This window comes from Persicobacter diffluens, assembly GCF_036244895.1.
Taxonomy (GTDB): Bacteria; Bacteroidota; Bacteroidia; order Cytophagales; family Cyclobacteriaceae; genus Persicobacter; species Persicobacter diffluens.
Window position 1 is genome coordinate 57672 of record NZ_BQKE01000002.1, and the last position, 57671, is coordinate 115342.

Sequence of the window (57671 nt, forward strand, 5' to 3'; positions counted from 1 at the left end):
CATCACGCTTACGGTAACGGATGCTCAGGGATTAACCGCCTCAGACGACTTGACAGTGGAAGTAACGCCATACCTTAATAAAGCTCCAATCGCCCATGCAGGTACAGATCAAGTCATCATGGATGCGGATGATGATGGCATCGAAAGCGTATTGCTCGACGGATCCTTAAGCTCGGATGCGGAAGGCATCGCTTCCTATGAATGGACTTTGGGAGGAACGACGATAGCCATGGGAGTTTCCCCGATAGTGGGATTAGAAGTCGGCGTCCATGTGATCAGTTTGACGGTGACGGATACGGATGGAGTAACTGCTTCAGATGAAGTGATGATAGAGGTGAAGCCTTATGTGAATACGGCTCCGGTTGCTCATGCAGGTGCAGATCAGACCATTATGGATGCGGATGATGATGGCATCGAAAGCGTATTGCTCGACGGATCCCTAAGCTCGGATGCGGAAGGCATCGCTTCCTATGAATGGACTTTGGGAGGAACGACGATAGCCATGGGAGTTTCCCCGATAGTGGAATTAGAAGTCGGCGTCCATGTGATCAGTTTGACGGTGACGGATACGGATGGAGTAACTGCTTCAGATGAAGTGATGATAGAGGTGAAGCCTTATGTGAATACGGCTCCGGTTGCTCATGCAGGTGCAGATCAGACCATTATGGATACGGATGATGATGGCATCGAAAGCGTATTGCTCGACGGATCCCTAAGCTCGGATGCGGAAGGCATCGCTTCCTATGAATGGACTCTGGGAGGAACGACGATAGCCATGGGAGTTTCCCCGACAGTGGAATTAGAAGTCGGCGTCCATGTGATCAGTTTGTTGGTGACGGATACGGATGGAGTAACTGCCTCAGATGAAGTAACCATTACGGTAGAGCAATTTGTGGAAAATCCGTTTAACAGATTGGAAGCAGAAGATGCCGCTTTGTCCATTGTATCGGTGGAGGCTGATCCAACGGCAAGTGAAGGCAAATACGTTTATATGCAGGGCAGTGGATCTATTAGCTGGACCATAGAGGCCTCGGAGGCAGGTAATCAAATGGTATATATGGGGTACAGGTTAATCAATGGGGATAAGTCCCAGCACCTGACCGTCAATGGTACCTATATCCGCGGAGAACTGTTTTCCGGACCTATCGATACCTGGTTAGAAAAAGCGGTAGAGGTCAATTTGGTGGCAGGGACTAATACCATTGCTTTCAGCGCCTCATGGGGATATATGCATTTTGATTATATATCACTACAGGAGGGTAACTTTAGGAAAGCGGCTAATTTCGATGCCTCTTTTGACTATTCGGTTTATCCAAATCCAGCATCCCGCCAATTGTGGATTGAGGGCGCAGATTCTGCCACCCTCTACAAAATTATGGATGTAAACGGAACCATCCTGCAAGAAGGAAAAGGTCCGGGAGTGGATTTAACCAAACTAGGTAGTGGCATTTATTTTATAAATATTGATAATGCCGTAACCAAAAAAATCGTTAAGCAATAGTTTAATGTTGGTGGTTAAAAACGCTTAATTTCGCCAGTAATGGGGTTTTCTCCAGGTTGGGGTAGAGCGAAAAAAAGTCACCAATATATATAATGTTGAGCTCACTAATAAAATCCCCTACAACTGTTGTCGTAGGGGATTTTTTATCCTGGATTATTCATGCTACAATCCTCGTTGAGCTGCAAGGCTGGAAAAAAGAAGGGATTTTTCTTTTTTCATGTTTTTCCAACCTATCCGGCTGCAAATTCGAATTATTGGAAGCGATTTTGGATAATTGCTCAACAATAGCGGAGCTATTCTCTCAAAATGATTGAGCATCACTTCTGCAATAATCAAATTTTCCCTGCGAATTTTGGTTTTTAAACACCCTCTTAGCGAAATCATCCCACAAATTCTAATTTGAATAGCCTGAGCTTAACCCGAATTATATACCGCTGTATTTATTAGTCAATCGTAAGTGGCTTATTTTAAGCTTATTAAAACTTATTTTCTTTGAATTATAATTGCCCAAATTTGGGCAAGCTTGCTTTCTCCTCATTCATCTGTTTCGTTGGAATAAACTCGAAATAGGAAATTATTCCTTCATTTTTTCCGCCCTAAACCTAAACGAGGATTAAAGCATGAATAATCCGGGTTAAGAAAGCATCATTTGGTTGAGCGGATCACATGTTTTATTGGGCAATTTCCATCAACCCACCAGGCCTTTTCCGGGCAAAAAAAAGCCTCTATGGAGGCTTAAATAATTGATGAAAATGGTCTTATTGATTGTATAAGGCCAGTGCGGTTTTCAAATCTTGTTTGCTCATTCTTCCATTTAGGAAATGCTTTTGAACTTCAGGTTTGTCCGCAATTAAAGTCAGCACTTGCTCCTTGGAGGCTTTACTCAGGCCAAAGGGGCCAATATGGAGTGGGTATTGCTTGCCGCTTCTATCCTGTAGATTATAAACAATTTGATAGGAGGGAGCTCTTCGGGCATCCACTTGGATCGCCTGACTGATCAAAGAGAGTTCGCCTCCGGTATTTGCTCGAATGTAGCGATGCCCACCATGGCATTTTTGATACAGGTCACCACTCCAGTGTGCTTTGGTAGAAATGGTCTTTTGTTCATTTTGCCCTTCATGTGCGCCCATGCTGAAAAAGGGCAAGCTTATGAGTCCGAATAATAAAAAATAGCGTTTCATTTTGTCAAAGGTTAGGGGGTATGGTTTTTAATGTTCCGTCTCCATGTTATTTGGGGCGGAGTGTATTATTGGTCTAAAAATTTGGAATTAATCCCAATATCTGAAACTTTCTTCTAATTTCAACGCTATTGCGCTTTTTGAAGCTAATTTTCCGCCTTAAAAGATGATTAGAATTCAATAATAAAGGAGGGCGTGAAGCTGTCTTGATTTTCCAGGGGATCAGGAAGACTTTTTTTATTGTTGGTTTTCACGGATGGATATCTTCCACCCGGAGTGGAATTTTTGAATGGCGGGGGATTCGGAAAAGGTTTATTCAAACTAAAGAAAGGTGAGGGCCATTGGGCTGATTGCCCATTAAATTGCTTGGGAGCCTGATTGAACCCACGCCAGTTGATTGCAAATTCGAACTTATTGGAATCGAAAAGAAAATTTTGCCATAATGGCGCTGCTACTTTCTCCAAATAATCCTAATCGAATTATTCCGGCTTAAAACCGCCTTGAGCTGCAAGGCGGAAAAAGTGAAGCAATAGTTCCCAATTTTATTTTTTTCATCCGAAGCAAATGAAGAGAAGTAAGCAAACTCCTCCAAATGAGAGCGATGAAAAAATTAGTAATAAAAGAAACAATAGCAGATCATTTAATTTTGGAGTGGCTTGAGCTCGCTGAGATATATCGGCTTAAATGGCTTTCATTAAACTGCCATTTTTTACCTGTCAACATAAGATTAATTGTCATGAATCTTTAGGAAATGTTTTACCCAGGGGTCAATTTTGGAATCTTTGAACCAAACGACTTTCAGGATTTTTTCATCAGCATGAAACCTCCATATTTCAATAAAGGAATATTCTATACGGTATAGGGCAATGAGGTATTCGCCAAATTGTTTTTCGGTCACTAATATGCCATTAGCATGCACATATTCTGCTTGTTCAAGCGTGCTGAGGTGTTCGAGCTTCTGTAAATCCATAGTTTTAATTTTCCCAATTTAGTACAATAAGTAATCCCGCTTTACTGGCTTTTTTTGAACGCTCGTTTTGATTGTTTAACCTTAGCAGTATGCTGTAAACGATAACAATTAAGGATGACTGGCAATATTGGGAATAATTGATTTGACAACCAACAAAGGAAGGGCGCAGCGCGTCTTAACCCGAATTTTTCACCGCCAGTTTCAGGGGTTTGCTTTAAACAACTAATTATCAGTATCGTACATTTGTGTCGACTGATTTTTTAATAGCCCAAATTTGGGCAAGCTTGCTTTCTCTCTCCTCATTCAACTGCTTCGTTAGAAAAAACTCGAAATAGAAAACTATTCCTTCATTTTTCCGCCATGCAGCTAAACGAGGATTAAAGCATGAATAATCCGGGTAAAAATGGTATGACATCTTTGTTATTAGGGATTCTTATGATAAACTAATGCTTTTTTCAGGATGTTTCCTTGGGAAAATGAGGTTCTAATGCTTTTTGTGTCGTATACTAGCGTAGCTTTTCTTCTTATGAAGTTTTTTTGAATCCGGGATTTATTTGCTTGGCGGTTTTTATTTCATGGACTGTTGCAATAGGTGCCTACTAATTTTTTACAATGGAAAAGTCGTATTTAAAATATGCAAAGGAAGTGCTGCAAAAATTGCAGTTTGATCCCCAGTTATTTAATAAGGAAAAAGAGAAAATGAAGCTTTGGCTTCAGGAGGAGGATCAGCGAGATTTAGAGTATTGGGCGCAAAAGCAGTGGCCTTTGTGGAAGCCCGTGATGGTGGATTTAGGTCAGGATTAATCTAGGTCTTATTCTTTCGGTTAATAGATTCAAAATGAGGGGATTACCGATCGTCTCGTGATTGGATATAAAAGCAAGATTTCCCTAAGAAGAAATCTTGCTTGTTTAGTAAAAGAGGGAGCGTGTTTCAAAGTCATCCGGTATTGCTCCTTCCATGATTCAATTTTCGCACGGACTTTGGTTTTCTGGCAATTTCAATCAGCCGCTCTTAACCCCAATGATTCCTATTAGAGTCCTCATTTAGCTGTAAGGCGGAAAAAATGAAGGAATTTTCCTGTTTCAAGCTTTTTCCAATGAAGAGCATGAGTGCAGAGAAAGCATGTTCTCCACAATTTTCCTAATAAAATAAACAGCAATATCAATCGTAATGCGATGATAATAAGGTTTATAAGGGTCGGCTAAATCCAGCGGTGAATATTTATTTTTGGATTAGTTTTAGAAAATAAGCTCAAGTAAGGTTGAAAAAAACACGCTTAAACTTTGGCCAAAATTCCCTGAAATATTTGTTTGCTTTTGGTTCCCGGAGTCATGAAAAGGAAGATTAAATTGGCCAGGGCCGTACAGCCGAACATCACAATAAAAGGCGAGTGGATGGGATCATTACCCAACCAGGCCACAATTGCACCAGTAGTTGCTCCGATGGAAAATCGGGTAACGCCAAAAATGGAGTTGGCGGTTCCCGTGCTTTTGGGATAATAGGTCAGGAAACAACTATCAATATGGCCGTAAACAAATCCCAAAGACCCGATGAAGGCCATGTTGAGTCCGACAATGACCGCTAATGCAGGTGAAGGCGTCCATTGCGTGTATAGCAGTAAAAGCGAGCCCGCAACCAGATTGATGTACAATCCGGTACGTACGATTTGCTGACTGGAACGTCGGTCGATTAATCGTTGACTGAAACGACTCAGGAAGATCATAGTCATGACATTGGCTCCAAACAGCAAGGGAAAAATGGATTCTGAAGCTCCAAAATAATCCATATAGATGGAGGAGCTTTTGGTAATGAAGGTGAACATGCCGGCGGTGGCTAAGGCTCCGGAGAACATAAAGCCCAACCCATGGCGGCTTTTGAAAATATTAAGGTATCCCTGAATTATTTTTTTCAGATTCAGGCTTTTTGTCTCTGTAAGACTTTCCTTTACCTTAAATTTCATAATAAAGATTAAGCTGCCTGCATATAATACCAGGAAGGCAAAAATCAATTGCCATTCCCCTGCTTTGGCAATGAGGGCACCAACCATTGGTGCTGCCATAGGAGCAATCATCATAATGGAGGCCACGGTAGCGAGTATTTTGGCGCTGTCTTTTTTGTCAAACTGATCTTTCACAATGGCCGCTGAGTTTACAGTGACAAAACCACCTCCAACAGCCTGAATTGCCCTCATGAGATACATGATCTTTACACTAGGCGCGTAAATCATGCCCAGAGATGCCAACATAAAAGTACCCAAGCCAATAAGTACCACTGGTTTTCGGCCGTAATGATCGGAGAATAATCCACCGACTAACTGCCCGATGCCGAAGCCAATCAAAAAGATAGAAATCGTGACCTCAATATGTGCAATGCTGGTACCGAAATGTTGGGCTACCTGCGGAATGGACGGCAGATACATATCAATAGCAAAAGGCGCAAGTGCAGCCATGGCACTGAGCAAGACGATAAGTCCTCTTCTGGAGATTTGCATTAGGATTTATTTGGTTTTCTTCGGCAAAATTAGCTTGTTTTTTGCCCTGTAGCACTTAACAATTGTTAAGTTCGTGCCATAGGTTGTCAAATTTTCATTGGAGGAGCTGTAATGTGTTGAAATTCGTAAAGGATTTCAAAATGAATATTTCGGCTTATTTTTTTGGGTTGTTGTGATTTTCGAAGTAGCGCTTTTTTATCCGGGAAAAAGACACCGGCGTGATCCCCAAAAAAGAAGCCAGGTGATGTTGTGGAATTCTTTGGAAATAATGAGGATTATTTTTCATGAGCAGGGAAAAACGCTCATAAGGGGAAAGACTTTGATAAATATTTTTTTGATAAAATAATTGGCTCATTCTCTCCTGGTAGAACCGGCCAATGATTTTAGCAAAGACCGGGACCGTTTCGTAAAGGTGATCGAAGGTTTGTTTTTTAATCAGAAAGACTTCACTATCCTCCAGGGCTTCATAAAAAAGGATGGATTTTGAACCGGAATGGAAGGCATCAAAAGCAGTGAAAAGCCGGTTTTGGTGGATGAAGTAAACACTGATGTCTTTTTCCTCTGTGCGTTTGAAAACCCGGAATAATCCATGTTTCAGAAAATATAGCTTGTCGCAAATTTGAGATTCCTCCATCAAGTAGGCTCCGGCAGGCACTTTCACATACTGAAAAGCCTCCTGTATCTCATCCCAATGCGCCGGAAGGCCAGGGTCATATTGTAGAAAATAATTGTAGAGGATTTGCTTATGAGACATGAGGGGTTTTATTCTTCCGTGAGTTGGTTAATTAAAAGGTGAAGGTCTTGCTTTAGTCTCTTTAGTTCTTCCAGCTGGATACTACCGCAGCTCAGGCGTTCGCCAAGCTTGAGGGGGATTTCAGCTGCCGCTAATCTCATTTCTTGTCCGGCTGGGGTTAGGGAAATGATTACTTTACGCTCGTCCTCTTTTTGCCTCTTTCTTTCCAAAAGCCCCATTTTTTCCATTCGCTTTAATAATGGGGTCACGGTATTGGTATTCAGTATAAGCTTTTGGGCAATATCATTGACTGCAATGCCGTTGGATTCCCATAATACCATAAGCACCAGATATTGCGGATAAGTGATTTTGAGCTCATCTAAATAAGGTTGATATTCTCTAATCACCAATCTGGAGGCGGCATATAGTGGAAAACATAATTGATTTTCCAATTTAAGTTGATCGAAGTCTTTAGACATGATATTGAATTTAGCCTGCTAATTTCATTAATTTTATATTGAAAAACACGAATCCATAATGATAAAAAAAAATGAGTGCATTTTTGGAAGTGATCGTTTAGAGTTGATGTTTTGTTAAACCTGATAACAACTAAAAAAGAGGAGGAAGGTGAGGCCGGATTTTTCATGCTGAATCCTCGATTAACTGCCAAGCCGGAAGAATGAGGATAAAATGTCTTTTTTCGGCATTTTTCCAGTAAAGCAGCTAAAGGAGGAGTAAGTAGTTTTATCCAAATATGGGTAATTAAAAAAACAACAAAAAAAACGACGTTAAGGTATTGAAAATAAGCTTCTTGAGGGTCGTTGGCCCTGGGTTTCAAAGGTCGCGGCTAAATCGTTTCCCTTTATTCAGTCCCTTGCTGTTCAACAGGTCATCATTTCCCTGATTTTTTCAACGTTTCCTTTTATTTTTAAGCCAAAATTCGCAACGAAAACTTGAATGATTGTGGAAGCGATCCCCGATTATTTTGAGAGAATAGCAACGCTAATATGAGGAATTTATCCAAAATCGCTTCCAATAGTTCGAATTTGCAGCCGGTTGGTGGCCATTTTAACACCCTCTTATTAGGAGATTAGTTTAAGTATTTCAAAATATCCTTCTCCAGATTTTCGGGTTTTGAAGTCGGTGAGAAACGGTCCACTACCTGTCCTTCAGGACTAATCAGGAATTTGGTGAAATTCCATTTGATGCGTTTTCCAAACCAACCCCCTTGTTTTGATTTCATGTATTCGTATAAAGGATGCGTTTGCGGACCATTCACATCAATTTTGCTGAACATGGGGAAGGAAACGCCATAATTAATCAGACAGCCCTCTTGTATGTCCTGAGCATTGCCAGGTTCCTGATTGCCAAACTGATTGCAGGGAAAACCTAAAATCACCAAGCCACTATCTTTATGTTTTTGATAGAGTTTTTCCAAACCCTCATATTGGGGCGTAAGCCCGCACTTACTTGCGGTATTTACGACCAAAATGGTTTTGCCTTTATATTCCTCCATCGCAATTTCTTTGCCTTGAAGGGAGGTAGCTTTGAATTGATAAAATTTACTTGCCATTTTTAATGTCGTTATTGAATATGTCGTGAGCGATGTAAAATTCTGCATTTTTTCTCAAACAAGCAAATGACTATTCATGAAATCGATTTGTTTGCCCCCCTATTCAATTAGGTAAACTTTTTTGAAAGAATGGATTGCGCAAACTTTACCATGCGTCAGCAATCAATATTTTTTTGTGTGCCGTTGCCTTTGATTGGAATATCGGGTTGATCCTGAAGAAGCGGAGCTGGTGGATTTTCATAAACCTTAATCAGCATTTGATGCATAGGCTGCAGAGAATATTGCAATAATGAGATGGGCTCACCCGCAATTTTGAACTGGAGTTCTTTGTAAAACGGAATCAAATGGTGATGTGCATTTACGTTTATTTGTAGAAATCCTTTTTCCTTTCCATAATCAATCATTTTTTTGACGATTTCCCGGGCAAGTCCTTTTTTACGAAAATCTTTTTTTACCGCAATTCTGGATAGTAGTACTGATTTGTGACAAAGTTTTTCGAGCCTCGCAGTTGCGATGACTTTTTTATTCTGGGTAACTACCAGGTGGATGGCGGAAAGGTCCTTACCATCCTGATCCATTTGTTGGGGGATGCCTTGTTCCAGAGTGAAAACTTGATGCCTTAATGAAAAAATGGCTTGCTGGAGGGATTTGTCAATCCGCTCACAAATAAAGAAATGGAAGTTGTTCATGTAGGTTGGCCAAACAGATGATTGCGATTATTATAATACATTAATTGACGCATTTGTAAAAATCTCTGTTCCAGTTTTTTGCATAAATTTTAAAAAAACGAGCGGAATTTAAATTAATCCTTAAAAGATGACCGCTTAATCCGGATTATTCATGTTTAAAACGTGTAAAAAAGTGAAAATTCGCAGCGAAAATTTGAAGTAGCGAAAACCGATTACTTCAATTTCAACTTTTAAATTTCAGCGGTATGGTGCAATATTAACCGTACTGTGCCCGACAGTCATTCATTTTTTTACCGGCTTAAGCATTGATTTGTAAATGACTGGCTTGGCTGGCTTTTTTGCGATTATGATAGAGGTTTATTCGTAGCTAATAACGGTTTCGTATCGATTAGATTATTTTTTTATATTTATAACTTTTTAAATAAAAAATTACAAAATATTAATGCGAGTAATTGGCGGTGATTTTTCCGATAAAGAAATTAAAAAGCCCTGAAAACCATACGATTTTACTACGGAAACCCTTATCTCCGTTCATTTTTACACTTGACTATTATCACACTTTCAAGTTGTAAATTGCAGTTTTTCACGAAGTTTTTTCGGCGGTATTTTCACGCTTCGATCATTTACGATTTGCTTTAATATTATTTTTTTGGGGTCAAAATCTCCCCCTTTTTTCGCATTACATTTTACTTACCTTTGTTCTCCGGCTTCAGTAAAACTTCGGTTTTTTTGCCAGTAGCTCTGAGGCAAACGGACTATATTAATACCAAAAAATGCTTTTTTAGAAATGGGAATTTTTGACAAAAGAATCGCTTATAAACCTTTAGAATATCCTCAGGTACAGGAATTTATAGATGCATTGAACCAGACTTTTTGGGTGCATTCCGAAGTGGATTTCGCCGCTGATATTCAGGATTTTAAAGTGAATTTATCTGAAGTTGAAAAGTCGGCCATAAAGAATGCATTAAAGTCAATTGCGCAGGTAGAGGTGTCAGTTAAAATGTATTGGGGCAACCTGTACCAGCATTTGCCAAAGCCGGAATTCAATGGTTTGGGCTCCTCATTTGCCGAATGCGAATGGCGTCATTCGGAAGCCTATTCCCGTTTGCTTGATGTGATTGGAATTGGGGATGATGAGTTTGAAGCGTTCATCCACCGCGATGAAATCAAAGCGCGTTTATCGGTATTGAGTGAAAATATAAAATTGAAAGATGGTTACACCAGAAAGGACTTTTTAAAGTCTCTGGCCATTTTCGCTTTATTGGTCGAGAATGTATCCCTTTTCAGTCAGTTTGCCATTATTTTATCCTTCACTAAATTCAAGGGGCAGCTGAAGAATACGTCCAACATTATTGCCTGGACCTCAAAGGATGAGCAGATTCATGCCAATGCCGGCATCTGGCTTTTCAATGAAATCGTGAAGGAACATCCTGAATTAATCGATTCCGCTTTCCAGGAAGAAATCAGACAAATTGCCCTGGAATCGCTTCAGGTGGAAGATCAGATTTTGGATATGATTTTTGAAAAGGGCGAATTAAGCCATATCAGTAAATATGATTTGAAACAGTTCATGATTGCCAGAACAGCGAAAAGCCTGAGCGATATTGGAATTGATCATTTTATCCAGCCGGATGAGGCCGCAGCGCAGCGAATGCTGTGGTTTGAGGAGGAAGTATTTGCCAATACGCAGGATGATTTCTTTGCGAAACGGCCGGTGGATTATTCCAAACACAACCAGTCCATTACCGCGGACGACTTATTTTAAAACCACAACAAATAACCCTTATACACCTTATTTCGATGAAAATTACTGCAGAAAGAGCGCGTTTTGATTGGCTGACTGAAGAATCCCTGACCATGTTAAACCGGGGGTATTTGTTAGAAGGAGAGACGGTGGAAGATGCGGTTCGCCGTGTGGCCAATGCGGCTGGAGCTTATTATAAAAACACCCCGCTGGAGGGAGTGGAAGAAGTATTTTATGATTTGATCGCCTATGGATATATGTCTTTAGCTTCACCTGTATGGGCGAACATGGGCACTGAGCGAGGGCTTCCCATTTCATGCTTTGGCTCTTATGTTGGAGATTCGGTGGCGAGTATAGTGGACTGCCATTCGGAAGCTGCCATGATGTCAAAATTGGGTGGAGGAACTTCGGGCTATTTCGGGGATCTTCGTCCGCGTGGTGCGAAGATTAGTGGAAATGGCACTTCCAATGGGCCGGTCTCCTTTCTGAAAATGTATGATACCATGGTAAATGTGGTCTCGCAGGGCAATGTACGTCGTGGAGCTTTCGCGGCCTATATGAATGTGGACCATGCGGATATCGAAGAATTCCTGGAAATTAAGAGTATCGGGAATGATATTCAAAATCTTTTTTACGGGGTGACCATCTCCGATGAGTGGATGCAGTCCATGATTGGAGGAGATATGGACAAGCGCCGCGTGATGGCCAAAATCATTAAGTCTCGCCAGGAAAAGGGTCTGCCTTATCTGATGTTTTCCGATACGGTAAATAATAATACGGTGGAGGTGTATAAGGATAAAAATATGCGCATCCATAATTCCAATTTGTGCACGGAGATTGCGTTGCCGAACGGCTTGGATGAGTCTTTCGTGTGTTGTTTAGCTTCGGTGAATTTGGAGCGATGGGATGAAATCGAAGGAACGGATTATGTCAAATATATGATCTACTTCCTGGATGCGGTAATGGAGGAGTTTATTGTAAAATCCAAGGATCAGGATTTTCTGAAAAAGGCCAGAAAATTTGCCACCCGTCATCGGGCTTTAGGTTTAGGGGTTATGGGTTGGCATTCTTATTTGCAATTCCGCGATTTGCCTTTTGATTCCCTGTCTTCTACCATTTTGAATAAGAAGATTTGGAAAGAGATACAGGAGGAATCCTATGCTGGATCGGCTTATCTGGCGGAAATTTTAGGTGAGCCGGAAGTATTGGAAGGTTATGGTCGTAGAAATACCACTTTGAATACCATTGCTCCAACCACTTCCTCCGCCAGTATTTTAGGGCAGGTATCTCCGGGAATTGAGCCAGTGAACAGTAACTATTATACCGTCGGTTTAGCCAAAGGAAACTTTACCAGAAAAAATAAATATTTGGTGAAACTGCTTCAGGAGAAGGGAAAAGATACCGCTGAAGTCTGGAAAACCATTATGCTGAACGAAGGTTCTGTCCAGCAGTTGGATTTCCTGACCGAAGACGAAAAAGAAGTATTTAAAACCTTCAAAGAAATAAATCAGTATGCCATTGTGCAGCAGGCTGCGGATCGTCAGGAATTTATCGATCAGTCGCAATCAGTGAACCTGAATATTCCGCCAACGGCCTCTCCAAAGGAAGTAAATTCCCTGATTATTAATGCCTGGGAGAGCGGTGTGAAGACGCTGTACTACCAACGATCGCAGTCCGTGGCGCAAGGCTTGGCCAACACCATGAATGCAGAATGTTCTGCTTGCGCGGGATAAAAAATTAAGCCTAAGTAGGCTTATTGAAATCCTAATTTAACTGCAAGCCCTTAAAAATAAAGGGATTGGGTGTTGTTTTCGATCAAATTGTAGAATGGGGGAAAAAGGAAGCGCACCATTAGTAGGGCCATTAATAAATTAGGAAAGCACCCGCACGGTACTGAAGGTAAGCGGATTTACTTACTTTGTTAAGGCAGCGGCGGGTATTTGATTTGAATTAAGTTAGAGATAATAAGTTAAATTTCAGTGGTCAGTATTTTTTACTGACCTTTTTTTTTTGAAATTTATGATAAGACTTTAATACACGCTTTTAGAATAATCGTTCATCAATTCCATAATACTTCAAATTTCCCTTATAGATTTGGACTTTTAAATAGGCTCTTTTATTCCGGGTAATTTTAATATTCATTTATGTCGAAAGCTACTTATGATTTGATCTTTACCGGTCTGGGAATGGCCAATTTGTCATTGCTATATCGTGGTTATCAATCCGGGATTTTCAAGGGGAAAAGAATTTTGGCTATTGATAAAATCAGTGAACGCCAAAATGATAAAACCTGGTGTTTTTGGGCCAAAGATCCTGGTCCCTTTAAAGAGGTGATTTTTCGACAGTGGCAGGATTTGCATTTTTTTACACATAATCACCAACACTTGCCGCTTCAAACTGAGCATTACGCCTACCATATGATTCGGAGTATTGACTTCTATCATCATTGCCTTTTTTATTTGAGAAATTGTGCAGGTTTGGAGATAATAGAGGAAGAGGTTCTGGAAATTTTTCCCTTAGGTGCGGTAAGGACTAGTCACGGATACTATGAAGGGGAGTATGTGATCAACAGTATTTTTGAAAAACCGGAGATAAATCAAGAGGTGTGGCTTTGGCAGCATTTCAAAGGATGGACGATTAAGGTGGAGGAGCATTCACTTAAAGCAAATGAGGCCTATCTGATGGATTTTCGAACGGGGCAGGAAGAAGGTACTACTTTTTTTTACGTATTACCTTTTAGTAGAAATGAAATTTTCATAGAGTATACATTCTTTTCTCCCCATATATTGCCGAATGAAAAATATGATGATGGATTGACCTCATATATAAAAAATGTATTAGGAATAGAAAGCTATGAAATCCTACATACCGAATTCGGTGCTATACCTATGACGAATTTCCCATTCCTTCGTCAGCGAAAACGCATTTTAAATATCGGCAGTATAGGGGGAGATACCCGTGGGTCTACTGGATATACCTTTATGAATACCCAAAAAACCATTGATCGCATATTGTGGAATTATAAGCAGAATGGTTACCCATTTTTCAATAAAGAAGTAATAGGGCCCAGAGCCAAACTGTTTGACAGCACCATTCTTAAAGTGCTTCAGAGGAATCAGACGTATAACGGGGCGGCCATATTTGCTGATCTCTTCGCCAAAATTCCCGCTCATCAGATGTTCAAATTTTTGGATGCCGAAACCAATCTTTGGGAGGATTTGCAGGTCATGTGGGCAGTACAAGCTCGGCATTTTATGGGTCCTTTTGTATCGGCCATTTTGGGAAGGTAAGGGTGTGATGCGGGATTTTTTCAGGTAAAATACGTACATAAAATCATGCATGTGATCCATGCTGACGAGCCATCGAATAGAAATTACTATTGTAATCTATCTCGTGGTTTTTTGATAAGTTATGATTAGAAAGTAATATTTCAGAAAGATCACAAGGAGGCTTATCCCTTTGGAGGCGGAAGTCGGACTTATAGCCATTGGCGGAAGGTTAGAAACATTTAATTTTTTATTTTATAGTTGGTTACCTCATCAATGAATTAGCACTCCAATCTTCTCAAAGCACATCTAATTAGCAACAGCTAAACAATAATTTGTTCTCTCGGGCTTTTATGCAAAAGTCGCGATTAGGGTTAAACATCAGCTAAAAATCGAATACTACTTTATCCAACATAGGATTATCACCAAACTCCACTTTAACACATTGCCCGTAATCCAATTGGATTTTAAATCCATTCTGAAGGGGAATCCCCAACAGGTAAGTAAACGCACAACGAATGGTACCGGCATGGGCACAAACCAAAACTTTTTCATGGGTTTGTTGGCGAAGTTCTTCGAAAAAAGGAACTACGCGATCGTACATGATTTGAAAGCTTTCTCCATCGGGTGGAGCAATATTCACAAAGTCCTGTCCCCAGGCATCAAGGCTGGGCCGGTGAATTTCCCTCCAAAGTTTTCCCTCCCACTGCCCGAAGTTCATCTCCATCAGTCGGTCATCTGTGTGGAGGGTGGCAGCCGGTTGAAGGGTCGAGCTGAGGCGTATGCATCTGCTCAAAGGACTGCTATAAATGCGGTCAAAGTGCTCAGGGAGCTTAGCTTTTATGGCTTGCCATTCGGCGGGGAAACTCTCCTTGAGGTTAACATCCAGCTGCCCGTAGCATTGGCCTTTAGGGGTGTCAACGGCGGTATGTCTTAAGAGATAAACTTCCATATCAGTGGGTAACTTAAAAGAATAAGGAGTTCGGCCAATTGCTCAACGGCACCCAGGCAATCGCCTGTATAGCCTCCCAGTTTTCGGCGAAAGTATCGGCGGGCAAGGAGGTGCAGCAGTATAAGGGGCAGGAACAATAATAAAAATGCAGGGTGTTGAAGACTTAATAGGGCAAGTGGTAGCAGGCCTAACAGGAATGCCACCAGGATGATGGAGACATCGGCTTTTTTAGCAATGGGCTTCACTTTAGATGTGGCATCTTCTCGGGCATAATCTTCGGTAAAGACAATGGTGATGGCAGTGAGGCGGGCAAGACTATGAAAATTGATAAATAGCAGGGCGAGCAAGACAGTATTGTTCTGAGTCAATGCCGCCATGCCTTCGAGTCCCCAAAATTTTAGGAGGAACAGAAAAATTAAGGCTGCTGCCCCATAGGTACCAACTCTGCTGTCCTTCATGATTTCCAGGATCTGTGCTCGACTCCACCCTCCTCCAAAGCCATCAAAGGCATCGGCGAGTCCATCTTCATGAAAGGCACCTGTAGCGAGTACCCCGGCCACCATGGAAAGTATAGTCGCCAAATGCACATCCCAAAATTGCATGCCCAGCCAGAAAAAGCCAAAGCATATAACGCCTACAATCCAGCCCATTAGCGGAAAATATTTAGAAGCCTGATTGATATAATCGGGATCATATTCAAAACTTACCGGACTCGGAATCCGGGTGTAGAACATCAGGGCAGAAAGTAATACTTTGATTTCCTTTTTCATGTAAGGGTACGGATGTTGAAAAATATTTGAAGGTGACGGACCTGTTACTGCCACTTTTCTTTAGGCCGTGTATAAAAGCTTAAACCGGATTATTCAAGATTAAATCCTCGTTTAGCTGCATGGCGGAAAAAATGAAAGAATAGTTCCTTATTTTAAATTTTCTCCAAGGAAGCAGATGAAGGAGGAGAAGTAAGCTTACCCAAATTTGGGTTATTATAAATCAAAGAAAATAAATCGTAATAATCTATAAATAAATTACTTATATTCGGTTAATGAATTTGTCGGTGAATAATTCGGGTTAAACAGGTTCTTATGCTTTATTGGAAACCCCTGCGTCTTCAAAACTGGCCATTTCGTTCAGAAATTGTACGGCCGATTTTATGATGGGGTAGGCCACTGCACAACCACTTCCTTCTCCAAGGCGCATGCCCAAATTGAGGATGGCTTTCACCTGTAGATAGGCAAGCAATTGTTCATGTCCTTTTTCAGCGCTGTTGTGACAGAAAAAAGCATGCTGACGGATGCCCGGCGCCATTTTTTGCGCCAATAAAAAGGCAGCAGAAGCGATGAATCCATCTACCATGATGCTCATGCCCAGCTCATAAGCCTCCAGCATGCCGGCGGTCATTTGGGCGATTTCGAATCCCCCATAGGTTTGCAGGATGGATTTGGCTTTTGCTATAGATCCATGGAATTCCTGGCTCTTTCCGAGTACTGAAAGCTTTTGGGCATATTGTGCTTCATCCACGCCGGTACCACGGCCTACGCATTCCTCCAGGGGCAATTGGCAAACTTCACTCATGATCATGGCGGCGGCGCTGGTATTACCAATGCCCATCTCCCCGAAGCCGATGATATTGCTGCCTTCCTTTTGGCACTTGCGGACTACTTCTGCGCCCTTCTGAAAGCAGAAATCTAATTGTTCGGAAGTCATGGCCGGACCATAAAGAAAGGATGCGGTTCCAGGGCCGGCTTTTTGCTCAATCAAATCATCATGGGGAGGAAAGTTGAAGTTGACGCCAGCATCAACAATCTTCAGGGCAATGTTATTTTGTCTTGCAAAAACATTGATGGCTGCTCCGCCATTTAGAAAATTCATCACCATCTGGAAAGTCACTTCTTGTGGATAGGCGCTCACCCCTTCTTTGGCAATACCATGATCTCCTGCAAAAACAACGATAGTGGGCTTATTTAATTGGGGAGATAAGGTGCCTTGAATTTCTCCAATTTGTAATGCTATGCTTTCCAATTGCCCCAATGCACCAAGGGGTTTGGTTTTGAGGTTGATTTTGTGTTGTAGCTGTTCGCTAATGGTTTTCATAGTAGGCTTGATTTGAGTGGTTAAACTCGCTTTTAATGAATCAATTTAAACATTAATCTTTGATGTAGAAAAACAATTATTTTGGAAAGAGGGATTTTAATGGTTTCCAACAAATTAACCTGCTATTTTAGGTGTTTTTGAGTTAATCCAAATTTTGTATGCCTAATCTAGGTGTTGATGTAATGGCTTTAATTCCAATGTGTTTTGGTGTTTTTTCTGATGTTTTAAAAGACGCTGTTTGAGCAAGCTTGCTTTCCACTCATTCATTTGCCGCCTAAGCAAAAATTTGAACAGAGTGACTATTGCATAATTTTCCCTTTTGCATTTAAACGACAGATAAGTGATTCCGCCCCATAAATAGTCGGACTTAAATTTTTTTTTACAATATTTGAAATCCGATGAAAAGAGTAACACGAACCAAGGAAGAGAAGCTAGCTATTCTAAAAGAATGCGAGGAAAGAGGAGTAGAAGAAACTCTAAGTAAGTATGGAGTTTATCCAGCCACCTATAAAAATTGGGTGAAAAAATATGAAACCATGGGAGAGGCAGGTTTCACTCGCGGGATGACTATACCTCAATTAAAGGAGATAAAGCGTCTTGAGAAAGAGAATGCCCTATTAAAGGAAATCATCGCTGAAAAGGAGCTTGAATCCAAAATGAAGGATGAGCTGCTAAAAAAGAAATATCCTCAGACGAAAGGGCGGAAATAGCACGAAAATACACTGGTCTGGGGCTAAAACGAGATAAAGCTATTTTGATTGCCCAAATAACAAAACACAAATACTATTACCAGCCTATTAAAGATCGTAAACATATAGGCAGAAAAGCCACTACTACAACTCAAAAGGGGCATTCGGTAGTACCCAATGAGGATGTAATAGGGCAAATTAAGCGCTTAAAAGAAGATCCAATCACTAATTATGGCTATCGTATGATGACCAGTCAATTGAAGCTTGAAGGATATAATATTAATCATAAAAAGGTTTTCCGTTTGATGAAGGACGCAGATTTACTTCAGGAAAAAAGGAAGGTTAGTGATAAAAATTACGTCAAATATCGCTGTGTATGCCCAGAACGCCCATTGCAGGTTTTAGAAATGGATATTAAAATGGTTTGGGTAACAGAGCATAGGCGTCATGCTTATATATTAAGCATTATTGATACATTTACAAGAGTAATATTAGATTGGTCGGTTGGCTATCAAATGGATCAAAAAATGGTCATTAAAGCCTGGGAAAGGGTAATAGATAATTATTTGCAACCAAATGACTTATTGAAACAGGATCTTCATGTTGAATTAAGGAATGATAATGGATCTCAATTTAGCGCTAAAAGCGTTCAAGAATTTTTAAGGGAAAATAGTATTCATCAAACCTTTACACATCCTTATACGCCCCAGGAGAATGGCCATATTGAAAGCTTTCATAGCATTCTTAAGAAGGGCTTGGGACAAGCGCCATTTTGGAACTTAGAGGAATTAAGAGAAAGGTTAGAAGTGTTTTATGAAAAATATAACAATGTTAGATTACATGGGTCAATAGCTCATCTTAGTCCCAATTTGTTTTGGAAGGCGTGGGAATATGATTTGATTGAACGCACAGTAATAAACGAGCGAAAGGTGAAATTTAGACTTACAGTACCCCATAGTCAACTTTCGGGGATTATGAGTCAGAGAGAAGTTCTTTGCTCAAATATACCGACCCTAAATGGGGAGGGATATTTGAATGAGGATGTGAATGGGCCCAACACTCCAAATTCATTACAACCTTCGGTAAATTAATCGCCGTCGATCGTTCTTTGCTAACACAAACTTATAATGGAAAAATAGACCTCACAAGAGGCAAAATCAAAAAAGTCCGAAAATATGGGGGCTAAACCATAAGGATGCCTAATTTGGCTTCAGAGGTGGGCGTTTGTGAATTTAAAAGAACCTTTCCTCCGTCATAGAGCATTTTTAACATCGGACCATTCGCCTGCGAATTCAAATTATGGGAAGCGATTTTGGATCATTTCTCAATATTAGCGATGCTATTCTCTCAATATAATCGGCTATCGCTTCTACAAAAATCGAATATTTGCTACGAGTTTTGGCTTTTGGACCTACTTGGCGTTGCCTAAATCCTTTCAAAGGTCTAACATTTGCTTGGTGGTAATGCGATTTCGGTCGAGCTCATAGGTAAAGGAGCACTTTATGGCCGGAGAATAGACGGTGAAACGCTTAAGTGCGGTGAAAGGGGCATAAAGGCGGAAGGTGGCGATGTCGGTAGTGGTGATCAGTGGGTTTTCATGGAGATGGGAGTGCATGGCTTCGGTAATTTCCATATCGGCCAGCCCACTGGGTAGCGGCGTGGGGGTCAGGCTTTGGTGAAGCTTTCGCCAACTTAAAAGATTGCCATTGTTCTCGGTGTCGATTTGGTAGTCATTGCCAAAGGGGATAATGCCCTCCTGATGCGTCCCCATAAGAATGAAGAAGCGGTAGCCGAAATCCTTTTGCAGGCAGGCGATATTGACGGAGAAGCCTTCGGGAATAAAAAAATCTTCCAAATGTTCTTCCATTTGCTTTATCATAAGGCTTTGAGCTACGACTCTTTTTAGTTCTGATAGACTGATGGGCCGTTCTTCCTCGCTGATAATTTGAGCTTGCTCTGGAGTGGCTTTGGAAAAGCGATTGGTGGCAATACAATTTTGCTGACTTTGATCCAAAATGATGGACTGCATATCTTCTCCTTCTTGTGAAATGAGGTAACCTCCGAAATTTGCGGCCAGGCTAGGATTACCCAACACCATATCAGTGCCGTGCCATGCGGCCATTTCATGCCGATAAAGTAAATCGGCCTCTTCCAGGATAGCTTGTAGGATGCTGTCAGTGGGAATTTGCGCCATTAAACCTTGAAGGGAGAAAAAAAACGAAAATAGTAAAGTATTGATTTTCATAGGAGTGTGTTTTTTAGCCTTATTATAGTTATGAAGTAAGTGACTAAAACACAAATGTTTAAGGTTTGCTTAATATAGTTCAATACTTTTGGAGGGAAATAACAATGGGGAGATGAGAATGTGTACAAGATTGATTGAAAATTTGCTCGGAAAAACACGGTTTCATTTTCAAAAGTATTCAAAATGGAGGCTTAAAAAGGGGTTCGGTTTTGAAATTCGTAATTTCGACTTTTGCTTTACCGAAATTTAACATTGGGGGTGGGCGGTCAAAAGCTTGAAAAATGCAATACCCTTTTTACGAAAGCTAGCAGTTTGAGGCTTGTTTTTGCGCTGAGTTTGAAAATCTCATAATGGAAGGGCTTAATATAGGGGCTAAGGCGATTTCAAAAGATCATAATGCTGAAAATTTATCAAAAACCTTCCCGTACATTTGTAATGTAATCAATGAGCAAATAATCAAAATTATTACAACGATGAAAAACTTATTAATCGCTTTCGCCCTAGTATTGACTTCTACTTTCGCTTTCGCTGGAAACAACGACAACGAAGCAGCCAAAGGAAAATCTTTCTTCCGTGTAATCGGGAACGCAAATGCAGAAACGTACAAAGTTTTGTATATGGCGAATATGGATTCTAAAGTATCTGTGTCTATCTACAATGAGGCAGGTGTTTTGGTAGCGAAAACAACCGTAAAGGACAAAGATGGTTTCTTGAAGCCATTCCGTTTCGAAAGCATGCCTGCAGGTGAGTATACTGTAGTAGTAAAAGACGGTTTTGGTGTAACTCGCAAAACATTCACTCACACCCCAGCTCACTAATTGATTCATCGGCGAAGGCGGACGCAGGGGTAAGGAAAATCTTGCCCCATGTGATCCAGCCACGATGAATCAATCGGAGAGGAGCGTGCTGGTCAGTTGGACTAGAAACATTTTTATGAAGTCTCGGAGATCGAGCAGAGGAGATGCCCCATGAGGGTGTTTTTTTTTGCCTTGATTTTAGGGATTAATGGGATGAGCTTGATTTTGGAATGGAGTGTTGATGATAGTGAAGTATATATTGGAAGAATTGTGATGCCCCATGAGGGTGTTTTTTTTGCCTTGATTTTGGGGATTAAGGGATGAGCTTGATTTTGGAATGGAGGATTTGTGGGGGTGATGGTTGTGAGGATGATGGTAGTGGGGATATGGTCGTAGGATTGGTTGGACAAAGCTTTAGATGGAGATTGTGCTGCCCCATGAGGGTTTTTTTTGCCTTGATTTTAGGGATTAATGGGATGAGCTTGATTTTGGAATGGAGGATTTGTGGGGGTGATGGTTGTGAGGATGATGGTAGTGGGGATATGGTCGTAGGATTGGTTGGAGAAAGCTTTGGATGGAGATTGTGCTGCCCTTTGGAGGGTATTTTTTTTGCCATGATTTTGGGGATTAATGGGATGAGCTTGATTTTGGAATGGATGATTGTTGTGAAGATGTGGTTGTAGGATTGGTTGGAGAAAGTTTTAGATGGAGATTGTGATGCCCTAATGAGGGTATTTTTTTTGCCTGGATTTTAGTGGATTTTAGGATGGTCATGATTTTGGAGTAATGAAGGAGTTGAAGGTGGTGATGGGATTTTTTATTTTTTTGAAGACTGGGAAATGCAAGATGGAGCTAGTATATGTTCCAAGAGGAGCTTTTGAAATGTATAATTGTGGGTTGGAAATTATTTGAAATGGTGGCCTGAAATAAAAACCGCCTATATTGGGCGGAAACGTCCCTGCTTTTTTTGGGGGCTATTGTGGATCTTTCGGTGTTGTGAAGCTTTGCTGTGGAATGGAAAAGCAGCAGGCTTAAATTTTTTAACATTTAAATTCCGGATATTTATGGAACGACCCTATTTTTTCAGATGGCCGCCGGTCATCCTTTTTTTGGTGGCGATGGCTAGCATGGCCTGGATGGGAAAGAAGAAAGCCTTTAAAATTGATAAAGCGTTTTTTAACAGCCTGACAAAGGACCGCGTAACTTCTGACCCTTCGGTAGAATGGGTGAATTTTGGTCCGGGGATGTCGGGTTATAATGAAGAGTTTTGGTGTCATCCCACCGATCCCGATGTGATGTTCATGGGGCCGGATATGCATGTGGCCTATGGCAGTTGGGACGATGGAAAATCATGGCATTCCATCAAAGATTATGACGGGGACGGACAGTGTCTGGAAAGAGTGCATGATATCGCTTTTTCCCGTAAGAATCCTGATTTTGGTGTTGCCCTGGAAAGAAGGGGGAAGATATTTACCACCCATGATCGCGGAAGAAGCTGGGAATTGAAACATACGATTAAGCGGGAAGGAAAGAAGCATGCTTTTAATGCGCACACCAAAATTGCGATAGATCCTAATGATGATAATACCTGGTATATCGGTGCAGGAGACTTCTGGAATGTGAAGCGCAATCACCGGTCGTTGAAGTTTATTCACGGTAAGATGGATCCCCGTGCAAGTTACGGTTATGTGTTGAAAACAAAGGATGGCGGCAAAAGCTGGAAAAAATTGGCCACGGATATTGCTCCGGACAGTCTGGATGTGGCGCGTATTTTAGTGAACCCCATGAATTCCCAGGAGGTGGTGATGGCCACCAATTATGGCTTTTTTCGCAGTACGGATGGTGGCAAAAAATGGCAGAAAAGTGGCAAAGGTCTGCCCAATAATTTACCCCGCGACCTGACAGCTTATTATGATGAAGCCAAAGGAATTTATGAATTGTACCTGGTGGAGCAGGCGGTCTATCAGGCAGCGGGGAAATCCGTAAAAACTTCCGGAGGCGTATATAAAAGCCGCAATGGTGGGAAAAGCTGGGAGAATATTACCGGAGACCTTGGGGTGGACTTTAATCAGATTACCTCAAGTTTTCACAGGGGAAATTATCACCGCGTGATGAGCTATTGGTTTGGCGAAAATTCAAAAAAATTATACCCGGAATTCCCGGAAAATACTTATCCGATTTTCAATCGCATCGTGGTTAACCCGATTAATAATCAGGAGATTTATCTGGTGATGAATCAGCGCCATGATAAGAGCTTCGGTCCCGGGGATGCCTGGAAAACAACCGACGGCGGAAAAAGCTGGAAGATTTGTGCGCGGGTGGGGGAGTACTGGCGGAAAGGAAAAGATAAAGCCTACTGGGAGGCCAAAGGATTTGACACCCATACGAATGTGAAATTTGCGCATTTGGAAAGATCCCTGCAGGAGGAGAATGAAATTCGAAATGGAAATCGGATGCTGGCCATTAATGCCAGAGGGGAAGTGTTTATGGGGATAAATCAGCAAACGATACGTTCCAATGACGGTGGAAAAAGCTGGGAGCAGGTGGATGATTTTGAAACGGAAGCAGGAAGCAATAAATGGGTAGGCCGCGGAGCCAGTAACCTCCCCGGGCGTTTCATGCTGTTGGAAAGCGGCAAAAAAGACCGCTATCTGTTATGCTCGGGAGAGCATGGCTTGTGGCAAACCGCTGATTTGGGGAATTATCCGGACAAAGAGGCCGTGGCTGTGGAACAGATTGAAGGGCAGGTGCATGATCACAGCGGGAATCACGGCGCCCATTCGGTCTCTACGGTGGCGGTGCATCCTCACAATCCGGATATCATTTACATCATTGGCTGGAGACAGGAACACCGTGGGAAATTGCGCAGAAGTATGGACGGTGGTAAAAGCTGGGAGAATATTGCCACCATCTTTGAAGGGAACAATGGTAGTTGGCAGGCGATTGCTTTTCAGGCTTCGCTGATGATTGATCCTGATAATCCGGATAATATGTACTTCTGCACCATCAGGAAAGCCATCTCGGAAGTAGGAACATCGGCGAAGGAAAGTGTAATGACCAAAGGCGGTTATGGGGTTTATCGTTCCACTGACGGCGGATACAATTGGGCGTTGAGCAATTCCGGTTTGCCGGCCAAAGGCAGTGTGCGCCGCATGGTGATGGATCCGAAAGACTCGAAGAAAATTTTTGCCTGTCTGAATAAGCGGACCGCTAAAGATCCTGACGGATTGTATGTTTCCATCGATGGCGCTAAAAGCTGGAAGGCGATGGCCATTCCTTCGGAAATTCAGGGGGTGAATAATTTATTCATTGATCGCCATTCGGGTGAAATGTATTTGTCTGCTGGTTTCCGTGATGGAAGCTATGAGAGTGGAGGCGTGTGGAAGAGTGATAATAATGGAAAAAGCTGGAAGAAATTTTTCTATGCGCCCTATGTGTGGCAGTGTGAGGTGTCGCCGGTAAATCCGGACATTATCGTGGTAAATGTGCCTTTGCAGGTGCCAGGCAAAAGAGATCAGTTTAAAAACCCGGGCATTTATCTGACTAAGGATGGCGGGCAGCATTGGGCAAGAATCAATAAAGGACTCGGACAGCCGGATAAAATGTCGGATGTAAAGCCGGATCCTTATGATGAGCACCTGCTTTGGGCTGCTGCCTGGGGAAGTGGCTGGTTCAGGGCTAAAATTTAGAACATATACTGTAGTTTGTAATACATTTGGGCAGGTCCGTACGGGGCCTGCTTTTTTTGTTTGGGGGGCAACAAGTAAAAATTAAGCCGGATTATTCAGGTTTAAGAGCGGGTTTAAAAGCCAAAATTCGCATCGAAAATTTGACATATTGCAGAAGCGATACCCGATTATTTTGAGAGAATAGCATCGCTATTGTGGAGGAATTATCCAAAATCGCTTCCAATAATTCGAATTTGTAATCGGGTGGTGTGCTTTTAAAGATGCTCATAGTAATCGTAGGGGTTCCATCTGTATCGGTTACGGTCTTTTCATTGCTTTGGATGGAGAAGGGGATACGGAACGATCATGGAGCGGTGAATCCCGGGCGAAGGGACCAAGGCGGAGGCGAAGCCGTTTGTTGGAGCTCATTCGGGACGGGCACTGCTTTGGCCGGCGATTTAACCCAAATTATTCACCGTTAAATTTATCAACCAAGCATAAGTAGTTTAAATTCAAGCCTTTAAAGCTTATTTTTTTGAATTATAATAGCCCCAATTTGGGCAAGCTTGCTTTCTCCTCATTCCTCTGTTTCGTTGGAAAAAACTCGAAATAGGAAAAATTCCTTCATTTTTTCCGCCTTACAGCTAAAGGAGGATTTATGCAGGAATAATCCGGCTTAATAATGTTCGGCTGGCTGGTTGAATGTCCTGTGATTACGGCTTGAATATCGAAGGACGGAACCCCCGGGCCAGGGATAGAGGCGGAGGCGTTAGCCGGTTGTGGAGCTCTTTTTCGGCTGGCAGGCAATGGGAAAACATCGCTTCTGTCGGACGAAAAAAGCGACCGCCGAAAGCCCGGTGCGCTGTGGCGCAGGCCCCATATAAAAATCGTAATTCCATTACCTTTACTTTTTGGAGCTCATCATAAGGCTGTTTAATGAAAATTCCTTTGGGTGATTGGTGGTTAAAAGCTGGACTCTGTTTTTAGCCCGAATTATTCACCGCTAGATTTAGTAAGTCGCCTTAACTTGCTTAATATTAAACCCCTACATTTGTGTCTACTGATTTTTTAAAGCCCCAATTTGGGCAAGCTTGCTTTCTCCTCCTTCATCTGTTTCGTTGGAAAAAACTCGAAATAGGAAAAATTCCTTCATTTTTTCCGCCTTACAGCTAAACGAGGATTTAAGCACGAATAATCCGGCTTAAACCTGCCCGTACCGAATAGCGACTTCCGCGAGCCCGGCCGAATTTATGAGGCGCCCCAATTTACTAAAGTGATCAGTTTTTGATTTGGTGAAATCAACTAATATCAATAAATGATAAGGTGATGTTGTTTTTAAAACAAATTATATTTTGAAAATATTGATATGGGTGGTTAATTGAGTTAATATTATTTTAATATCTACCTATAACTTTCCGCTAAACTTGATGAAGTTCTTTAAAAATCTTAACCTGTTTCATTATGCTTTATTGCCTGTTTTTGTATTACTGTTTGGACTGAGTATGGCCGCTTTGTTGGTGGATGCATGGTGGATCCGGCAGGTGATATTGGGGTTCACTTTATTATTGCTGGCTATGCAGTTCTTTATTTTTGTGAAGTTGTCTGGCCAGCTTCGGCAGGTGGTTATCGCTTTGGATGATTTTCTGATTTCGGCCTCCGGTGGCCGGCCTGCAGCCTATGCCAATGGCTTTTCGTTTTTACAGGAGGGCTTAAAGTTGGTGAAGGAGAATTATCAGGGCATTGAGGAGAAAAGCCGGCAGTTGGAGGCGGGGAATTATGAAATGCTTTCGGAGCAGACCGCCGGGGTGGCCGGGAGGTTGAATCGCCTGGGGGAAGAAATGAAGGTGCTGATGGCCGGAGAGCAGGAGCGCAGGAAGACGGCGGAAATGAATGCGGCCTTTTCCCGACTATTGCATGAGGAACGCAATTCCAAATCCCTGAATGATCAGGCCCTGAAGCATGTCCTAAAAAATCTGACTGCGGTGCAGGGCGCACTTTATCAGTATGATTCAGAGGTAGAAGCTTTGGAAATGATCGCCTGCTATGCTTATGACCGGAAAAAGTATTTGCATAAGAAAATTGAGGTTGGAGAAGGAATGGTCGGGCAGGCCTGGCTGGAACAGGAAGATATTTACCTGACGGATATTCCGGAGGAATTTTTGGAGATTACTTCCGGCCTCGGAGAAGCGCTTCCCCGGAATTTGATTTTGAAGGTGCTGAAGAATCAGGAGGAGGTAATTGGGGTTTTGGAACTGGCGGCTTTTCAGCTTTGGAATGCCTCGGAAATGGAATTTTTGCAATATGCGGCGGAGCAATTGGCGGCAGTGCTTTTGGCCAATCGGGAATCGGATAAAAATGTCCGGATGTTGCAGGAAATGACCGTACTTACCAATCAAATGAAGTCACAGGAGGAGACACTGCAGCAGCATATGGAGCAGCTTCATGACTCGCAGGTGGAATTGGAGCATTCGGAAAAACAGACCAAGCGGAATAATCAACTGCTTCAAACCCTGGTAGCGACGATCCCGCTTCCTTTGTTTGTGAAAGATGATAATTTCCGATACGCCATGGTAAATGATGCGCAGGCTGCGCTTTTAGGATTTGAGGTGAAGGATTTGTTAGGCTTAAGTGATGCTGACATTATCGATGATGCAGAGGAGAAAGCCATGATTTTTCAGTCGGACCAAAATATTATTGAGCAGAATAAAGAGGTGGTATTGGATGCGCAGGCCATCAGCCTGGCCAACGGGCAAACCAAATATATGAAAACCATCAAGACGCCTTTCCGGAATGAATTAACGGGTAAAATGAATATTCTGGGGATATCCATTCCGATACCTAAACCGGTTCCTCAAACGGTAGGATGATTTTGTTGGATGAATCGTGATTGGTGGTTTTTCCCATTGACGCATCGCCCGCAGAGACGCATGCGATGCGTCTCTGTGGTGATGCGTCAATGGGGGTGTATGTTTTTAATTCATCATCATCCGCATGGTATCCCGGTCAGGCATGCCGCGGGGACGTTTCGGTGGCCGGAAATCTGACAGATTATAGGTAAAGGTCAGCATGGCATATTGGGTCAGCACGGTGGAGTAGGTGTCTTCAATATAACTTTCCGAGACCGTCCGGGCGATGGACTGATTCTGATTCAGGATATCATAGACCGAAAGACTGATTTCCCCTCTATTATTTTTAAGTACCTGCGCACCAATATTGGCCGAGAGCAGGAATATGCTGGGGTCATCTCCCGTATCTAATCCGTTGTACATCAACAGTCGCCCGGTGCCGCCTATAAAGAAGCGATCCAGAAATCGCTGGCGGTACTTCAGCTGCAAACTGTGCTGAAAGTAGTTGTTATTACTGTTGGCCTGCAATTCATTATTAATCATATAATAGTTGGTGCTCCAGGACAGGTTAAAGTCCACATCTTCACTGATATTGGAACTTAACTTAATGGATTGGCCAATCAAACCATTGTGGGTGTAGGCCTGCACATTATTGGTAAGTCCCACCTGTCGGGTGTACTGTCCATTGGTGGTGAGCGTCAGGTTGGAACGCAATACTTCCACCGGAAATCCATAGGAGACTGTTGCCCGGCTATTGAAATATCCATCCAGGTTAACCGACTGCGTAATGGTCGTTCCTCGCGCAATCTGTGTACCATCGGCCAGGGTGGTATCACTTTGAGCAATCCAGGTGGCGGTGGAAATTTTGTCCTGAGTGGTGGTCGCAGACAGGTTAGCAAAGAAAAACTGCCCATTTTCGGGGCTGAATTTACGATAGTTCAGACGAAAGACATTGCTCATTTCCTGTTGAAGTTCAGGATTTCCAAGTGAGACATTCAATGGGTCACTCATATCCACGATGTCCTGCAAATTATTGATAGAGGGCAGACTGGTTTGCGTATTATATGTGATGCGCAATCGGCTCCTTCTGGAAGGACGGTAACTAAAACTGGCCTCTGGCAATACATTATGAAACTGGTAGTGATAATCTCCGCTATGTGGATAAATACTGCTGTTCTGCATGTCGGTCATCTGATAGGCCACACCGGTAGCAAAGGTTACAGTGCGGTTGGACCATTGGTAGCGGGTAAATGGGCGGTGTCGTAAACTATTACTTTCAAAAACATTTGATTGCTGTTCCAGGATTTCGTCATACTCCCCACTTTCATAATTAAAAGCCCGGCTGTAGGTATCCGCATTATTTTCATTGTAAGCTACATTATACCCCAACTGCAGCATTCCATATTTTCCAATGGGTTCTGTATAGGAAGTATTGGCCGACATACCCCATTGGCGGGTGTCGGATTCCGTCTGCTGGTCTGTAGTATCGGAAACAAACATCCCATTTTGGATTTGCTGGGTCAGCGCCCAGTCATTACTCAATCCACTACTGGTATAGGCGGTATTGGTCAGATTCACCGAGAAAGTACGGCGGTCTTTTTTAAATTTATGTCGGTATAAAATACTGTTACTGAAATTAACCCCTGCCTTGTCTGAATAACTTTCGTTGTCTGAATAGTTCAGGGTATCTCCCTCATCCAGATAGGTCACCTGCTCCCAGTGGTCAATATTGTCATAGTTTTGAAAGCTGATCGTCGGTTGGATGAGAATGGAATTCCGATCATTGATTTTATTTTCCAATCGGGCGGTCAGTCGGTGATTCACATTATTACTTTCGGAAACAGAATTTTGATCCATCCGCTGATTATCCATATCACTCAGGATGTATTCCCGAAAGCTGTACTGTTCCAGTACGGTATTTTTGCTGTTGAAAAAGTAAGAGGCTGTGACGTCCCAGTTTTTTCCCCATTTGTCGGTATAGTTTACCCCCAGCGCATTAGTCTGCGAAATTCCGTTATTATTGTTGGACAGGAAATTTTGTGACTGGTCCATCATCGAACTCATCCCTCCTCCGCCACCGCGGCCACCTTGCCCCCGGCGTCCCCGGCCTCCGCCACCAATCGCTCCCATAATATCCTGCATGGAGAAATTCTGTTCATTGATATTATTACTCATTCCCAGGATGGAAATACGCTGGTCGCCCTTGAATAAGTTCAGACTTCCACTGGCCGTGTAACGGTTGTCTGTTCCGTAACCCAGGGTACCCTTACCAAACTTTCCATACTGCTTACTCTTATTGGTGATGATATTCAATACCTTATTCCGATCTCCGTCATCAAATCCGGTGAAGCGTGCCTGCTCACTCTGCTCATCAATCATCTCCACCTTCTCAATAATTTCTACCGGAAGGTTTTGCAGTGCAATTTTAGGGTCATCCCCGAAGAAAGGTTTGCCATCCACCAACACTTTTTTGACTTCCTCTCCCTGTGCGGTTACGTTGCCGGAAAGGTCCACATCGATACCAGGCAGCTTGGAAATCAAATCCTCCGCCACGGCTTCAGGTCTCGTTTTATAGGCGGCAGCCATAAAAACGGTGGTGTCTTCTTTTACTTCCATGGCCACCGTCTGCCCGATGATTTCCAGCGTATCCAATACCATGGTCGTGGCCGGCAGGTTAATGGTGGGTACTGCGTTTCGTTTTCCGGATTCAAAATATAATATTCCGGTCCAGGGGGAATAACCCAGGAACTGCGCCTGCAATTTATACTTTCCACCAGAGGGAATGGTGAATTCAAAATTCCCCTCCGCATCGGCGATGGTTTGTTGTGGCTTTTCGCCTTCCTTATCCACAGGCGTTAGTAAGAGAAAGGCCCCCTCCAAAGGTTGGCCGGCCACATCCGAAAAAATATTTCCAATCACCCTGGCAGAGGTGGTCTTTTGCGCTTGCGCCAAACTGCTGGCCGCCAGTAAAAGTAAAAAGAGCAGGTATCGTTTCATCATGAATTTTATTTGTTACGAAGAAACAGCACCTGAATTGAAGGGGAAATTTTTTTCAACGAACGACAGGGGAAAATCAATGAAAGGGGCCTTGTGAACTCAATTGCACAAGGCCCCGTCCTGGATTCAAATTTTCGTTATGAATTTTGGCTTTTAAATACGCTCTAAAAACCCACCACCATCAGGGTTTCCAAGTCCAGATTAATTCGTTCCCTGCCTTTTGCACGGAATATGGCGGTAAAATATTCTTGCCCCTGTAAGTATTTTCGCTGAAAGCTTTCCAGTGAATCCGGATTGGTGAAAAATTCTACGGTAGCCATTACTCCAATATCATGATCAGAGAAGAAGAAAAATTGCGCCGTTTTATTAGGCCCGGGCATGCGGGAGACCAGCGCATAATCCGTTTCCGGATTATACTGAATAAGTTGAAAAGTAGTGTCGGGCAGTTGTGGATGGTTGACAAAGTCAATCATCTTTTGCTTAACAGAAAAATGAGGGTTTCCTTCATTGAAAAGATAAATAAAATTCCTTTGATCTTTCAGGCGTCCAACATATAGCGTATTATCTTTTTTGATATCGGAAAATCTGCTTTTGCTGGCATATTTAATCTCAAAATCGTTTTGCCAATTTGCAAACCATCGACTGAGGTCATGGGTGGCATTTTCCGCCATGCGGGTGGCATAGGTATAATTGGCCGGATTGGTGGAGGCCTCCAGCTGGGGGTTCTCCTTGATCAATTGATAGTAATCTTCCAGGCTGTTGATTTTGAAATCACGAATCCAGGCGGCTTGTCCGGAGATAGTTTGTCCGGTAAAGCCAAAAGCATCCCCTATATATAAACTAGTCGAATGCCCGTTATCAAAAAAGGCTTTCCAGATTTTGGGTGGTTGAGCCGGAAAATGATACCAGACCAATACCAGAGAGCTGACGGCCCACAATAAAAGGGACCAATGATTGAATCTGAAGGATTTTTTTTCAAGCTTGGTTTTAGGGTCCTCTTTTATCTTTTTTTCAAACTTCAAACTATATTGTCCCTTATCTATTATCGCCTGCCACTCCTCTTTTGCTCCCTCATTTTCATAATAAGTATTAAGCTTTTTGCGCAAGTTATAGATGTTGACTCTTACACGGGGATTATTTTTGGTATCCTGAGGTTTTCCACCAAAAAATTCCATATCAATAATCCCCTCTTTCAGGAAGCGGTCTTCAATATTGGCCTGTACCAAAAAGCGAAGAATGGCCGAACTTGTAGGTGCATTTCTGAAGGTCTTACTTTCAATAATTCTTTCGGTGATGCGTAATTTTTCTTCGGTGGAAATCATAAAAAATTCATTGAAGCGAACAGATCGCCAGCTTAAAAAATCTACCCCCGTTTTAGCGGTCAATTATTAGGCTTAAATGGCCGTAAGAACCGTTATAGCTACCGTTAAAACGCCGTTAAAGGTAAAAAAATTATCGGTATTGGCTTTTCTTTGGGTAAAGAATCTGATGATAACGATTAAAAATTTTTTAGCTGCATGAAACGGAATTTACTGATATTTTTTGCCTTACTATGGTGTGGGCCATGGCCCTTACTGAGCGCGCAAGAGGCCCCATTAATGATCGAGAAACAATACCTAAGTGGCCAGGATAAAGACCACACCGTGGACTGGGATTTTTATTGTTCTGAGGGGAGGAAAAGTGGAGAGTGGACCCGCATAGCCGTACCTTCTTGCTGGGAGCAGCAGGGTTTTGGGGCGTATAATTACGGGCATGATCCGATGGAAAGTCGTGCGAAGGAGTATGGTTTGTATAAGCATCGTTTTTCCATTCCAAAAGACTGGAAGCAGAGAGAAGTGAAATTGGTTTTTGAAGGGGTGATGACCGATGCGGAGGTGAAAGTGAATGGAAAGCTTGCCGGGGAAATTCATCAGGGTGCTTTTTATGAATTTAAATATTCCATATCCAAATTATTAAAGTTTGGGCAGGAAAATGTACTGGAGGTCAAGGCAAATAAGGTTTCGGCCAATGAATCCATTAATTATGCCGAGCGTAAAGCAGACTTTTGGATCTTTGGTGGAATTTATCGCCCTGTATATTTAGAAGCTTTTCCGAAACAACATATTGAACGGGTAGCGATCGATGCGCAAGCTTCTGGAGCGATCACGGCAGATGTTTTTATGCAGGCTTCAGCAGCCAAAAAAATTACGATGGAACTCCAGCGGGTGAATGGCGAGAAAATTCAGGACATCAAGGTGGAATTGGTTGGTCAATCAAAGGATAAATGGCAGGTGAAGGGAATAGCGAAAAATATAAAAAGCTGGAATCCTGAGCAGCCGAATATGTACCAACTGGCCATTCATTTGAAAGATCGTAAAGGCGATGTTCTACATACTTATCAGCAGAAGATTGGCTTTCGTACCGTGGAATTGTTAGCCGGGGATGGTATTTATGTCAATGGTGAGCGGATTAAGTTTAAAGGGGTGAATCGGCATGCCTTCCACCCTTCATCGGGTCGTACCACTTCCAAAGCTTTAAGTATTGAGCATGTATTGATGATGAAAGACATGAATATGAATGCTGTACGGATGTCTCATTATCCACCGGATGTACATTTTTTGGATGTTTGTGATTCCCTAGGCTTGTTTGTGATTGATGAGGTTTGTACCTGGCACAGCCCACATCTGGACACGGAAGTGGGGAGGAAGATTGTTAAAGAGACGGTGGTGCGAGATGTGAATCATCCCAGTATATTGCTTTGGGCAAATGGGAATGAGACCGGCTGGAATACGGAGCTGGATGATGATTATGCCCTTTGGGATATTCAGCAGCGGGAAGTGATTCACCCCTGGAATATTTTCCGGAAAACCAATACTTTACATTATTTCCATTATCATGCTTTGGCGAATGATGCCTATTCTCAGGATAAAATCTTTTTCCCGACGGAGTTTTTACATGGACTTTATGACGGTGGTCATGGAGCAGGATTGCAGGATTACTGGCATCAGATGTGGCATATGCCCACCAGTGCCGGAGGTTTCCTTTGGGATTTTGCAGATGAAGCCATTGAACGTACCGACAAAGGTGGGGAACTGGATACAGATGGGAATCATGCCGCTGATGGTATCGTGGGGCCATATGGAGAAAAAGAGGGGAGCTATTTCACGATTAAGGAGGTTTGGTCACCCATTTATTTGGAGGATCGCTATATCCGGGAGGGGTTCAATGGCGTGTTTCGTCTGGAGAATCGCTATCATTTCACCAATTTGCGGGATTGCAAAATGGAGGCGAAATGGGTGCAATTTGATGGTCCGGAAGGATCTGTAAAACCCAATATGCTATCTGCCAGTAAAGTAGATCTGCCTGCTTTAGAACCAGCGCAAAAAGGGAAGTTTACTGTTTCTAAACCCCGGAACTGGCAACAGGCAGATGCACTATACCTGACTGCCACGGATGCACATGGTCAGGAAATTTTCACCTGGTCTTATCCGGTGCAAACTCCTCGGGCTCACAATAGTGCTAAAGTCAAAACCGAAGCCACTGGAGATCGCCCGGGCTGGAAAAAAGAGGGAGATCAATATGTGGTGAGTGCGGGTGAAATGGTCTATCGTTTTTCTGCTAGCACGGGGATATTAAAAGAAGTAAAGAGCGCTGCGAAATGGATCCCTCTTCATGAAGGACCCGTGATTTTAGAGCATAAAGATAAGATTGATTCCATTTTTGTTCAGGAGAGGGGAGACCAACTGCAACTGGTAACAGTTTATGAGGCGACGGATAAAACGCCTGCCTGGGCCCAACATGTAGAGTTAAGTTCTGATCGTATCGTTTGGACAATTTCACCCGATGGATTACTGGATTTGGAGGTGGAAATTAAGAGCAAACGCCGGGTGAAGGGCTTCAAGGGGATTAGCTTTTCTTTTCCAGAGGAGCAGGTTCAGGGAATGAAATGGCTGGGAGATGGCCCGTACAGGGTATGGAGGAACCGAATGAAAGGTACGCGCTTCCAGATTTGGGAGAATGATTATAATAATACCGTGACCGGAGAGTTGGGTTTTGTATATCCGGAATTCAAAGGGTATTTCTCCAGTTTATATTGGGCGAAGGTAAAAGGGAAAAATAATAATGGCTTTACCGTCTATTGCCATAGTCCTTTTACTTTCCTGAAAATGCTGACGCCTGAGGCTCCTTCGGAAGATCCTAAAAATCGGGTGACCCCCCAGTTTCCGAAGGGAGATATTGCCTTCCTGAAGAATATCTCCGGGGTGGGGACCAAATTTCAAACACCAGATAGTATGGGGCCGCATGGCAATGAGGAAAACTATTTCGGTAATGATGATGATCCGATTATCATTCACCTGACTTTTGATTTTAACAATAGCACCCGGCCAATGTTAGGGACGAATTAGAGGGTGTTTTAAAGCCAAAATTCGTGGCGAAAACTTGATTATTGCAGAAGCGATACCCGATTATAGAGAGAGAATAGCAGTGCTATTGTTGAGAAGTTTTCCAAAATCGCTTTCAATAATTCGAATTTACAGTCGGAGGATTCAGTTTTTAAAAACGCTCATACAGCTCCTCTGTCTTTTGATCCTTCACCTTATTGTTCCAAAGCTTGAAAAGGCGAATATTTAATTTTTCAGATTATGGCTAATTTTTTGTCCAAAGATTTTTTGCTGCAAAGCAAAACAGCACAAACCCTATATCATGACACGGCTGCTAAAATGCCGGTCATTGATTATCATTGTCATCTTTCCCACAAAGATATAGCGGAAAATAGACAGTTTAATACGATTACAGAAGCCTGGTTGGAGGGAGATCATTACAAGTGGAGAGCCATGCGTACCATGGGGCATGAAGAGGCTTTTTGTACTGGTGATAAATCGGATTTTGAGAAATTTATGGTGTGGGCAGAAACAGTGCCTTTTACATTGCGGAATCCTCTTTATCACTGGACACATTTAGAACTTCAGAGGTATTTCGGGATTCATGAAATTTTAAATAAATATTCGGCGGAAAAGATTTACCGGAAAACTTCTGATTTATTAAGCAAAGATCCTGATTTCTCAACTCGTGGTCTTTTGAGGCAAATGAATGTGGAGGTGGTGTGTACCACCGATGATCCTCTGGACGATTTGAGTTATCATCGTCAGAATAATCAGGAGAATGAGTATACTAAAATTTACCCTACCTGGCGTCCGGATAGGGTGATTAATATTGATCAAAAGGAGCAGTTTGTCGCCTATATTCGGAATTTGGAAAAGCTCAATGGCTTTGAAATTACTTCTTTTGATTGGTTACTGAAGGCCCTGGAAGAACGGATGCAGCACTTTGCAGCTCATCAATGTCGAATGTCAGATCATGGAGTGGAAGTAGTGCATGCGGTGGCCTATACCAGGGAAGAGGTGAATCAGATATTGTTGAAAGTACTTCAGGGTGATCAGCTGGTGCAGGAGGAAGAGCAAAAATACAAATCTGCTATTTTCTTTGAACTCGGAATCCGATATCATCAATTCGGTTGGGTGATGCAATTGCACTTGGGAGCACTACGGAACAATTCCCCTCGTCAATTGGCTAGTTTGGGCCCTGATACTGGTTTTGATTCCATCGGTGATTTTCCTCAGGCCCAATCTTTGGCTAAATTTTTAGGAAACCTGGAGGAAGAGGACCAATTACCTAAAACCATTATCTACAATTTGAATCCAGCAGATAATTATGTGATGGGCACGATGATCGGTAATTTTCAGGGCGGGTTCGCCGGAAAAATTCAGTTGGGGTCGGGCTGGTGGTTCCTGGATCAAAAAGAAGGAATGGAATGGCAATTGAATGCACTTTCAAATCTTGGTTTGCTTCCTCTTTTTGTTGGGATGTTGACGGATTCCCGAAGCTTTTTGTCTTATCCCCGTCATGAATATTTCCGGCGAATATTGTGTAATGTTTTCGGTAATGAAATAGAGCAGGGTTTGCTTCCTGCCGATATGGATTGGACCCGAAAGGTGATAGAGAAAATCTGTTATCAGAATATCAAAGCATATGCTTTTGAATAATTTTTTTTGAAATACTTATTAGCTGATATGAAAACGTTTCATTTTTTAATGGCAATAGTGCTGCTTTTTGCTTGTCAGCAAAAGCAGTCCACTTCTTTGGAAGAAAAAAGGTTTACACCTGACTGGGAATCCCTTTCTCAACATGAGGCTGCTCCTGAATGGTTTGCCGATGCGAAGTTAGGAATTTACTTCCATTGGGGGCCTTATGCTGTTCCTGCCTATGGTAGTGCCTGGTATCCTTGTAATATGTTCCTTCGCGGGAGCAAAGTGAATAAGTTTCATGAGGGAAAATTTGGGAAGATTGAGGATTTTGGATACGAAAAGTTTATCCCCATGTTCACTGCGGAACATTTTGATCCCGAAGACTGGGCCAATTTATTTCAATCTGCGGGTGCTCAATTTGCCGGACCGGTAGCCCAGCATCATGATGGTTTTGCCATGTGGCAAAGTGAAGTTAATCCATGGAATGCTTCGGATATGGGGCCTAAGCGCGATATTTTGGGTGATTTATATCAAGCCCTGGGAAAGCGTAATATGAAAACGATTGCCACTTTTCACCATGCGCGTAATGGGCAGCGGAATGCTAAAAATCCCGATCATTGGGGACGCAATGGTTATAATAGTCATTATCCTTATGCGCCAGACCTCCCAACAGCCACGACAGATCCTAAATTACGTAAACTCTATGGCAATTTTGAAGACATTGAAGAATTCAATCAATATTGGCTGGACCAGGTGAATGAGGTAGTAGATAAGTATAGCCCTGATATTATTTGGTATGATTCCTGGTTGAATCTGATTCCTGAAAAATACAGAATGGAAATGGCGGCTCATCATTTTAATAATGGTTTAAAAAATGGGAAAGAGGTAGTGTTATGTCATAAGCAGGAAGATCTTCCGTTGAATATGAGTGTTTTAGATATTGAACAAGGTGGGAAAAAGGATATATATCCATTGCCATGGATGACTGATATCACCCTTGGAGATACCCGATGGATGTATGTAGAAGGGCATCCCTACAAGCCGGCCTCTTTAGTTCTTCGAAATATGATTGACGTATGGAGTAAAAATGGAATTGTTCTACTTAATGTTTCTCCCCGAGCTGACGGCGTGATTAATAAAGAGCAGAGAGGAATTTTGAAACAAATTGGGGACTGGTTGAAAGTGCATGGAGAGGCCGTTTATGCCTCCCGACCTCATACTGTTTTTGGTTTTGGGCCTGCCAGTAGTAAGGATGGTAGCCATGGAGGGCAGTCTTCTAAAATTGAATATACCGCTAATGATGTTCGTTTCACGGTGGCCAAAGATAAAAAAGCGATGTATGTCTTTTTATTGGGTAAACCTAAGGCCGGAAAACGTATGCAATTTAGAAGTATAGGGGGTTTTCATCGTAATATTCCTCCGGGGAAAATTAAATCGGTAACACTGTTGGGGTCTGATGTTAAAGTCAATTGGGAATTAACGCCAGCATCATTCTACATTACGATGCCCGATGCAGAATTTAATGATATGGCACAGGTATTTAAGTTAGAGTTGGAGGGGGAAACCTCTGTATAGCAGTTTTGTCCCGCTTTAAAATAGATATAGCTATTATTTAGTCTTCTAATATTGAATCCGGTCTGGTTTTTTAGATCGGATTTTTTTATGGTTGATTTTCTGTTTTTAAATCCGCTCTATCGTTTCGAAGTGATCTTACCCTTTTCAATCAAGTTGGGCTTTGATAATCATTTAGAGATTTATTGTTTAAGTCGGATTATTTACGCCAAAATCCGCATTTGGCTGCTAAGCCGGAAAAATGTCGGAATAGTTTCCTATTTGGAGTTTCTTCGAACGAATCAGATGAATGAGGAGAAAGTATTTTTGTCAAAATTTGGGCTATTCAAAATCATTTAAAAAATACCAATAAATAAATTGAAGATAAAGGCTTTGTACTGACTTGATGAAAATAGCGGGGAATACTTTGGGCTAAATCGAAATCCATATGCACGTGTTTAAAAGCCAAAATTCACAGTAAAAATTTCAAATATTGCCGCAACGATACCCGAATATTTTGAGAAAATAGCGGCGCTATTGTTGAGGAATTATCCAAAATCCCTTCCAATAATTCGAATTTGCAGCTGGATGTTGTTCTTTTAAATGCGCTCTAAATCTCTAAGCAATAAATAATAGGGGTAGGATTTTTTGTTGTTTAAAATGTGTGGCGTTTTTGTTCAAAAAAGGGGGCTGAAAAATCTCTCCCCTGCGATTTGAGACATAGTGAGAATTGCCTCATCAATTTGCTTATCCCAAAGGATTAAGAGAACATAGTGATGGGTTAAAGCCAATGAAATATTATGGGCAATCATGTGGGCTTTATTTCATGGATGAAGCAGGCTAATTATTCAGGTCAAAGATTCCGCTTATCATAATGGGTTGGTCCCAGCCAGGGTGTTGGTTTGGTTTTTATGTTGATGGGTTGTTTGGCAAGTATTTATTTGAAGGGAGGTGTCCTATCATTCGTTAGGAAATTTGCCAAGAACCATTCCCCTGGTCTGAGATGGTGGCAGAGGCCTTGTTTTTTCTACCCATTAAGAAAGAGATTTCCGATGAACCCAAAGATCATATTTTTATAAGCAGAGGGGATTTACTGATATTTGATTAGTGTGTTAATTGCATTTTTCGAATAAACTCGCAAAAACTATTTTGTTTTTTTTTGTTTTTTAGGTAGGGATATCGCATCGCTTTAAAAAACACAAATCTATTTCAGGAGATTGGGGAGAGGTCTGATTATTGTTTTTTAAATATGAATGGTGATGTTGGGCTATAATTTTTGAATTTTATAATTCAATCAATATGTGATAATATTGATATGTAATCACGAGGCCTTAGATTACTTTTTTGATAACCAAGATTATTTTTTTCCACTTATGAATTATTCCTACCCAAACAAGCGAAGTAGGCTCCTACTACTAACAGTAGTGATGCTGCTTACTATGGTTCCGGCCTGGGCACAGCAGTTGGTCAATGGACGGGTGGTGGAGCAAACCACCGGAGATCCGATTGTCGGAGTCAATATTGTAGAGAAAGGTACTACAAATGGAACGATTACCGATTTTAATGGTAATTACTCTTTAAGCGTGAGTTCTGGTGAAAGCACGCTGCTATTTTCCTTTGTAGGGTTTTCCGATCAAGAGGTATTGGTCGGCAATCAACAAGTTATCGATATTCAATTGCTAGAGAATGTGGAGCAGTTGGAGGAATTGGTAGTAGTTGGTTATGGCGTGCAACGTAAATCTGATCTTACCGGGGCCGTCTCCTCTGTAAAATCCAGCGAACTAACCGCAACTGCAACGCCGAGTATTTCCCAGGCACTTCAAGGAAAGGTGGCAGGTGTTCAGGTAACTGCGCAGTCCGGTTCTCCGGGTGCAGGCATGGACATTAATATACGAGGTATGGGTACGGTGAATGGTACGGGCCCCTTATTCGTGGTGGACGGTTTGCCGATCACCGGAGATGCTTCCTTCCTGAATTCCAATGATATAGAGTCTATGGAGATTCTTAAAGATGCCTCTGCTACGGCCATTTACGGTTCCAGAGGAGCGAATGGTGTGGTGTTAATCACTACTAAACAAGGTAAAAAGGGAACTTCGACGATTAATTATAATGGTTATGTAGGGGTTCAGAATGTCTGGAAGACCATGGAGCTGACCAATGCAGAAGAATGGGCAATTTTGAAAAACGAAGCCAGAAGAGCAGATGGTTTACCTATTTTGCCCGGCCTGGAAGATCCTGCTTCATTAGGAAAAGGAACCGATTGGCAGAATGAGGTATTCAGGTCCGCTATGATTATGAATCACCAGTTAAGCTTCAGCGGTGCCTCGGATCGTTCCTCTTATTATATTTCCGGTGATTATATCGGGCAGGATGGGGTGATGACCGGTACGGATTTCGAAAGAATCTCTTTAAGAACCAATGCCAGCCATAAGGTGAAAGATTGGTTGAAAGTGGGCTTAAACATGAATGTTTCCAACAGTAAAAGAAATTTGGTGTTGGAGAATGATGAATTTGATGGCAAAGCCCCCTTGAATGGTGCCTTAACTTTGGATCCGGTAACGCCGGTATACAATCCAGACGGTAGTTTTGGTAGCACCACCTATTCTAATATTCATAACCCGGTTGCGGAGATTTTTTACACTAATAATTCCGTATCCACTAATAATATTGTGGGGAACATTTTCGCTGATGTAAACCTGACCGATGGTTTGGTTTTCAGAACTTCCTTTGGTATTACCTATGAAAATGGTTTAGATGAAAGTTTTGATCCAAAGTATTATGTGGCCAATTATCACCAGAACCAGTCCAATACTTTAGCACAAACACGCTTTGAGAATTTTTCCTATACTTGGTCTAACACGCTGAACTATATGTTTGACTTAGGAGAAAAGCACCGATTCAATGTGTTGGCAGGTCAGGAGGTACAGTTTGTAAGAAACGAATGGCTGCAGGGTTATATCTCCGGTATTCCTGATAAATATGCCAAAAATCCAACCCTGGAAAATGGGGACCCCAATACTGCAAAAACTTTGGGAGGCGCTAAGCAATACGGATTAGTGTCTTATCTGGCAAGAGCCAATTATAATTTTGATGATCGTTACCTACTTACCGGTACGGTTCGTATGGATGGATCTTCCCGATTTGGTTCCGAAAACCCATGGGGGGTGTTTCCTTCCTTTGCGGCCGGTTGGAATTTGCACAATGAGCACTTTATGGACTTGCCTGCTATGTTCAGTCAGTTTAAGCTAAGAGCAGGATGGGGACAAATTGGTAATCAACGAACAGGGGAAAGCTATTATCCATATTTAACGCAAGTATCGACTACTCCCGGTTATACCCTCGGTGGGGTAAAAACACAGGGCGCTGCGCCTTTAGGGATTGGTAATAACGAAATTAAATGGGAGGCTACTACCACCCTGAACATCGGAACGGATATTGGGTTGCTTGCAGATCGTCTGACATTTAGTGCGGAATATTTTATTCGTGAGACTTCTGACATGTTGGTACAGTTACCAATTCCGGATCATGTGGGAGTAGAAGATGCACCCTTTGTGAATGCAGGTTCTGTAAAAAATAGTGGTTTTGAATTCCAGATAAACTGGCGTGAGCAAAGAGATGACTTTACTTATAGCTTAGGCGCGAATGTGACCACGATAAAAAATGAAGTAACCAGCCTGGGAGAGGGTGGAGAACCCATTTTGGATGGGGATTTCAGAGGGATCGGTTATATTTCCCGAACAGAAGTAGGTCATCCTATTGGCGCTTTCTACGGTTATAAAATGGTAGGAATCTTCCAGACTCAGGAAGAAGTGGATGCCTGGGGAGCTCAGCCAGATGCCAAAGCCGGAGATGTAAAATTTGCGAAGAATGAGAATAACGAATTGGTGCAGGATTTTATCGGCTCTCCTCATCCGGATCTGTACTTAAACTTTAGCGGTTCGGCAAGTTATAAAAATTTCGATTTGTCATTCAACCTTCAGGGTACCGTAGGGAATGATATCTATAATGGCTTGAGGTATTATAATGAAGGTACCGGTTTTGGTAATTTTAGCCGAAAAATGTTGAATCGCTGGACAGGCCCTGGTACCTCAAATGAAATTCCAAGGGTGACTGAAAATGGCGCTCAGCAAAACTTGTTGATCTCTGATCGCTTTGTGGAAGACGGTTCCTACCTGAGGTTGCAAAATCTGCAAATCGGCTATACCCTTCCAGCAGTGCTTACTGAAAGAGTCGGTCTTAGCAAAGCGAGAGTTTACCTGAATGGTCAGAACTTATTCACCATGACCAAATATTCTGGACTGGATCCGGAGATAGGTTCTCGTTCGGGTGATCAGGCGAGTGCTTTGGATATTGGGATTGACCGGGGAGCCTATCCTCAGGCAAGAGTCTATATGATCGGACTTAATCTGACATTCTAAAAACAAGAAGTATTTTTAAATTGAATAAAAATGAAAAGATTTTTTAGATATATAGTTGGTTTGGTCGCCATGTTTTCCATAGCTGCCTGCCAAGACCTACTGGACCAGGAGCCTATCGGGCAGGTTGGTTTGGATGAGTTCTTTGAAACAGAAGAGGATGCCCTTTTAGCGGTCAATGCAGCCTACCAGCCTATGCAGTTTGAGCAAACCAAAGGTGCCTGGCATATGTGGTGGTTTTTTGGTGATATCCCTTCTGATGATGCCACCAAGGGAGGTGAAAATGAAGGAGATCAATTAGGGGTTTACCAATTTGAGACTTTTCAGGCGGATGGTACCAACTTTAATGTAGTTGGACTTTGGTCAGCGCTGTATCAGGGTATTTATCGGGCGAACAATGTTTTAGATAATGTACCGGCAATAGATATGGACGAGGGGATGAAGAACCGTATTCTAGGAGAAGCACGCATGTTAAGAGCTTTTTATTATTGGAGGCTTGTTAGAGTATTTGGTGGTGTGCCTTTGGTGGACCATGTATTGGAGCCTTCAGAATTTAAAATGGCCAGAGCTTCCGCGGAGCAGATTTATGGCTTGATCGAAACGGATTTACAATTTGCGGTAGATAATTTGCCTTTGAAGTCCGCTTATGCCGCAGAGGATGAGGGGCGTGCAACCAAGGGTGCAGCACAGGCATTATTGGCCAAAGCTTATTTGTATCAAAATAAGTGGACGGAGGCAAAGTCTATGATGGAGGCTTTATTCGCGACAAATGAATATTCTTTGGATCCTGATTTCCAGCATATCTTCTCTAAAGAGGGAGAGCATGGAGTGGAATCAATTTTTGAGATCAGTCACGTACCTTCTCCGGACGGTTGGGGTAATGCCAACCAGGGGACCACTACGCCAATTTTCTGCGGACCTCGGTCTGAAGGGGGCTGGGGATTTAACCAGGCAGAACAGGGTTTGATCGATGCTTTTGAGTCCGGTGATCCTCGTAAACGGTACACCATTACTGATCAGTATGAGCAACCATTTGGTACTGGTTTTTATAATAAAAAATATACTTATACCTGGGAAAGTGGTTACTCCCTTCCGGATATTGCCGATGCGGCCTCTAATGGAGAGGTGAATTACCGGGTGATTCGTTTGGCAGATATGTATCTGCATTATGCTGAAGCTTGTTATCATACCTCAGATGAGGCCAAAGCGCAGGAATACGTGAACAAGGTTCGTGCCCGGGTGGGGCTGTCCGATATTGCTTCTACCGGTACGGCTTTATTGAATGATATTTACCATGAGCGCCGGGTAGAATTGGCCTTGGAAGGAGAGCGTTTCTTTGATATTGTCCGTCAGGGCAGGGGAGAGGCACTTTTGGGATCAAAAGGATTTAAAAGCGGGGTACATGAATTGTTCCCGATTCCGAATACTCAGATCGCCATCACGGGTGGATTAATTATCCAAAATCCTGGTTATAATTAATGTTAATTGGTCTCCCATTATGGGAGACCCTTTAAAATGGATTCAATTATGAAATTAAGAAATATATTTTTTAGTGCAGCTGCAATGCTAGCCATTGCATCCTGTCAGGAAAAAGTGGAGGTAGATTTTGGTCCTATGCCGGAGCCTTCCTTTACCATGGAAAAAGTGGATGCCAATACCGTTCGGTTGACAAATACTTCCAAAGGAGGTTTTTTATATAACTGGGACTTTGGTAATACTGAATTTCGAACCTCTGATGATGCCTCAGAAACTTTTACAGTTTTCTATGATTTTAAAGATGATTATGAAATCAAACTGACCGCAAGTGCCAAAGCCGGTGCAGTGACCACCAGTCAGACCGTTAGCATTGATGAAACCATACCGGAAATTTGTGAAGATGAAGTCCGTCGTATGTTATCCGGTGGATGTGATGGTCCTGGACAAAAAATCTGGGTGTGGCGCAATGAAGTATCTGGTCATATAGGGGTAGGAGGAGATGAGGTGGATCCTCCATATCCGGATTGGTGGGCCAATGACCCTAATATGGAAGATGATTTAGTATATGATGATGAATTCGTATTCACCATCCGTGGAGAGTATATTCATGATAATAAAGGGGATAGTAAATGTAACTGGTATGCGGCGAATGAAAACTTGGTAGGGGATCCGAGAACGCCGACTTTTACCGGTGGCCTTGGGCAATATCAGGATCCAATTTTGCCTTTTGATACCTCCGCACCAACCAAATATACTATTGAGCATAAAGAGGGAGAACGTTTCCCAACGGTTACTTTTTCTGCAGATAATTTTATAGGACTTTATAATGCAACCAGTACCTACTATATCGTGGAGTTGACCGAGACCACCATGATGGTCAGACATCGTTACACAGAGGTTTGGGATGGACAGGAGTCAGGTGGCTGGAGATACTTGCAGTTTAAAGTGAAAGAATAGGGGATTATCCGCTGGGGGGCGGATAATTATTGTTGGACTGACAGCGAAAGCTGCTTTTCGATGCGGGAAGGGATAGCTCTTCCCGCCTTTTTTAAAGTTCTGCACCTATGGGGACTTTAGGATCGAGGATATACATTGCCCAGCCTAATTCAGGTTGCGTCAGCTGATGTTTTTTCAATAGGTAATCACGTTCTTTGACACGCTTTTGAAATTTCCAACAAGTATTTTGGTTTAAACCCACTTGCTCTGACATGGTCTGGGCAGGCATTTTGAATTGACTGTGGTAGGTCAGGTATAACATATATAGCCCTTGCTGGCAAGTGAAATGGGAACGGTAAAAAAGCGTTCCGCGTGTTACTGTTTCGTTGAAGCCACATTTTGAACATCGGCGGGACAGCCGGCCTTGACCTCTGGCATATTTGTCATTCCCACATTTGATACACTTGTATTGGTCTTTCCATTTAAGTTGATCTATGAAGCTCAGGCATGCTTCTTCATCCGGAAATTTACGCTGAAAGTCTTCATAACTTAAATCTTTATCCAATACGTGGGCATTAGTGAGGTCTTCAACATCTGCTTCCAGCGCAATGTTGGCCTTTTCCAGCAAGCTGTTTTGTGCCTCTATTTCCAAAGAATAGGCCTTTAATTGCTGGTGTGCCTCTTCTAGTTCCCGGTTTCTCAGCGCGATAATTTCTTGCTGGTTTTTTACCTCCAGCGTTCTTTTGTCGACGGTATCCGAAATGATTTTTTCATTTTCACGCAGTTGTCGGATGATACGTTTGTGGGCTTTCTCTTTTTGCTGTTTGAGTAGGCTAAACTTTAAACTCAGTCCCCAGCTTAAGGAAATAATTTCAATCAACATACCAATATAGATCGCATAGGCGTACCATATGGAGTCAATATTTGCCAAGCCCATTCTTGTGACATTGATTAAAATCGATAGTAACATGAAGCTATATCCAAATACAAAAAACCGGGAAGGTAAGTAGCCTTTTTTTGCCGATATCAGGCCCATGAAATAGATCAGGAAAAAAGGGGCGAGGTATAAAGTCGCCTGGATGTCCGGGGTAAGAATATCTAACTCCCCTAAAACATTGGCTAATCCGCTTAAAATCACGGTTAAGTATAGGAAAGGCATAAATTGAGGAGTGAACTTCTCCGCCTTGATGAAATTGCTGGAATAGATAATGAAAACCAATAGAAAAAGTACCCTGCGGGAATAGGTAAAAATGATGTTCCATTCAGGCGTATTTTTCCACAGCCATTGAAAACCTAATCCATCATCATGTAAAGTGATTAAGCATAGACCTAGGATATAAAAAACGAAATAAAGATGGAGGCGGTCCTTGAGGGTGATAAAAACGAATAGGTTATAAAGTATCAGAAAGAGTAAAATGCCATAAAACACGCCTAGCAAAAGATATTCCGTGGAAATATATTTGATTAAGAAGGTGCCTGACCTAAATTTAAAAAACAAACCAACGGGTCGCTGGACGTTTACCCTGAGCAAGGCCGTATGCGGGTATTCTTTTTCGATACGTGGGATTTCGTAGGTAAAATTCTTATGAAAAATGGATCTTTTATGGAAGGTTTGGTGAAAGCCGGCTTCCTGGTAGGTCAACAGGCTGTCCTTGAAAAAGAAATAAGGTTGAATAAAATCAATGTGAGGATCAATCGCTTCTAAATACCAATTCTTATCTGTATGGATAAGGTTACTGGTTTTAGCGGCCAGCCAGAGATTTCTGTTTTTGTAATGATCAAATGCAGGCAGCTGATCCATGGTTTTGAATTGCCGCGATAATCGATATACCTCCTTTGCTTGTAATGTGTTGGTAGAATCGATATAGAATAGTATTTGATTTTCAGAAAGAGGTATGTCGCCATTTTGTGCGATTACAGGATTAGCATGTAGCCACAGACAAAGTGCAAAAAATAAAAGCAGGCCAAATCTCATGGGGGATGTAATTTGCTGATTGGAAATAAAAAAGTGAATATAATTAATTTAAATAAATATTTTTAAAATATACATAAATAAATGAAAAGTTTGTTGATAGGAATGGCAATGCTGGTAGGCGCGGGAGGCAACCTGCTGGCACAGGAAAAGGATATGCAAATTGAGGATTTATTATCTAAAATGACGGTGGAGGAGAAGGCCGGACAGATGACCCAGTTGACCCTGGAATTTGTCTCCAAAGGAGATGGCTATGCCGTGGCAAGTCCGCATGAATTGGATCCTGAAAAATTGCATAAAGTATTGGTGGATTATCATGTAGGCTCCATACTTAATTGTGCGGGGGAAGCCCGAACTCCGGAGCGCTGGTACGAGATGATCAGCCAAATGCAGGAATATGCCATGCAAAAAAGCCGGTTGCCCATTCCCGTTTTGTATGGGATTGATGCGGTGCATGGGGTAAATTATACTGTGGGTGCCACATTATTTCCACAGGAGGTGAGCCTGGCGGCCAGCTGGAATCCCGAAATTGTTGAAAAAATGGCCGCCATTACGGCTTATGAGTGCCGGGCCTCCGCTATTCCATGGACTTTTGCTCCGGATCTGGACCTGGGTATTGACCCTCGCTGGGCGAGAATTTGGGAAGGCTTTGGTGAGGACCCTTATTTGGCCAGTGAAATGGGTGTGGCGATGACCAAGGGTTTTGAGGGAGAAGATGTAGGGGATAAAGATCGTGTAGCGGCTTGTGTGAAGCATTTTGTAGGCTATGGAGCTCCTCGTAGTGGAAAAGACCGTACGCCGGCCTGGATTCCGGAAACCATGTTAAGAGAATTATTTCTGCCTCCCTTCCAGGCAGCCATTGATGCTGGTGCACGTTCGATTATGATTAATTCCGGAGAGGTTAATGGCGTGCCGGTTCATGCTTCCAAATGGTTGTTGACAGATGTGCTAAGAGGAGAGATGGGTTTTCAGGGAGTAGTGGTGACGGATTGGTATGATATCTGGAACTTGGTGGAGCGTCATCATGTGGCGGCAGACCGTCGGGAGGCGGTAAAAATGTCTGTTTTGGCGGGTATTGATATGTCCATGGTCCCTATGGATTTGGAGTTTACCGAATTGTTGATCGACTTAATAAAGAGTGGGGAAATTCCAATGGAGCATATTGATGCGGCAGTGCGTCGAATTTTGATAATGAAAAAGGAGTTGGGCTTATTTGAAAGGCCAGTAACTAATCCAAAGGATTACCCATTGTTTGGTAGTGCGCAGCATGAGGCCGTTGCGAAGGAGGCGGCTTTGGAGTCCATTACCTTATTGAAGAATGAGGCTGTGCTTCCATTGAAAAAGGATCAGAAAATATTGGTGACCGGACCAAATGCCAATACGATGCGTCCTCTGAATGGGGGGTGGTCCTATACCTGGCAGGGGCATAAAACGGATGAGTTTGCGAAGAAACACGCCTCAGTGTTGAGTGCTTTAAGGCAGTTTGCAGGAAATAAAAATGTGAAATTTGTACCCGGGGTGAGTTATGAAATGGAAAAAACCTATGAGTATGATAAGCGCGATGATTTTGAAAAAGCGGTAGCGGCTGCTCAGGATGTGGATGTGGTGGTGCTCTGTATTGGAGAAAACTCGTATACGGAGAAGCCTGGCGATTTGAATAATTTGGCTTTGTCTGAGCATCAGCATGCTCTGGCGGAGGCATTATTAGCTACTGGTAAGCCGGTGGTGATGGTGCTTAATGCCGGTCGTCCTCGCATTATCCAGCAGTTGGAGCCTAATACGGCGGCAATCGTACACACTTATCTGCCCGGGAATCACGGCGGTGAAGCTTTAGTGGATCTCTTGTACGGAGAAGCGAATTTTTCAGGAAAATTACCCTATACTTATCCTCGGGATGTCAATGATTTGGTTCCCTATTATCATAAATTTTCTGAGAATATGGCCCATAATGATGGAAATGAGTACACGGATCCGTTTTTTAATCCACAATGGGAATTTGGCTTTGGTCTGAGCTATAGTGATTTTGTTTATAGTGATATGCAAATCAATAAGAGCTCTTTTGAAGCGAATGAGGTCATTGAATTGAGTGTAGTCGTAAAAAATGCCAGCCAAGTGGATGGGAAGGAAGTCGTTCAGCTTTATTCAACAGATGTGGTGGCGTCCATTACTCCTTCCGTGAAACGATTGAGAGCTTTTGAGAAAGTGAGCCTGAAAGCTGGAGAAAGTAAGACGGTACGTTTCCGTCTTCCGATGAAATCCTTGGCTTTTATCGGAGCAGACCATAAACCAACCCTGGAGCCGGGAGAGTTTGTTTTGCAGTTGGGAGATCAAAAGGAAAGTATTCAATTGACTGGAGTCAGGATGACCTTTTGATTCATGTTTTTGGGGTGTTTATGATCAAAGAAATTAGTAGCTGATTTAGATTTTGAAAGTGATTATAAAGGTGTTTAAAAATATAGCATTCCTGTTTTTTATAAGTTATTTCATTTTATATAAATGAATAAATTTAGCTAATAATCGCGAGCCCCATTTTTGTGTGTTTAATACTCCCGTGATAATAAGGTTTTGATATAGCCTGTTTTGCGGGAGTTATTTTTGTTTTGGAATTAAGAGCATGTTTAAAAGCATATGATCTGGCCGCAAATTCGAATTATTGGAAGCAATTTTGGATAATTTCTCTACAATATCGATGCTATTCTCTTAAAATAATCCTTTATCCCTTCTGCAATAATCAAATTTTCGCTGCGAATTTGGCTTTAAGCCCACTCTTAATGAGGGGGTGATTGATATTTAATGATGATTATAATGTAATTTCTTTTTATATGGCTGGTATCAAAAATCAATGGTGGTGGGTTAATCTATTTGCTTTATTGCCAGTAATTATTTTCTTTTTTATTGATCAGGGGTATTTTAATAGTAATACTACTTCGCTGCCCTCTACTTTAGAGCAAAAGGAGGAAGCCCTCTTTATAGAGGATTTGCTATCAAAAATGACGCTTTCAGAGAAATTAGGGCAACTTAATCAGAGGGGAACTTCCAGTAGAGAAAAGGGGACGCTTTCTGAGGATTTAAAGCAAGCGGTACGTCAGGGTAAAATCGGTGCGATGCTAAATGTGATGAATCATGACAATGTTCGTGAAATTCAGCGATTAGCGGTGGAGGAAAGCCCCAACGGTATTCCGATGTTGTTTGCCCGCGATGTCATTCATGGTTTTCGAACGATTTTCCCTATCCCACTGGGGCAGGCAGCCGGCTGGGACATAGATTTGGTAAAAGATGGAGCAGAGGTAGCGGCTAAAGAGGCCAGTAGTCAGGGAATTCGCTGGACTTTCGCCCCCATGATAGATGTTTCCCGTGATCCGCGTTGGGGGAGAATCGCCGAGTCTTTCGGGGAAGATCCTTATTTAAATGCTACATTAGGTGCAGCGATGGTGGAGGGTTTTCAGGGAGATTTGAGCCAGCCGTATCATATCGCAGCTTGTGCAAAGCATTTTGCCGGATATGGTGCTGCGGAAGGAGGACGGGACTATAATACGACCAATATTCCGGAAGCCCTGATGAGACAGGTGTATTTACCGCCTTTTCAGCAGGCGGTAGAGGCAGGAGTACTGACATTTATGGCCGGTTTTAATGAATTAAATGGAATCCCGGTTTCCGGTAATCGGTGGTTGCTTAATGAAGTCCTCCGTCAGGAATGGGGCTTTGACGGGGCCGTTGTCAGTGATTGGAATTCTGTTACTGAAATGATAGCGCATGGTTATGCTGCTGATGACCAACAAGCGGCTGAACGGGCTATAACTGCTGGAATCGATATGGAAATGACCAGTCAGGCTTATGAGCACCATTTGGAGACATTGCTGCAAACACAAAAGGTGGAGCTGGATCAAATTGATGAGGCGGTAAGAAGAATTTTGAGGGTGAAATACCGACTGGGTTTATTTAATAATCCCTATGCTGATTTACAACCGATTGTGGAGTTGGAGGAGGCCCATCGACTTAAGGCGGAGGGTGCGGCAGCCAAAAGTCTGGTGCTGCTTAAAAATGAAGACCAACTTTTGCCCCTGCAAGGGAAGGAAAAGATTGCCCTGATTGGCCCAATGGCGGATGCGGCACTGGATCAGCTGGGTACCTGGATTTTTGATGGAAAAGCGGAGGAGTCGGTCACTCTTTTGGAGGCAGCCAGGGAAAGTGGACATCAGGTGGAATATGTAGCTGCTCTGGATTATAGCCGGGATAAAAGTCAGGTGAAATTTCAATATGCCATTCAGCTGGCCCGGAGATCGGACGTGATCGTTTTAGCACTGGGGGAGGAGGCCATTCTTTCCGGAGAAGCACACTCACGAGCGGATATTAGTCTGCCCGGGGCACAAAGTGCTTTATTGAAGGCTTTATCGAAGTTGAACAAACCCATTGTTACCGTATTAATGGCGGGGCGTCCGCTGGTATTGGAAGAGGATTTGGAGCATATGGACGCTTTGATCATGGCCTGGCATCCCGGCACCATGGCGGGCCCGGCGATTTGGTCGGTTTTGGACGGCAGCCGGCAGCCTAGCGGCAAATTACCGGTCACCTGGCCTAAAGCGAATGGACAAATGCCCATTTATTACAATCATTCCAATACCGGTCGACCAGCAACGAATCAATCCGTTGTGGCCATGGAGGATATTCCGGTGGGCGCCTGGCAATCATCTTTAGGGAATACCAGCCACTATTTAGATGCCGGAAGGCTGCCACAATGGCCATTTGGCTTTGGTATGCATTATGGAGAGATCCAATATTCATCCCCAAAGCTTTTGAAAGAGGTGCGCTGGAATATGCCGCTTGAACTTTCGGTAGAGGTTCAAAATGTTGGGAAGTACCCTTTGGAAGAAACGGTGCAGCTTTATTTGCAGGATGAAGTCGCCGAAATTGTTCAACCTATTAAGTCCCTTAAGGCCTTCCAAAAGGTGAAGTTGTTGCCGGGGGAATCCAAAGAGGTTTCCTTCTCACTTCCCTTCTCCTCTTTGTCGTACATTGGTCCTGAAATGAATAGGCGTATTGATCCCGGATTCTTTAAAATTTGGCTTGCTCCGGACGCCGGAGAGGGACACGAATTCCTTCGTTTTGAGGTGATAAAAAAGCCAGTTTAATTTATTGAAAAAAAACTTGGAGTAGCAACAGGGGTAATCACGAAGGATTACAGGGGGGAAAGTATAGACCTATTGGTAGACCAAAATTCCTTTAATATCTTGATTGCCATAGCAAGTAAATTGAACAAGATGAAAGGGATTTTGGGTACGATCATGTTGATGTTTTTGTCGGCTAGCATGACATTTTCCACTGATCTGACGAAGAAAAAAATGGCTTCCATTGAAAAAGATGTAGCCACCATGACAGCAGTAATGGATTTAAATGTTTCGCAATCTAACCAGATAAAGGAGCTAAAGATTCAGCAGGCCTTGAAGCTAAGGGAGATTTATCAAACCACCCCGGCTAAATCTCCTGAACGAAAAGAAGCCGTAAAGGAAGAATGGAAAATTTTTTATACCGCACTAAAGCAGGTTTGTACCAAAGAACAGATAAAAAAGTGGAATGCCCATAAAAACAAGACCTGAAAATAGTGGGCTTGGGAATTGTCGTTGATTTTTAGCGCATGTTTAAAAGCGCACCATCCGACTGCAAATTCGAATTACAGGATGCGATTTTGGATAATTTCTCAACAATAGTGATGATATTCTTTCAAAATAATCGGGTATCGCCTCTGCAGTACTTCAAAATTTCGCTACGAATTTTGGCTTTTTAATACGCTCTCAGTGAATATTAAAAATGATAGAAAGTGGTTTAGAGTGAATTTTCAACAATAGGATAATAATAGGGAAGTTATTTAACCCGGATTTTTCATGCTTAAATTCTCGTTTAGCTGCTAGGCGGGAAAAATGAAGGAATAGTTTACTATTTCGAGTTTTTCCCAACGAAGCAGATGAATGAGGAGAAAGCAAGCATCCCAAATTCGAGCTATTTATAATTCGATACAACTAACCGGAAAACACTGAAATATAGGTATTTATAGCGACCAATAAATCTAGCGGTGAATAATTCGGGTTAAAACACTTTGTAATAACCAAATACGGTTGGTGAACTCTTAGCCCCTAAAAAATCCTGAAACCAGATGATGGTGGTTTCAGGATTTTTTATTACAAAAAATTTATTTTTATTTAATGATTTTGAAATAATTTTTCATAATCATATCCACTAGAGGGTTTATTAAGCCGAATCAAATATGCCCATATCCTGCCGTAGCTGCGAAGTGGCAAAAAGGAAGGCAAAGTGTTAAATTTCGTGTTTTTTCCAAGGATGCAGAGGAATGAGGAGCAAGCATGCTTATCCAAATTCGGATTTAAAAAAAATCAACAAAACCTTCAGGATAATCTGATAATTAAGGTCCTATGGTAGTTTTATGAGTCTGCAGTGCATAATTCGAATTAATAATTCATCTGAAATTTAGGATCAACTGTTTTAAGGAGCCATTTGCTTATTAATGGGTAGAAGCGCGGTATAAATACCCGAGGATTCCACTGAACACCACACCCTTTTCGGATTCCCGGAATCAAATTGAATGTCACCTATCATCATGCCTCCCCGTCCGTGGTTAAATTTTATCCAGTTTTTTTGCTGCAGCCCCCCGCCCGTGGTGCTGTAAAAAGTGCCCGCATCCCGCTTACCATTCGCATAACTTTCTCTTGTGGCCACCAATAAGATATCCGGATTAACAGGACTGGTTCTAACATGACAGACGAATGGGTGGTCGAAGATTTTTTGCCAATCTTCCTTTTTGTAATCACCATTGGCTTTATAATGGGCCACCCAGACGCCTCCCTCTCCACTTTCTTCTGCTTTTTCCATACCCCCACCCGCAATATAAATTTTTCGTGTTTGTCCTTTGTTCTGATGTAGCCAAACATCCCATACCGAACGTATACCTTCTGGGATTTGCAATTTGTCCCAACTTTCACTGCCATTCACACTGCGGTACAGTCCACCATTGACCATCCCTTTTTTTCCTTCAGGCGCATGGTATTTTTTTACCGCAGCATACAACAGCTGATCGTTATCGGGACTCATAAGCAATGTTTTTACACAGGCGCTATTGCTTCCCACTACCTGTTTTTGTTGATTTCTTCCACCGGCAGTTTCCGGCAATCCCTGATTAAGACATTTCCAGCTTTTCCCTTCATCAAGAGATTTATAAATACCTTTTTGCGGTAATGGATTATAGATTCTGGTTTGCCCCATTGGGCGGTTATCCTGATCTATCACTTCCGCAAGGGCATACATGGTCTGGCCATCACGGGCAATTTGTAAATCACTCCAGTAAATGCATTTCATTTTCGGGACGGAAATTACCGGTGGTACTTCAATCGGTTTTCCCATGGTTACATGGGTGTTTTCATCAAAGCGACATTTTCTTACTTCTCCTGAACGTTGGGAGATATAATAGAAAATATTCGGATCTGAGGGATGACTCGCAATCGTAATAGGCGCATTGAAAGGCTGACCCGGAGCCCATTTGGGTCCGATATCGATCAGGGCCGGAATTCGTTTAACGCCTACTATCCCCGGAAATTCCGGATGGGTGGAAGTGGTAGATTTGTATGCCGAGGCTTCGTATTGCAATAAAAACATTTCGCCCGGCCGGTGGATATCCGGTGTAATGCCGAAAGCCCCGGTGTCGTTATTTCCATGTCCGTAAAACAGCTCACCAACTCTGGTATTATCCACACTGGTCCAAAAATCATTTTCAGCATCATATTTATAGGTATGATAACCCTTGAAAGTACCGGCATACAGGGTGCCGTCCGCTGAAATAGCGATGGCCCGAACCCCTCTGTTTTCATAATGAACGAAGTCCGGAATTTTATTCTCTGCCACTCCGGGATCCGCATTCCGATTGGTTTTTCCGGGCTGTGCAATTTTCCAGTAGGGGTCTTTTTGAAATCCGCTGCCCAGTCGCATGGCGGCAAACCATTGGTCTCCGCCATTCTGACTGCTCCATACCCCCCCGATAATGGGTTTCAACAGGCTGCCGCCCCAAACGGATAAATATACTTTGTCCGCATTGGTGGGGTCGCAGAAAATTTCCGTATAGTCCTGTAGAAACTGTTGAGGCAGCTTGATCTTTTTTTCTTCTTCTTTTTTTAAATCAAACCAGCCCTTCACCATGGCCTGGAAATAGTGCTTGTTGATTTTTAATTGATTCAGGTCCAGAGCAAGCCCTTCTGTTTTGTCTTCCCAATCTTTTTCCCCTTTGATTTTTTCGGGAGCAGTGGTTTACACCTCCCTTTGAAAGAAGCAGGTGGCCTTTCAGACTATAGGTGGTTTGTTGTAAGGCATAAACATTCAGCTTTTTGCCATCCCATCGATAGTCCGCTTTGATGCTTCCTGCGAGTAATTTCTCCCAAGCTTTCCGCGCATTTCTTTTGCGGTAAAAACCGGTGGAAGTAGCGGCAAACAGCATTTCCGGGTATTGATTAGTGTTGGGGTGGCAAAAGACTTTAAATACTGCGGTGGCATCTTCCATGCCCTTATTGTCTATCGCTTCAATAGTACGTTTGTTGGAAGTAATATTCGTAACCTTCCATACCTTGGGCGCTTGTAGGTCGATGCCATCCAAAGGATTAGGGTTCGTTCCGGTTCTGACATACTTATTGTCCAGGCCATTACCCAAAAACCAGGTACCTTTTTTTACAGGGTGGGGCGTGGCGGAATACCACAAAGAGGAAGGCGCTTTCCCTTTGGCGAAATGGGTGATTTTTTTAAAATTTTTGCCTCCATCCGTGCTTAACACCAATTGTTTTTTGTTCAGACTCAGGACGATATTATTGTCTTTATGATCACTGACAACACATTCATCACTTAGCGGTATGCGTTTGGTCCACACCTCATTTATTGGAATACAGCTTTCCCAATGCTTGCCGGCATCTACAGAGACATAATCATTTCCCATATCGGGGGTCAGCTAAATTTTGTTCGCATCAACTGCATCAGTAAAAATAGCACGGTTACTTCCGGCCATACCCGGGGCTACTTGTCTCCAAACGGTTTCAATTTCCTGCTTTTGACTCTTTCCTTTAGAGTAAAAGAAAAGGTTTAGGCCGATTAAAAAAAAGTATTTTAAATTCATTTTATAAAAAATTGTTAGTCATACTCTGTGAAGTTGAATAAGTTAGTCGAGATATTTTTAATCATGAATTGTTAATAATTTCAAAACAAGATTTTAATTTAATATCGAGTATTTTATTAAGATATTGTGGAAATGTTTTTCCTTATTGTTTCCTCTAGTTAAACCAAGCTTCAGTTGAAGTGGTTTAAATCACGCGATTATGAGTAATTATTTGTTTTCTTAAACTGCTTCTTTAAATAAGGAAGCATCCAATAATTTTATCTCCAGTGGCATAGAATCTTTGGCCGGAGATTATTCTTGTTCCTGATGGTGTGCTTTTAAGTACGCTCTAACCAATTGTGGGTGATTAAAAAATCAACAAATCTAATCCAATTACCTTATTGATCTATCACCTATGATGGTCTGCAAATCAAGCGGTGAATAATTCGGATTAAATATTGGTCCTATTTTGGAATAAAGGGACCAACTGAAAGTTTTTCGCCATGGTTAAATGGATGATTATGTCGGGGGGATTTAAAGTAAAAATTTTACTCAGTAAAGGCTAAAGTAAAAAACTGTTTTGTTGTGGGTAGCGCGGGGCTATAATTATTTTATACAATAGGAAAGCGTCATGAATTACCTCTATTCGCAGGTACTTTTAAATGCGCTCTTACCTCAAAAAGCCTCTAAAAAATTAAAGTAAAAGCCAAAGGTATCATGCCCGAAGCCAAAGTCTACCCTCAGGTTCAGCCGGTCTTGTAACTCCAGCCGATAACCAAAGCCTCCGTTGGGTAGGAGCCGAACATCTTCAGAGGTATTTCCAATGTCAAAAACAGTTCCGGTCCCGGCCCAAAGTACGAAGCCATGACGGCTCACTGTTCCGTTGCTTTTGGCAAACATATGCCGGTATTCCGGCAGGATGAAGAAGAGGCTTTTGTCCCGGTAGCGCCCCCAGGTATAACCCCGGAGATCAAATGGATTGCCCAGTTTCGACATTTCTCCGTAGGGAATACCTCCAATGCCAATGCGGCTTTTAATCTGCCAGGCAAGGGTGCGGCCATCACGTCCAAGGGTAACATAATACCGGTAATCCAATTGATATATCTCGTAATTATTATCCCCGCCCAGTTTTTGGGAAAAAGCAGTAGCATTTACATCCAGATACCAGCCGCTGTGGGCATTAACCGGAAAATCGCGGGAGTCATGTCGGAGGATAAGGCCCAGCCCCGCATTAAAAGGTTTGTCGTTATATTCCTGATAGTTTTCATCATTAAACACCCCTTCACTTTCCTCATCTCCCTGTGTAAAATTGATGTCCACATTCAATCCCGCGAAATAATGTCTTTTAAACTGGTAAAGGAACTGAGGGTTTATCCATCTCCAGCGCCGAAGGTATGCAGTAGTGTTCTCCCCCTTTGGGATATCCGTGGCTTTTTGATAACCAATGCCCCAGTAATTATCCGGCAGGTTTTTTAGCCAGATTTCTGCTGATATTCGGAGCTTATCCTCAAACCAAAAGGTGACCGGTCGTGCATCCACGATCACCGCGCCGGTGGTGGAATAGGCGGCTGTAAATGGGATAGAAGACCGTTCTATTTTTTGATCAGCAGGATTAGTTTTAAATGACCAAATGCCCCCCACCGCAATTAATGCTCCGAATTCAGGTGTATAGCCCGGGGCAATGATGGGCGTGAAAATTGATTTTCCTGCTTTTATTTTATGCTGCCGGATAGAATCCCTTTGCTG

General features: G+C 42.4%; 39 protein-coding genes (2 of these 39 cut by a window edge). 21 read left to right on the top strand and 18 right to left on the bottom strand.

Going from position 1 to position 57671, the window contains the following annotated elements; all coding sequences use genetic code 11:
- A protein-coding gene (locus AAA970_RS15190) for a PKD domain-containing protein (protein WP_338237754.1) crosses the window boundary here: on the top strand, nt 1-1501 show its end. 7673 nt of this gene lie to the left of the window's left edge; the window shows 1501 of its 9174 coding nt (coding positions 7674-9174); its start codon lies off the left edge, out of view; its stop codon occupies nt 1499-1501.
- Nucleotides 1502-2259: 758 nt separating this feature from the next.
- Here AAA970_RS15190 and AAA970_RS15195 read toward each other — a convergent pair.
- Both AAA970_RS15195 and AAA970_RS15200 read right to left on the bottom strand, forming a co-directional pair.
- Complete coding sequence (locus AAA970_RS15195; RefSeq protein WP_338237755.1) at nt 2260-2682, bottom strand: hypothetical protein; 423 nt, start codon at nt 2680-2682, stop codon at nt 2260-2262.
- A gap of 724 nt (nt 2683-3406) precedes the next feature.
- The gene (locus tag AAA970_RS15200; RefSeq protein ID WP_338237756.1) at nt 3407-3649 is read right to left on the bottom strand and encodes a hypothetical protein; all 243 of its coding nucleotides are present in this window, start codon (nt 3647-3649) and stop codon (nt 3407-3409) included.
- Nucleotides 3650-4261: 612 nt separating this feature from the next.
- Here AAA970_RS15200 and AAA970_RS15205 point away from each other — a divergent pair.
- Nucleotides 4262-4453: a hypothetical protein gene (locus AAA970_RS15205; RefSeq protein WP_338237757.1), complete on the top strand. Its 192-nt coding sequence runs from the start codon at nt 4262-4264 to the stop codon at nt 4451-4453.
- Between the two features lie 473 nt (nt 4454-4926).
- Here AAA970_RS15205 and AAA970_RS15210 read toward each other — a convergent pair whose 3' ends face one another.
- From AAA970_RS15210 to AAA970_RS15230, 5 genes are all read right to left on the bottom strand, one after another.
- Entirely contained in the window at nt 4927-6141 is a 1215-nt protein-coding gene (locus AAA970_RS15210; RefSeq protein ID WP_060688125.1) for a Bcr/CflA family efflux MFS transporter, read from the bottom strand.
- Between the two features lie 154 nt (nt 6142-6295).
- Complete coding sequence (locus tag AAA970_RS15215; protein ID WP_338237758.1) at nt 6296-6895, bottom strand: Crp/Fnr family transcriptional regulator; 600 nt, start codon at nt 6893-6895, stop codon at nt 6296-6298.
- A gap of 8 nt (nt 6896-6903) precedes the next feature.
- Nucleotides 6904-7353, bottom strand: a complete 450-nt coding sequence (locus AAA970_RS15220) for a transcriptional regulator, SarA/Rot family (RefSeq protein ID WP_060688123.1) — start codon at nt 7351-7353, stop codon at nt 6904-6906.
- Between the two features lie 611 nt (nt 7354-7964).
- The gene (locus AAA970_RS15225; RefSeq protein WP_338237759.1) at nt 7965-8447 is read right to left on the bottom strand and encodes a glutathione peroxidase; all 483 of its coding nucleotides are present in this window, start codon (nt 8445-8447) and stop codon (nt 7965-7967) included.
- A 155-nt stretch (nt 8448-8602) separates the two neighbouring features.
- Entirely contained in the window at nt 8603-9136 is a 534-nt protein-coding gene (locus tag AAA970_RS15230; RefSeq protein WP_338237760.1) for a GNAT family N-acetyltransferase, read from the bottom strand.
- Between the two features lie 787 nt (nt 9137-9923).
- On the opposite strand from AAA970_RS15230, the gene AAA970_RS15235 reads away from it, so the two are divergent.
- From AAA970_RS15235 to AAA970_RS15245, 3 genes are all read left to right on the top strand, one after another.
- Nucleotides 9924-10901, top strand: coding sequence for a ribonucleotide-diphosphate reductase subunit beta (locus AAA970_RS15235; protein WP_338237761.1), 978 nt, complete (start codon nt 9924-9926; stop codon nt 10899-10901).
- Nucleotides 10902-10936: 35 nt separating this feature from the next.
- Complete coding sequence (locus tag AAA970_RS15240; protein ID WP_338237762.1) at nt 10937-12613, top strand: ribonucleoside-diphosphate reductase subunit alpha; 1677 nt, start codon at nt 10937-10939, stop codon at nt 12611-12613.
- A gap of 411 nt (nt 12614-13024) precedes the next feature.
- Nucleotides 13025-14170 (top strand): lycopene cyclase family protein, encoded by a 1146-nt coding sequence (locus AAA970_RS15245; protein WP_338237763.1) that lies wholly within the window; start codon nt 13025-13027, stop codon nt 14168-14170.
- 361 nt (nt 14171-14531) lie between these two features.
- Here AAA970_RS15245 and cobC read toward each other — a convergent pair whose 3' ends face one another.
- The 3 genes from cobC to cobT all read right to left on the bottom strand — a co-directional run bounded on the left by cobC (nt 14532) and on the right by cobT (nt 17234).
- Entirely contained in the window at nt 14532-15098 is a 567-nt protein-coding gene (gene cobC / locus AAA970_RS15250; RefSeq protein ID WP_338237764.1) for an alpha-ribazole phosphatase, read from the bottom strand.
- The gene (locus AAA970_RS15255) at nt 15080-15868 is read right to left on the bottom strand and encodes an adenosylcobinamide-GDP ribazoletransferase (protein ID WP_338237765.1); all 789 of its coding nucleotides are present in this window, start codon (nt 15866-15868) and stop codon (nt 15080-15082) included. The genes cobC and AAA970_RS15255 overlap by 19 nt, the downstream gene beginning before the upstream one ends.
- Before the next feature lie 310 nt (nt 15869-16178).
- Nucleotides 16179-17234 carry a nicotinate-nucleotide--dimethylbenzimidazole phosphoribosyltransferase gene (cobT, locus tag AAA970_RS15260; RefSeq protein WP_338238592.1) on the bottom strand — a complete coding sequence of 352 codons (1056 nt, stop codon included), beginning with the start codon at nt 17232-17234 and terminating at the stop codon, nt 16179-16181.
- Between the two features lie 353 nt (nt 17235-17587).
- Here cobT and AAA970_RS15265 point away from each other — a divergent pair, with 353 nt between their 5' ends.
- Together AAA970_RS15265 and AAA970_RS15270 are read left to right on the top strand one after the other, a co-directional pair.
- On the top strand, nt 17588-17899 hold the full coding sequence (locus AAA970_RS15265; RefSeq protein ID WP_053404356.1) for a transposase: 312 nt from the start codon (nt 17588-17590) through the stop codon (nt 17897-17899).
- Between the two features lie 17 nt (nt 17900-17916).
- A complete protein-coding gene (locus AAA970_RS15270) occupies nt 17917-18969 on the top strand; it encodes an IS3 family transposase (protein ID WP_338237706.1) in 1053 nt (350 codons plus the stop codon).
- A gap of 344 nt (nt 18970-19313) precedes the next feature.
- Here AAA970_RS15270 and AAA970_RS15275 read toward each other — a convergent pair whose 3' ends face one another.
- Nucleotides 19314-20123: a hypothetical protein gene (locus AAA970_RS15275; protein WP_338237766.1), complete on the bottom strand. Its 810-nt coding sequence runs from the start codon at nt 20121-20123 to the stop codon at nt 19314-19316.
- Nucleotides 20124-20473: 350 nt separating this feature from the next.
- On the opposite strand from AAA970_RS15275, the gene AAA970_RS15280 reads away from it, so the two are divergent.
- The 5 genes from AAA970_RS15280 (at nt 20474) to AAA970_RS15300 (ending at nt 27455) form a co-directional block, all read left to right on the top strand.
- On the top strand, nt 20474-20941 hold the full coding sequence (locus AAA970_RS15280) for a carboxypeptidase-like regulatory domain-containing protein (protein ID WP_338237767.1): 468 nt from the start codon (nt 20474-20476) through the stop codon (nt 20939-20941).
- 299 nt (nt 20942-21240) lie between these two features.
- Nucleotides 21241-21603 carry a hypothetical protein gene (locus AAA970_RS15285; protein WP_338237768.1) on the top strand — a complete coding sequence of 121 codons (363 nt, stop codon included), beginning with the start codon at nt 21241-21243 and terminating at the stop codon, nt 21601-21603.
- Nucleotides 21604-21984: 381 nt separating this feature from the next.
- Nucleotides 21985-24609, top strand: coding sequence for a WD40/YVTN/BNR-like repeat-containing protein (locus AAA970_RS15290; protein ID WP_338237769.1), 2625 nt, complete (start codon nt 21985-21987; stop codon nt 24607-24609).
- 260 nt (nt 24610-24869) lie between these two features.
- Nucleotides 24870-25070, top strand: coding sequence for a hypothetical protein (locus AAA970_RS15295; RefSeq protein WP_338237770.1), 201 nt, complete (start codon nt 24870-24872; stop codon nt 25068-25070).
- A 945-nt stretch (nt 25071-26015) separates the two neighbouring features.
- Nucleotides 26016-27455 carry a GAF domain-containing protein gene (locus AAA970_RS15300; protein ID WP_338237771.1) on the top strand — a complete coding sequence of 480 codons (1440 nt, stop codon included), beginning with the start codon at nt 26016-26018 and terminating at the stop codon, nt 27453-27455.
- A gap of 105 nt (nt 27456-27560) precedes the next feature.
- Here AAA970_RS15300 and AAA970_RS15305 read toward each other — a convergent pair whose 3' ends face one another.
- Nucleotides 27561-30434 (bottom strand): outer membrane beta-barrel protein, encoded by a 2874-nt coding sequence (locus AAA970_RS15305; RefSeq protein WP_338237772.1) that lies wholly within the window; start codon nt 30432-30434, stop codon nt 27561-27563.
- A 161-nt stretch (nt 30435-30595) separates the two neighbouring features.
- The gene (locus AAA970_RS15310) at nt 30596-31753 is read right to left on the bottom strand and encodes a helix-turn-helix domain-containing protein (RefSeq protein ID WP_338237773.1); all 1158 of its coding nucleotides are present in this window, start codon (nt 31751-31753) and stop codon (nt 30596-30598) included.
- Between the two features lie 195 nt (nt 31754-31948).
- Between AAA970_RS15310 and AAA970_RS15315 the strand changes: the two genes are divergently transcribed.
- The 6 genes from AAA970_RS15315 to AAA970_RS15340 all read left to right on the top strand — a co-directional run bounded on the left by AAA970_RS15315 (nt 31949) and on the right by AAA970_RS15340 (nt 44835).
- A complete protein-coding gene (locus AAA970_RS15315) occupies nt 31949-34816 on the top strand; it encodes a glycoside hydrolase family 2 protein (protein ID WP_338237774.1) in 2868 nt (955 codons plus the stop codon).
- 237 nt (nt 34817-35053) lie between these two features.
- The gene (gene uxaC / locus AAA970_RS15320) at nt 35054-36454 is read left to right on the top strand and encodes a glucuronate isomerase (protein WP_338237775.1); all 1401 of its coding nucleotides are present in this window, start codon (nt 35054-35056) and stop codon (nt 36452-36454) included.
- A 27-nt stretch (nt 36455-36481) separates the two neighbouring features.
- Complete coding sequence (locus tag AAA970_RS15325; RefSeq protein ID WP_338237776.1) at nt 36482-38011, top strand: alpha-L-fucosidase; 1530 nt, start codon at nt 36482-36484, stop codon at nt 38009-38011.
- Between the two features lie 1403 nt (nt 38012-39414).
- Nucleotides 39415-42405, top strand: a complete 2991-nt coding sequence (locus tag AAA970_RS15330) for a SusC/RagA family TonB-linked outer membrane protein (protein WP_338237777.1) — start codon at nt 39415-39417, stop codon at nt 42403-42405.
- Between the two features lie 30 nt (nt 42406-42435).
- A complete protein-coding gene (locus AAA970_RS15335; RefSeq protein WP_338237778.1) occupies nt 42436-43881 on the top strand; it encodes a RagB/SusD family nutrient uptake outer membrane protein in 1446 nt (481 codons plus the stop codon).
- Nucleotides 43882-43929: 48 nt separating this feature from the next.
- Entirely contained in the window at nt 43930-44835 is a 906-nt protein-coding gene (locus AAA970_RS15340) for a hypothetical protein (RefSeq protein WP_338237779.1), read from the top strand.
- A 91-nt stretch (nt 44836-44926) separates the two neighbouring features.
- Here the strand turns inward: AAA970_RS15340 and AAA970_RS15345 are convergent, their stop codons facing one another.
- Nucleotides 44927-46789, bottom strand: a complete 1863-nt coding sequence (locus AAA970_RS15345) for a 7TM diverse intracellular signaling domain-containing protein (RefSeq protein WP_060688101.1) — start codon at nt 46787-46789, stop codon at nt 44927-44929.
- 81 nt (nt 46790-46870) lie between these two features.
- On the opposite strand from AAA970_RS15345, the gene AAA970_RS15350 reads away from it, so the two are divergent.
- The 3 genes from AAA970_RS15350 to AAA970_RS15360 all read left to right on the top strand — a co-directional run bounded on the left by AAA970_RS15350 (nt 46871) and on the right by AAA970_RS15360 (nt 52380).
- Nucleotides 46871-49159, top strand: a complete 2289-nt coding sequence (locus AAA970_RS15350) for a glycoside hydrolase family 3 N-terminal domain-containing protein (protein WP_338237780.1) — start codon at nt 46871-46873, stop codon at nt 49157-49159.
- 449 nt (nt 49160-49608) lie between these two features.
- Nucleotides 49609-51915, top strand: coding sequence for a beta-glucosidase BglX (bglX, locus tag AAA970_RS15355; RefSeq protein WP_338237781.1), 2307 nt, complete (start codon nt 49609-49611; stop codon nt 51913-51915).
- A 129-nt stretch (nt 51916-52044) separates the two neighbouring features.
- The gene (locus tag AAA970_RS15360) at nt 52045-52380 is read left to right on the top strand and encodes a hypothetical protein (RefSeq protein ID WP_060688099.1); all 336 of its coding nucleotides are present in this window, start codon (nt 52045-52047) and stop codon (nt 52378-52380) included.
- 901 nt (nt 52381-53281) lie between these two features.
- Here the strand turns inward: AAA970_RS15360 and AAA970_RS15365 are convergent.
- From AAA970_RS15365 to AAA970_RS15380, 4 genes are all read right to left on the bottom strand, one after another.
- Nucleotides 53282-54985, bottom strand: a complete 1704-nt coding sequence (locus AAA970_RS15365; RefSeq protein WP_338237782.1) for a WD40/YVTN/BNR-like repeat-containing protein — start codon at nt 54983-54985, stop codon at nt 53282-53284.
- A complete protein-coding gene (locus tag AAA970_RS15370; RefSeq protein WP_338237783.1) occupies nt 54966-55769 on the bottom strand; it encodes a hypothetical protein in 804 nt (267 codons plus the stop codon). The genes AAA970_RS15365 and AAA970_RS15370 overlap by 20 nt, the downstream gene beginning before the upstream one ends.
- Nucleotides 55770-55781: 12 nt before the next feature.
- Nucleotides 55782-55946 carry a hypothetical protein gene (locus AAA970_RS15375; protein ID WP_338237784.1) on the bottom strand — a complete coding sequence of 55 codons (165 nt, stop codon included), beginning with the start codon at nt 55944-55946 and terminating at the stop codon, nt 55782-55784.
- Between the two features lie 654 nt (nt 55947-56600).
- Nucleotides 56601-57671, bottom strand: the 3' portion of a protein-coding gene (locus AAA970_RS15380; protein WP_338237785.1) for a BamA/TamA family outer membrane protein. The gene runs 105 nt beyond the window's last position; 1071 of the gene's 1176 nt are visible here — the last part of the coding sequence; its start codon lies beyond the right edge, outside the window; its stop codon occupies nt 56601-56603.

Coding starts and splice junctions, on each gene's coding strand:
- AAA970_RS15195 (WP_338237755.1), bottom strand. CDS start 2,682: ATGAAACGCTATTTTTTATTATTCGGACTCATAAGCTTGCCCTTTTTC.
- AAA970_RS15200 (WP_338237756.1), bottom strand. CDS start 3,649: ATGGATTTACAGAAGCTCGAACACCTCAGCACGCTTGAACAAGCAGAA.
- AAA970_RS15205 (WP_338237757.1), top strand. CDS start 4,262: ATGGAAAAGTCGTATTTAAAATATGCAAAGGAAGTGCTGCAAAAATTG.
- AAA970_RS15210 (WP_060688125.1), bottom strand. CDS start 6,141: ATGCAAATCTCCAGAAGAGGACTTATCGTCTTGCTCAGTGCCATGGCT.
- AAA970_RS15215 (WP_338237758.1), bottom strand. CDS start 6,895: ATGTCTCATAAGCAAATCCTCTACAATTATTTTCTACAATATGACCCT.
- AAA970_RS15220 (WP_060688123.1), bottom strand. CDS start 7,353: ATGTCTAAAGACTTCGATCAACTTAAATTGGAAAATCAATTATGTTTT.
- AAA970_RS15225 (WP_338237759.1), bottom strand. CDS start 8,447: ATGGCAAGTAAATTTTATCAATTCAAAGCTACCTCCCTTCAAGGCAAA.
- AAA970_RS15230 (WP_338237760.1), bottom strand. CDS start 9,136: ATGAACAACTTCCATTTCTTTATTTGTGAGCGGATTGACAAATCCCTC.
- AAA970_RS15235 (WP_338237761.1), top strand. CDS start 9,924: ATGGGAATTTTTGACAAAAGAATCGCTTATAAACCTTTAGAATATCCT.
- AAA970_RS15240 (WP_338237762.1), top strand. CDS start 10,937: ATGAAAATTACTGCAGAAAGAGCGCGTTTTGATTGGCTGACTGAAGAA.
- AAA970_RS15245 (WP_338237763.1), top strand. CDS start 13,025: ATGTCGAAAGCTACTTATGATTTGATCTTTACCGGTCTGGGAATGGCC.
- cobC (WP_338237764.1), bottom strand. CDS start 15,098: ATGGAAGTTTATCTCTTAAGACATACCGCCGTTGACACCCCTAAAGGC.
- AAA970_RS15255 (WP_338237765.1), bottom strand. CDS start 15,868: ATGAAAAAGGAAATCAAAGTATTACTTTCTGCCCTGATGTTCTACACC.
- AAA970_RS15265 (WP_053404356.1), top strand. CDS start 17,588: ATGAAAAGAGTAACACGAACCAAGGAAGAGAAGCTAGCTATTCTAAAA.
- AAA970_RS15275 (WP_338237766.1), bottom strand. CDS start 20,123: ATGAAAATCAATACTTTACTATTTTCGTTTTTTTTCTCCCTTCAAGGT.
- AAA970_RS15280 (WP_338237767.1), top strand. CDS start 20,474: ATGGAAGGGCTTAATATAGGGGCTAAGGCGATTTCAAAAGATCATAAT.
- AAA970_RS15285 (WP_338237768.1), top strand. CDS start 21,241: ATGAGCTTGATTTTGGAATGGAGGATTTGTGGGGGTGATGGTTGTGAG.
- AAA970_RS15290 (WP_338237769.1), top strand. CDS start 21,985: ATGGAACGACCCTATTTTTTCAGATGGCCGCCGGTCATCCTTTTTTTG.
- AAA970_RS15295 (WP_338237770.1), top strand. CDS start 24,870: ATGCTCATAGTAATCGTAGGGGTTCCATCTGTATCGGTTACGGTCTTT.
- AAA970_RS15300 (WP_338237771.1), top strand. CDS start 26,016: ATGAAGTTCTTTAAAAATCTTAACCTGTTTCATTATGCTTTATTGCCT.
- AAA970_RS15305 (WP_338237772.1), bottom strand. CDS start 30,434: ATGATGAAACGATACCTGCTCTTTTTACTTTTACTGGCGGCCAGCAGT.
- AAA970_RS15310 (WP_338237773.1), bottom strand. CDS start 31,753: ATGATTTCCACCGAAGAAAAATTACGCATCACCGAAAGAATTATTGAA.
- AAA970_RS15315 (WP_338237774.1), top strand. CDS start 31,949: ATGAAACGGAATTTACTGATATTTTTTGCCTTACTATGGTGTGGGCCA.
- uxaC (WP_338237775.1), top strand. CDS start 35,054: ATGGCTAATTTTTTGTCCAAAGATTTTTTGCTGCAAAGCAAAACAGCA.
- AAA970_RS15325 (WP_338237776.1), top strand. CDS start 36,482: ATGAAAACGTTTCATTTTTTAATGGCAATAGTGCTGCTTTTTGCTTGT.
- AAA970_RS15330 (WP_338237777.1), top strand. CDS start 39,415: ATGCTGCTTACTATGGTTCCGGCCTGGGCACAGCAGTTGGTCAATGGA.
- AAA970_RS15335 (WP_338237778.1), top strand. CDS start 42,436: ATGAAAAGATTTTTTAGATATATAGTTGGTTTGGTCGCCATGTTTTCC.
- AAA970_RS15340 (WP_338237779.1), top strand. CDS start 43,930: ATGAAATTAAGAAATATATTTTTTAGTGCAGCTGCAATGCTAGCCATT.
- AAA970_RS15345 (WP_060688101.1), bottom strand. CDS start 46,789: ATGAGATTTGGCCTGCTTTTATTTTTTGCACTTTGTCTGTGGCTACAT.
- AAA970_RS15350 (WP_338237780.1), top strand. CDS start 46,871: ATGAAAAGTTTGTTGATAGGAATGGCAATGCTGGTAGGCGCGGGAGGC.
- bglX (WP_338237781.1), top strand. CDS start 49,609: ATGGCTGGTATCAAAAATCAATGGTGGTGGGTTAATCTATTTGCTTTA.
- AAA970_RS15360 (WP_060688099.1), top strand. CDS start 52,045: ATGAAAGGGATTTTGGGTACGATCATGTTGATGTTTTTGTCGGCTAGC.
- AAA970_RS15365 (WP_338237782.1), bottom strand. CDS start 54,985: ATGGTGAAGGGCTGGTTTGATTTAAAAAAAGAAGAAGAAAAAAAGATC.
- AAA970_RS15370 (WP_338237783.1), bottom strand. CDS start 55,769: ATGGGAAATGATTATGTCTCTGTAGATGCCGGCAAGCATTGGGAAAGC.
- AAA970_RS15375 (WP_338237784.1), bottom strand. CDS start 55,946: ATGAATTTAAAATACTTTTTTTTAATCGGCCTAAACCTTTTCTTTTAC.